The following is a 56,196-nucleotide window of genomic DNA, read 5'->3' as shown; positions in this document are numbered from 1 at the left end:
AACGAGACCCGCAGGGCGAGTCGCCGGCCGTCGTCGCCGGTCAGTTCGGCGAGGGCGGGCAGGGCCCGTTCGGCGGTGAACTCCGGGGGCCCGGCGAGGTGCAGCGACCGCGGGGAGGACTCGTCGTCCAGTCCGGTCCCGGTGATCTCCACCAGGGCGTCGAGATGCGGAGCGGCCTTGTGGGCGAGTTCGTCACCGATGGCCGTCGGTGTGACGCCCCGCGCCTGGCGCAGGAACAGAGGGCGGCCGAGCTGCCGTTCCAGTGCGCGGATCTGTGAGGTGACGGCCGGCTGGGACAGGCCCAGCAGGGCCGCGGCGCGGGTGAAGGAGCCGGCCCGGTGCACGGTCACGAAGGTGCGCAGCAGGGCCAGATCCACGGTGCGTCCTCCTGCCTCTTCCCGCCTTCGTCCCGGCTCGGGGGCAGAGGCCAACGATAAATATGGCGATAGGCCCCTGCCGCTACTGTGATTGGACACTGACACAGAGTCAACTAGCCTTGTGGGCGCGGTTCTTCGCGCGCAGAACCGAGGACGGTCCGAGCCACGAGGGGGGAGGCTCGGACCGTCCGTCGCACGGAGGCGGGACCCCACGAGAGCGTCGGTGAACCGGTCACGGCGCCGACTCCCCCAGCGCCCGCAGCACGTCCGCCACCAGGTCCTCGGGGTCCTCGGCGCCGACCGACAGCCGTACGAAGCCCTCCGGTACCGCGTCGCCGCCCCAGCGCCCACGCCGCTCGGCGGTGGACCGCACCCCGCCGAAGCTGGTCGCGTCGTCCACGAGCCGCAGCGCTGCCAGGAAACGCTCGGCACGCGCACGCGTGGGCAGCGTGAACGACACCACGCACCCGAAGCGCCGCATCTGCCGGGCGGCCACCTCGTGGGCCGGGTCGTCGCGCAGGCCGGGATAGCGCAGCCCGGTCACCTCCGGCCTGTCCCGCAGCGCCTCGGCGACGGCGAGCGCACTGGCGGCCTGCCGGTCGACGCGCAGCTGGAGCGTGGCGATCGAGCGGTGTGCCAGCCAGGCCTCCATGGGCCCGGGGATCGCCCCGACGATCTTCCGCCAGCGCCGTACGGCGGTCATCGCCTCGCCGGTCCGCCCGGTGACGTAGCCGAGGAGGATGTCGCCGTGCCCCGTGAGCTGTTTGGTGCCGCTGGCCACGGCGAAGTCGGCGCCGAGCTCCAGCGGGCGCTGTCCCAGCGGGGTCGCGAGCGTGTTGTCGACGGCCACCAGGGCGCCACGCGCGTGTGCCGCCTCGACGAGCCGCCGGATGTCACAGACGTCCAGGCCGGGGTTCGACGGCGACTCGATCCACAGCAGCCGGGCGCCGTCGAGGGCGTCGAGCTGGGCGTCGCCGCCGGTCGGCGCGGTCCGCACCTCGATGCCGTACGCCTCCAGCTGGGCGCGCACCAGGGGCAGCGCCTGGTAGCCGTCGCTGGGCAGGACGACCGTGTCGCCCGAGCGCAGCTGGGAGAAGAGCAGCGCCGAGATCGCGGCCATCCCGGAGGCGAGGACGAGCGTCTCGACGTCGTCCCGCCCCGGCGCCTCCAGCTCGCCGATCGCCCGCTCCAGCCGGGTCCAGGTGGGGTTCTCGTCGCGGCCGTAGGTGTACGGCCCCGTCGGCTCCCCCGGCAGGTGGTAGTGCGCGGCGAACACCGGCCCCGGCAGGGTCGGTTCGTACTTCACCGGCTCGGGCAGCCCGGCCCGTACCGCGCGGGTGCCCTCCCCCGCGTCCCCGGGGAGGCCCTCGGAGGTGGCTGGTCCGCTCATGCCCGCCGTCCTTCCAGATCCTCGCGTACGGCGGCCAGCAGTCCGTCGGCCGCCGCCTCCACCATCCCGAGACAGTCCTCGAAACCGTCCAGGCCGCCGTAGTAGGGGTCGGGCACGTCGAGGTCGCCGCCTGCGGCGGGGTCGTAGGACCGCAGCAGACGCACCTTCGAGGCGTCCTGCGCGGTGGGCGCCAGCCGGCGGAGGGCCTTGAGGTGTCCGGCGTCCAGGGCGAGCACGAGGTCGAGGCGGGCGAACCAGGACGGCCGGAACGTCCGGGCCGTGTGATCGAGGGCGTAGCCGTGCTCTTCCAGCACGGCGAGGGTGCGCGGGTCGGCGCCCTCGCCCTCGTGCCAGTCGCCCGTGCCGGCGCTGTCGACCTCGACCAGCCCGTCGAGACCGGCTTCCTCCACGCGCGCGCGGAAGACCGATTCGGCCATCGGCGAGCGGCAGATGTTGCCGGTGCAGACGAAACAGACGCGGTACGTCATCGCGTGCTCAGTCCCCGTCGGGCAGCACGACGTTGAGCGCCCAGGAGACGACGGAGACGATCAGGCCGCCGCCGACCGCGGTCCAGAAGCCGTCGACGTGGAAGCTCAGGTCGAACGCGCCGGCCAGCCAGGAGGTCAGCAGCAGCATCAGGGCGTTGACGATCAGGGTGATCAGACCGAGGGTCAGGATGAACAGCGGGAAGGTCAGCACCTTCACGATCGGCTTGACCAGGAAGTTCACCAGGCCGAAGAGCAGGGCGACGACCAGGAGGGTGACGATCTCCTTGCCCTTGTTGTCACCGGTCAGGGTTATGCCGGACAGCGCCCAGACGGCGACCGCCAGGGCACCCGCGTTGGCGATCGTCTTGACTACGAAATTCTTCATGTGTCTGATCGTGGCAGAGAGATCGGCAACGGGCACCGGGCGAGGGCGGACGAACACGATGAAGGCATTCCGGTTGGACGAACTGGAGGCGGAGCGGGCCTCCAACGACGGCGCCTACCTGCAATTCCTGCGGGAGCGGAACATGTCCGTGGGGCTGTACGCGCTCAATGCGGGGGAGCACGATCCACAGAACCCGCACAACCAGGACGAGGTGTACTTCGTCGTGAGCGGCCGGGCCTCGATCACCGTCGGGCTGGAGACCACCCAGGTCGCGCGCGGCAGCGTGGTGTACGTCCCGGCCGGGGTCGCCCACAAGTTCCACCACATCAGCGAGGACCTGCGGGTGCTGGTGGTGTTCTCTCCACCCGAGGCCTGACCCCGGATCTCCGGGTTCCCTAGGGGATCGATCAGGGGAGGACAAGGGGCGCCGGGCCCCCGCCGGACCCCCTCGCGGACCTAGCATCGACGGCAGGACACCGGAAGCATCCGGACTCACGGGAGTTCGGGCCGGACCAGGACGAGGACAAGGACGAAGGCGATGCGAGAGATCTTCGCGGGATTGCCGTGGTGGGTGAAGTGGGTGGCGGTGCCGGTCATCGCCCTGGTCGTCTTCGGCGGCCTGATAGCCAGCGTCGTGGGCTTCCTGGTCTGGCTCCTGTTCAAGGTGCTGATCTTCGTGGCCCTGGTCGGCGGACTGGTCTACGTCGTGCGGAAGTTCATGGCGGGTTCCTCCTCGCGCGGCGACTGGTGAGCGGTGCGGGAGACCGCTGAGCGGTAACAGGATTCACCTGTTCCCTCGGGCGGGGGAAGTTTCGGGCGGGGCCGGTTCCCGGGCGGTGGCAGGCGGTTAAAGTCCGGAACTCGACGCGGGGAAGACCCCCGCGAGCGGCGTACACCCCCCTCCCGTGTCTCCCCGCACGGGCCGCCCCCTCGCGCTTCGGGAGTGACCCCTTGGCCCTGGTCGACACCGCCTCCCCGGAACCACACGCACCCCCCGCCCCGCGCCCGCCCGCACCCCCGCTCCAGCGCCCTTCGGGCACGGGACTCCCCGAGCAGCCCCGTCCCACGACGACGCAGCCGAACCCCGCCATGACGCTGATCGGCTCCGTGCAGCGCGCGATGCGACTGCTGGAGTCCGTCGCCGAGCACCAGTGCGGCGCTCCGGCCAAGCAACTGGCCCGGGAGACCGGCCTCGCCCTTCCCACGGCCTACCACCTGCTGCGCACCCTCGTGTACGAGGGCTATCTGCGCCGGGACAAGGGGCTGTTCTTCCTCGGCGAGGCGGCCGAGCGGCTCGCCAGCAGCGGAGCGGCGCAGAAACGTCGCAGCACGGTCACCGACACCCTCGCCCAGTGGCGCGATTCGATCGGTGTCCCCGTGTACTACGCCCGGTACCGCGACGGTGAGATCGAGATCATGTGTGTCTCCGACAGCCCCGGCACTCCGGCGGTGCAGGAGTGGGCCGACTTCCGTGAGACCGCGCATGCGCACGCCATCGGCCAGTGTCTGCTGTCCCAGCTGGACGAGACCGACCGCCGTGACCACCTGGACCGCCACCCCGTGCAGTCGATCACCCCGTACACCGTGCGTGACGACCGGACCCTGCTGCGACGCCTGGAACGCACCCGACGCATGGAACCGGTCGTGGAGAGGCAGGAATACGCATTGGGCACGGTGTGCGCCGCGGTCCCGATCACCGTGGGCGCCACGGTGGCCACGATGGCCATCTCCCTGCCCGCCCGGCAGGCCGATCGGCTGCTTCCGGCGGCACGGCAGTTGCAGGGCGAGATCGGGAGCAAGTTGGGGTCAATCGCGATCTCTATCAGTATGTGAAAACTCACTCCTTGTGATCTGTTGTGCACGTTCAGCAAGATGCGGTGCAGTGTCAGGGGTTGATTACCGGCCATTCGACGGCAAATGACGGGGTAACGCGATGCGCGAGTCCGTACAGGCAGTTCAGGCAGAAGTCATGATGAGCTTCCTCGTGTCCGAGGAGCTCTCGTTCCGCATCCCGGTGGAACTGGGCTATGAGTCGCGCGATCCCTATGCCGTACGGCTCACCTTCCACCTTCCCGGTGACGCTCCGGTGACCTGGGCGTTCGGGCGCGAGCTGCTCATCGACGGGGTGGGCAGGCCCTGCGGGGAGGGGGACGTCCGGGTCTCGCCGGTGGACCCCGATGTGCTCGGCGAGGTGCTGATCCGGCTTCAGGTGGGCGCTGACCAGGCGCTGTTCCGCTCTTCGGCGGCGCCTCTGGTGGCCTTCCTGGACCGCACCGACAAGCTGGTCCCACTGGGCCAGGAGGGGGCGCTCGCCGACTTCGACGCCCATCTCGACGAGGCGCTGGACCGGATCCTCGCGGAGGAGCAGAGCACCGGCTGACCGTTTGACGGCCGGCGCAGGCGTAACGCTTCGCCAGGGGGGTGGGGCCATGCAGGAACGCTTCTTCAGGGGGTGGGCGCTTCCGGGCACCCGCCCCCCTGACGTCAGTGCTTGCGCCGTCTCCCCCGGCCGCCGCGCGGCTGTCCGGGGCCTGCCGCCGAAGCGCCCACCGGGGCCATCTCCGGTACCGGTACCGGTGCGGCCGCGGCCGCCTTGCCCGGTTCCGGGCGGTCGGCGGCGACCACGAGAGCCGCGAGGGCCGTGGTGACCGGCACCGAGGCCACCAGACCGATGGAGCCCACCAGTGTGCGCACGATCTCCTCGGCGACCAGCTCGCTGTTGGCGACCGTGCCGACGCTGCTCTGCGCGATCGAGAAGAGCAGCAGCAGCGGCAGGGCGGCACCGGCGTAGGCGAGGACGAGGGTGTTCACCACGGACGCGATGTGGTCGCGGCCGATCCGGATACCGGCCCGGTACAGCCCGCGCCAGCCCATCGCCGGGTTCGCCTCGTGCAGCTCCCAGACCGCGGAGGTCTGGGTGACCGTGACGTCGTCGAGCACACCGAGCGAGCCGATGATGATGCCGGCGAGCAGCAGACCGCTCATGTCGATCGACGGGTACAGACCGTGGATCAGGCCGGTGTTGTCGTCCGTGTTGCCGGTGAGCGCGGCCCAGTCCACGAACCAGGAGCCGAGGAAGCCGATCAGCATCAGCGAGATGAGGGTGCCGAGCACGGCGACGGATGTACGGGCCGACAGTCCATGGCACAGATACAGGGCGATCAGCATGATGGCGCTGGACCCCACCACGGCCACCAGCAGGGGGTTCGAGCCCTGAAGGATCGCGGGCAGGATGAAGAAGTTCAGGATGAGGAAGCTCGCGGCGAGCGCCACCAGCGCCATGACACCGCGCAGCCGCCCGACGACCACGACGGCGACCGCGAAGATCACGGCCAGCACCGTCATCGGGATCCCGCGGTTCACATCGGTGACCGAGTACTGCAGGTCCTTCGGCGCCGAGGGCTCGTAGGCGACCACGACCTGCTCGCCCTGCTCCAACTGCCGTGACTGGTCCGGCTGGACGATCTCCGTGAAGGTACGGCCCTTGTCGTCGCCGGTGTCCACGCGGATCGTGGCCTTCTTGCAGGTGGCGTCCGTCTGCTGCTCGGCGGAGGAACCAGCGGTGGAGGCGTTGCCGACCGGGGTGCCACCGGAGGCGTTCACCGACTGGCAGCTCACCTTGACGACCTTGGTCACCGTGGCGTGCTGTGTCTGCCGGTCGAAGCCGACGCCGGTGCGCTCGTGCGCCGGGGCGCCGCCGGGCCACAGCACCACCAGCCCGACCAGCACCGCCGCGGCGAAGGGAATGAGGATCGCTCCGATGACCTTGCGCAGATGCTTGGAGACCGGGGCGGCCGGACCGTGGCTGTGGCTGTGCCCATGCCCGTGTCCGCCTCCGGAACCGCTGCCCTGTCCGCCGGTGTGACCGTCCTCGGAGCCGTGCCCATGGTCTCCGCCGGGAGCTGAACCGGGTCCCTGCCGCTGCCCTTGCCCATGGCCGTGCTCATGCTCGCGCCCGGGGTGTTCAGGCGGCTCGGAGTGCCCGGGATGTCCGGGATATCCGGGTCCGGAGGGCTGGGGCCCTTGCCGACCGGGCCCCGGGTGACCGGACCGGTGGTGCTCAGGCCCGTGGTGCTCAGGCCCGTGGTGCTCGGTCCCGGGATGCGGCCCTGGGCGCTGCCCGTAGCCGGGCCCGACCCCCTGACCGCCGCGGTCGAACCCGCCGCCGAAGCTGAAGTCGCGTTCGTCCTGACGCCCTTGGGCGGCGGGCCCGCCCTGTGGGGGGTTGCCAGGTCGGGGACCAGGGCCGCCACCGGCGCCGGGCCTGCGAGGCGGCTCGCCGGGCGGATACGGGGGCTGGTGTGTCGTGGTCACCGCCCGATCATCGCAAGAACGGCAGAGGCCCACTGTTCACCGCGCCACACATACCGCTAGCGTGGTGCCACCTTTGCACACGCGGGAGCTCGGAGCACCGGGCTGAGAGGGCGCTGACCTCCGTCTTCGCGATGTTTCACGTGGAACGTCACCAGAGCGAGTGATGTTTCACATGAAACGTCGGCAGACGGTAGCCGCTGCGTCGACCGCCGAACCTGTTACCGGGTAATGCCGGCGTAGGGAGTAGGTCTCATGACCAACAAGGACGCACGCACGCCTGCCTTCACGCAGAACGCGGCCGACACGGACGCGGCCGAGGCGACCAGCGAGAAGAGCGGGACGTCCATCGGCTGGCACAAGGGGTACCTCGAGGGCGCTCGCCCCGACCTGCGCGTGCCGGTCCGCCAGGTGCACCTCACCAACGGGCAGTCGGTCACGTTGTACGACACTTCCGGGCCGTACACCGATCCGCTCGCCGACACCGACGTACGCCGGGGCCTGGCGCCGCTGCGGGAGAACTGGATCATCGCCCGCGGCGACACGGAGGAGTACGCGGGCCGGCCGGTCCGGCCCGAGGACGACGGCATCAAGCACACCTCGCCGCGCGGTGGACTGCGCAATCTCGACGCGGTGTTCCCGGGCCGTCCGCGGCTGCCGCGCCGGAGCCGGGACGGCCGGGCGGTCACCCAGCTCGCGTATGCCCGCAGGGGCGAGATCACGCCCGAGATGGAGTTCGTGGCCCTCAGGGAGAGCGTTTCTCCGGAGGTGGTGCGAGAGGAGATCGCGGCCGGGCGCGCGGTGCTGCCGGCCAACGTCAACCACCCGGAGATCGAGCCGATGATCATCGGCAAGAGGTTCCTGGTGAAGGTCAACGCCAACATCGGCAACTCGGCGGTGACGTCCTCCATCGAGGAGGAGGTCGAGAAGATGACCTGGGCGACCCGCTGGGGTGCCGACACGGTCATGGATCTCTCCACCGGCCGCAACATCCACACCACCCGGGAGTGGGTGCTGCGCAACTCCCCCGTCCCGATCGGCACGGTGCCGCTGTACCAGGCGCTGGAGAAGGTCGACGGCAGGGCCGAGGAACTGACGTGGGAGATCTACAAGGACACCGTCGTCGAGCAGGCCGAGCAGGGCGTGGACTACATGACGGTCCACGCGGGTGTGCGCCTCGCGTACGTCCCGCTCACCGCGAACCGCAAGACCGGCATCGTCTCGCGCGGCGGCTCGATCATGGCGGCCTGGTGCCTGGCGCACCACAAGGAGTCGTTCCTGTACGAGAACTTCGAGGAACTCTGCGAGATCCTCGCCGCCTACGACGTCACGTACTCGCTGGGCGACGGTCTGCGGCCGGGCTCGATCGCGGACGCCAACGACGAGGCGCAGTTCGCGGAGTTGCGCACGCTCGGGGAACTCAACACGATCGCGAAGCGTTTTCACGTACAGACCATGATCGAGGGCCCGGGACATGTCCCGATGCACAAGATCAAGGAGAACATCGACCTTCAGCAGGAGATCTGCGATGAGGCTCCGTTCTATACGCTCGGCCCGCTGACGACGGACATCGCTCCGGCGTACGACCACATCACCTCCGGCATCGGCGCCGCGATGATCGCCTGGTGGGGCACGGCGATGCTCTGCTACGTCACGCCCAAGGAGCATCTGGGCCTGCCCAACCGCGACGACGTCAAGACCGGTGTCATCACCTACAAGATCGCCGCCCACGCGGCCGACCTCGCAAAGGGTCACCCCGGAGCCCAGGAGTGGGACGACGCACTGTCCGACGCCCGCTTCGAGTTCCGCTGGGAGGACCAGTTCAACCTGGCCCTCGACCCGGACACGGCCCGCGACTTCCACGACGAGACCCTCCCGGCCGAGCCGGCCAAGACGGCCCACTTCTGCTCGATGTGCGGGCCGAAGTTCTGCTCGATGAAGATTAGCCAAAGCATCACAGAGCGGTTCGGCGGTGCGGTGGCTGAGGGGGCGTCGCCGGAGGAGATCGCTGACGGGATGCTCCAGAAGTCGAAGGAGTTCGCGGCGAGCGGGAACAGGGTGTACCTGCCGCTCGCCGAGTGAGGCTTCGGGCGGTGCCCGCGGTCGACTGATCCGGGTACCGCCTGTCGCACTGCTCTCCACGGCAGCGTCGGCCGTTGTCGTATGCCGCCCCTATGGTTCCTCGAAACAGCAGGAGCATGATCGGTGCGGCTCGGGAGGCATGATGCGGGATGCTGAGCAGACGGTGAAGGTGTCCTTCGCTGAGGGGTGGGACCTGGTCTCCCGGACCGTGCTCCACCCGCTCTCGCCCGCTGCGGCCGAGGCACGGGACCGGGTGGGAAAGCCCTACGTGATGGTGCACTGGCTGGAGGGCCAGACCTCACCAGTCGAAGTGCACCTGGTGGCCTGGGGTGATTCCCATGTGGGCGCATGGGCGTACGACGATCGGGAACGGCGGATCAGGGAGGCGGACTGGCGCCTGCTCGAACCCGGGCGCCTGTTCCTGCGCCACCTCGGGGGATGGCGTTATGACACCGAGGAGCAAACCGAGTTCGCCCCCGAAGCCGGGCGCACCTACGTGGACCTCTTTCCGGGCGGCAAAGGGCGCAGGGTGAGCGAACCGAAGGGGGCGCGAGGACCGTCACGCCACACGCCCGCGGACATTCCCGAAGAGAACCGATGGCATGCCAGATCAGGGTTCGGCGTATGCGGTGTCAGGCAGCTGCTCCTGTCACAAACGTTGCCGCCAGGGCAGCGGCTGGACTTCGTGGATGCCACTCAGAGCGAGACTGAGGCATGGTGTGCAGACCGCTTCGCCGATGGCCGGCCTTCTCCCTGGGTGCCTCCGCGTCCGGCTCGACCAGCCCATCTCGAGGAGTTGTTCGAGCCAGGCACGCGTATCGCGACGAGCTTCGAGCCGGAGATGACGGTAAACCCCATACGGAACATCGCGGCTCTGCGTGTGCCCAGCGGCAGGCTGGTCGTCGCGGATCCCCTCACCAAGGGTCACGGCGCTGGTCGTGAGCTGTCCGAATGGATCACTCCGGGCGAGTATCTCGTGCAGGCTGCCGTAGTTGCCTATGAGAGCCAGTACGAGGACGAGCGTTTCCCCGTGGTGGAGGAAGTCGCTGTCCGTCTGCTGCTTGGGGAAGAACCGGTCTTGTCGTGGGAGCTGGCGCTCACCGACGAGGACGACGTCAGGCTGTTGCGCGGGAATGAGATCTTCGGCTTCGACACGGACGGCGCTGCGGGGTCCTTCGCTGATGCCTCAGGGTGGAAAGTACTCGCGGACAAGTATCGACGCTACCTCGTGGAGCAGGAGGACGATGCAGGAGAGAGCATCAGCGACGGGTACATCCGTACCACGGACGAGGCGACCGACAGTGACCTTGTCTCCTTCTGCACCGGCGGGGACGGCACATATGCCGTGTGGCTTGGACGTGCGAGCACGGGAAAGCCGGTGTGTGTCGTCGTCCTGACCGGCTGTCTGCCCGACCTACGGTTGCTCTGAGCGGACCGGCCCGCGACGAACCTGTGCGGCCTGCCACTTTCGTCGATGAAGATCTCCCAGGACATCCGCCGCACCCACGGCGGAAACCGGCAGGAGGTCGAAGACGGTATGGCGCAGAAGGCGAAGGAGTTCGCGGCCGGCGGGAACAGGGTGTATCTGCCGATCGCGGACTGAGTTCCGCGCGGCGGGCGGAGCCGGAAAGGCGTGCCACGTCCTTCCGGCCCGTTCGTCAGGACGCGGCGTCCTGCGGGTACCAGCGGAGTTCCACCATGTTGCCGTCCGGATCGGCGATGTGGACCGAGGTGGCGATGCCGCGTGCGCCGAAGCGTTGTCCGGGGCCTTCGAGGACTGTGAAGGTTCCGGACGGAACGCTGCCGGCCCGTCATGCGGCCGGTGAAGGGGCGTCGTCGGCTCCTCCCGCGATCCGCCGTCAAGGCGGGGGCTGTGGACGGCGTCCCAGGTGCTTGACTGAGGTCATGAACGCGCGATCCATGAGCAAGGGCGCGAACGTGCCGGTCGACTCCTCCGCCGTCCGGGCGGAACTCAGCTGGTCCGAGGGGGCCGGAGGGCCGGACATCGACGCCTCCGCACTGCTGCTGACCGATGCCGGACGCGTCCGGGACGACGGCGACTTCGTCTTCTACAACCAGCCGCGCCATGCGTCCGGCGCCGTCACCCACCTCGGCAAGCAGCGGGCCGACGGGGTCCTGACCGACACGGTCCAGGTCGACCTCGGCGCGCTGGAGAGCGCCGTCACGCGGGTGGTGCTGGGTGCGTCGGCCGACGGCGGCACCTTCGGGCAGGTGGCCGGGCTCACGCTACGGCTGCTCGGCCCGGACGGGCGGTCCGAGCTGGCGCGCTTCGAGATGCGGGCCGAGACGGAGACCGCGTTCCTCTGCGGCGAGCTGTATCTGCGCGAGGGGCGCTGGAAGTTCCGCGCCATCGGTCAGGGGTACGCCTCCGGACTCGCCGGCCTGGCCACCGACTTCGGCATCACGGTCGACGAGGAGCCCCCGCCCACCCGGACCGCCTCGGCGCCACCCTTCCAGCCTCCGCCGACTTCATCCACCTCACCCACCCCAGCGGTCCCATCCACTCCGACCACCCCCCGCCTGATCAAAGGCGAGGACCAGCTCCCCGTGGACATGCGCAAGCGGCTCTCCCTCCGCAAGGAGCAGGTCGCCGTCAGTCTGAGCAAGCGGGGGGCCGCCGGTGTCCGGGCGCGGATCCTGCTGGTGCTGGACGCCTCCGGCTCCATGGCGTTCCACTACTCGCGCGGAGTGGTGGCGGACGTCGTGGAGCGCATGGCCGCGGTCGCGGCACAGCTCGACGACGACGGCGAGATGCAGGCCTGGACGTTCGCGAGCAATCCCGCCCGGCTTCCCGACCTCCGGCTCGCCGAACTCCCCGAGTGGCTGCGGCTGCACGTCCGGGTGGGCGAGATCAGCCTGTTCCGCCGCGGCAAGAAGCCCCGTAAGGGGTTGGAGCCCGGCCAGGTGGACATGCGGACGGTCGGCATCCAGAACGAGGAGCAGAAGGCGATCGCCGAGGTCAGGGCGTATGTGCGGGAGAATCCCACGCCCCTGCCCACGCTCGTGCTGTTCTTCTCCGACGGAGGGGTCTACCGCGACGCGGCGATCGAGCAGGAGTTGCGCGCGGCGGTCGAGGAGCCGGTCTTCTGGCAGTTCGTGGGCCTGGGCCGGTCCCACTACGGCGTCCTGGAGCGGTTCGACACCCTCCCCGGCCGACGCGTCGACAACGTCGGCTTCTTCGCAGTGGACGACATCAGCGCCGTACCGGATCAGGAACTCTACGACCGGCTGCTGTCGGAGTTCCCGTCCTGGATCACGGCGGCCGGACACGCCGGCATCCTCTGAGCCGACGTAAGGAACACACCTCACCCCACACCTCACACCCCTCACCCCACACCCAGCACGCAGCACCTCACCGATCGGCTTGCGCTCCCCGACCCCAGGTATGCGGGGGCGCAAGCCGACTGGCTATTCCGGCAGGTGCTCCGGGCCGCCGAAGTCCGGGCTCGTGTAGTCCGGGCTGGTGAAGCTCGGGCGCGGGCCCGCCGGGCCGTCGTCGGGGCTGGTGAAGCCCGGACGGTCGTACCCGATCTTCGGCAGACGGCCGGTGGGGGCGGGCGGGGCCGGCTCGGGGGACAGGAGCGTCGTGCCCGGTGCGGCCAGGGCCTCCCGCAGGAACGGCAGGATGCCCCGCTCCAGCAGCGCCTCCCGCCAGGCGTCCCTCGCCCGCTCGACCTCGTCGTTCAGTTCGCCGTACGGTCCCGCCTCCAGGGAGGGACGGTTGCGCAGGGCGGTGAGCAGCAGCCCCACGGTGGCGACCAGGATCGCCAGGGCGGCGATCGCTCCGAACGCCCATCCGACGTTGAGCATGGCGTGGGCGGCCGTCCGGTCGGGGTCGACCGCCCGCAGGAGGTAGCCGACCAGCAGGAAGATCAACGCGGCGGTGCCGGCGAGGACCGGGGTGAGCACGGCGGCGACGGCCACGGCGCCCGCTCCGGCGGCCTCGGCGACCTGGGCCGCGTCGCCCACGGTGGTCGCGAGCCCCACCGCGCCCGCGCCCGGCTCCCCCGAACCGGACTCGTGCGGGGACGAAGGGGTGGACGGCGCCGGGTGACGCAGTTCCTCGCGGACCTTTATGTAGTGCTGGTACTCGGTCGCCGCGGCCGCCGTGATGAGCGCGGAGGCGTTGAGCGCCATGGTGCGCAGCTGTTCGGGATTGAGCCGCTGTCCCACAGCGGCCGGTTCCGGGTGGTGTGGTGCGGAGCGCAGCGCCTCGTCGAGGACCCGCTCGTACTCCTGGCGGTCCTCACTGTGCAGGTGCTGCGGAACGCTGTTCATGTGCATCCCCCGATGCTCCGTAGGGCTTGGGGCTCGCATGCCAACGAGCCGTCGGGCAGAAACGGAGGGGAGCCTGCTACGGATAAGCCGATGGTAGAGCGGCGACGGCCCGCGGTGACAGGGGGTTTGCCGAAATTGGCCGCCGACCTGCGCCGTCGCCGACCGTCTGGAGAGGAGGCGCGCCCGCCGAGCGAGCGCTTGGCCATCCGTCCCCGAACGCTCAGTCGTCGAGCGGCAGTTGCTGGACCAGCAGCTTTCCGGCCATCGTCACGCCGCCGTCCATCGCGATGGCCAGTCCGTCCGCGTAGACGTGCGGTCCCTCGACGTGCGGGCCGTCGCCGTCCTCGTCCTCCTCGGAGCCGACCTCGCCCAGAAGATAAGGAATCGGGCTGTGTCCGTGAACGATCCGGGTACCGCCGTACGTATCGAGCAGGGAACGGACGGCGTCGGCTCCACCTTCGTCCCGGAAGGAGAAGCGCTTGGTGAACTTACGGAAGAGGTCCCACACCTCGTCCGCGTCGTTGCGGGTGATCGTCTCGCGGACGGTGTCGTTGACCGCCTCGATCGAGTCGCCGTAGTCGAGGTAGGCGGTGGTGTCGGAGTGGACGAGAAGATGGCCGTCGACCTCCTCGACGGCGTCGAGCCGTGCCATCCACTGCAGATGGTGGTCCTGGAGGCGGTCCATGTCGTTCTTCTGGCCGCCGTTGAGCAGCCAGGCCGCCTGGAAGGTGGCGGTGCCCGCGCCGGAGTTGACGGGCGTGTCGCCGAACCGCTTGGCGCCGAGCAGGAGCAGCTCGTGATTGCCCATGAGGGCCTTGCAGTAGCCGCCGGCGGCCGCGGCCTCGGCGGACAGCCGCATGACGAGGTCGATGACGCCGATGCCGTCGGGGCCGCGGTCGGTGAAGTCGCCGAGGAACCACAGCCGGGCGGTGCCCGCGCACCAGTTGCCGGCCGTGTCGACCAGGCCCTTCTCCCGGAGCGCGGCCAGCAGCTCGTCGAGGTAGCCGTGCACGTCGCCGACGACGAACAGGGGCCCCGGGCCGGCCGAGGGCTGCGGTGCGGGGGCGGGCGCCGGGTCCACGGGCACCTGGAGGGTGTCGCCGCGCTGGATGACCGGCAGGTCTCGCTGGGTGGGCGTGTAGCCCTCGGGATGCTCCACGGCGTCCTCCAAGGGCGGCACGACGTTGCCCGGATGTGTGTTCTGGTCGTACGGACCGGTCTCGTGCACATAAGCGGGCACCCGGAAGTCGCGCAACGTCGCCGTCCGCTCCGCCTCCGGTCCCTGACCGGCCCCCTGAGTCATCAGACCCCTCCACCATCGCGCCGCAGCTGCACCCTGCGGGCTGCTTGGTCGAAGCCGCCCGCGGTGCCGTGCGCCCATCATAGGAATGCGGATCGAGCCGTGTGATGACCCAGGGGTGGTGAATCGGAGCAAGGGTCCAGTTCATCGCCGCTTTCGCCCCGATTGGGCCGGGCTTCTGCAGCCGGTACACACCCGGCGCACACCGCACTCATACGCGCCGGGCCCCGCCGTGGGGGCGGAGCACCGGTTTTCCGGGGCGACCCCGCAGGGTCGGACGGCCCGTCCGTACGGACCTGATCCACGGACCTGATCCAAGGGTCGAAGACCACGGACCTGATCCACGGGTCGAAAACCACGGGTCGCAATCCACGGGTCGTACGCCGAGGGCGTCGGCCTCTGTGCACCCGCCCGTCACGTCGGGGGTACGACGAGGACGCCCCCGCCGTACCTCCGCCATCGCCCCAGCGCCGCCCCAGCACCGCCTCCGCGCCGCCCCCGCGCCCCGTCGCGGGCTCTCGCGGGCCCGCGCGCGCCGAGGCCCCCGCTACCCCTTCTCCGGTGTCCGGGGCGGACTGACCGTCGTCCGCGGCGGACGTCGCTGGGACGAGGTACGGATGATCAGTTCGGTCGGTATCACCTGTTCGACGGGTGAGTCCGCGTCCACGCCCTCGATCGCGTCGATGAGGAGCTGGACCACCGCCGTGCCGATGCGGCGGGGCTTCAGGGAGAGCGTGGTGATGGGCGGCTCGGTGCTGGCGTACACCGTGGACTCGCTGCAGCACACCAGCAGCAGGTCCTCCGGCACCCGCAGCCCGTAGCGGCGGGCGGCGGCGAGGAGATCGGTGCCGTTGGGGTCGAAGAGCCCGTAGACCGCGTCGGGGCGGTCCGGGCGGGCGAGCAGCCGGTCGGCGGCGACGGCGCCCGCGCACGGATCGTGGGCGGGGTAGGCCTCGTACACCGGATCCTGGCCGACCCGCTCGCACCAGCGCAGATACGCCGAGGTCGACAGGTGCGTGTACGTGTCCGTCGAGGTCCCCGTCAGCAGGCCGATGCGGCGGGCGCCGGCGTCGGCCAGGTGGTCGAGGATGTCGAGCACGGCGGCCTCGTGGTCGTTGTCGACCCAGGCGGTCACCGGCAGCGAGCCGACCGGGCGGCCGTCGGAGACCACGGGTAAACCCTGGCGCACGAGCTCGCTGACCACCGGATCCTGGTCGGACGGGTCGATGACGACCGTGCCGTCCAGGGCGACGTTCGACCACACGTCGTGGCGCGAGGTCGCGGGGAGGATGACGAGCGCGTAGCCGCGGGCGAGCGCGGCCGAGGTGGCGGCGCGCGCCATCTCCGCGAAGTACGCGAACTCGGTGAAGGTGAAAGGTTCATCCCCGTACGTGGTCACGGTCAGACCGATGAGACCCGACTTGCCGGTACGGAGGGTCCGGGCCGCGGCCGAGGGGCGATAGCCGAGTCGGTCGGCGACCTCGCGGACATGGCGTCGGGTGGCGTCGGGGAGTCTGCCCTTGCCGTTGAGGGCGTCGGAGACGGTCGTGATGGACACTCCGGCGGCGGCGGCCACGTCCCTGATGCCTGCCCGGCCCGGCCGGTTGCCTCGGCGTGAGGTTTCCGCGCGGCTCACCTGGTGCTTCCCTGCTGCTGTCATGGCGAGCCGATAGTAGGGCTCATCCGGTGGGGTAGGGCGGACGCATATGCACGCGTTGACAGGCACGTTTCTGCAAGGTCGGCAGGGCTCAAATGCCTTAGAAAGCAAGTCAGTTGAGCGTTCACATCCCAAGACGTGACGTGTTGGCACGGATGAGCCTGCCAACGCACCGATGTTTCGAAGAGGTCTCAACTCACCTGCACGAGGGATGCGCGCCACGGCGTGAGCCACCGGCGCGTAGATATATGTAGGGCGCGCCCCCTGGTGTGTACGCCTTCGTGCGGCTTCGTCCGCAGAGGTCGGGAGATCCGTACGCACCTGTACGCACGCGCACCGAATCCTCATAAGGTGTGCAGTATTGAAGCCGGGAGCCGGTGGTGGTCACGAGGAGGACTGCGGTGAGCGAGACGAGCCCGAAGCTGCGCGCCGAGCTGGAGGGGATTCCCACCTACAAGCCGGGCAAGCCCGCCGCGGCCGGCGGTCCCGTGGCCTACAAGCTGTCCTCCAACGAGAACCCCTACCCGCCGCTGCCCGGGGTGATGGAGGCCGTGACGGCCGCCGCCGCCAACTTCAACCGCTACCCGGACCTGGCGTGCACGGCCCTGGTGGAGGAGATCTCCGGCTGCTTCGGCGTGCCCGCCTCCCACATTGCCACCGGCACCGGCTCGGTCGGCGTCGCCCAGCAGCTGGTCCAGTCGACGGCGGGCCCCGGCGACGAGGTGATCTACGCCTGGCGTTCCTTCGAGGCGTACCCGATCATCACCCAGATCAGCGGGGCGACCGCGGTGCAGGTGCCGCTCACCGACGGGGACGTGCACGACCTGGACGCGATGGCCGACGCGATCACCGGGCGGACCCGGCTGATCTTCGTCTGCAACCCCAACAACCCGACCGGCACGGTCGTCCGCCGGGCCGAGCTGGAACGGTTCCTCGACCGGGTGCCGCGCGATGTGCTGGTCGTCCTCGACGAGGCCTACCGGGAGTTCATCCGCGACCCCGAGGTGCCGGACGGCGTCGAGCTGTACCGGAACCGGTCGAACGTCTGCGTCCTGCGGACGTTCTCGAAGGCGTACGGTCTCGCCGGTCTGCGGGTGGGCTTCGCGATCGCGCACGAGCCGGTGGCGGAGGCGCTGCGCAAGACGGCGGTGCCGTTCGGGGTGAGCCAGCTCGCCCAGGAGGCGGCGGTCGCCTCGCTGCGCGCCGAGGACGAGCTGTTCGGCCGGGTCGGTTCGCTGGTGGGCGAGCGCGCCCGGGTGATCGAGGGGCTGCGCGCCCAGGGCTGGACGGTGCCCGAGAGCCAGGCCAACTTCGTGTGGCTGCGGCTGGGGGAGCGTACGGCGGCGTTCGCGGCGGAGTGCGAGCAGCACGGGGTCGTGGTCCGGCCGTTCCCCGGGGAGGGTGTCCGGGTGACGGTCGGTGAGGTCGAGGCGAACGACATCTTCCTGAAGGCGGCGGAGGGCTTCCGCAAGGGGTTGTAGCGAGCCGCCTGTACGTTTGCGCTGGTCAGCGGTAGGGGTGAGGGGGTTCCCGGCGGTAAGCGGGACCCCCTTTCTCTTGTCCCGAAGGTGTTTGTCATACTAGCTTGTGAATGTGAACGCTTTCACAAGCGCTCGCTGAGCGTATGTTCCACAGCCTGTGAGGTAAGGAGCGGCGACGTGGACCTGGCTTTGGCGCCGGAGACTCTGGCGCGCTGGCAGTTCGGCATCACGACCGTCTACCACTTCCTGTTCGTTCCCCTGACCATCTCCCTCGCGGCGCTCACCGCGGGGCTCCAGACCGCCTGGGTGCGCACGGAGAAGGAGAAGTACCTCAGGGCGACCAAGTTCTGGGGCAAGCTCTTCCTGATCAACATCGCGATGGGTGTCGTCACCGGCATCGTGCAGGAGTTCCAGTTCGGTATGAACTGGTCCGACTACTCGCGCTTCGTCGGCGATGTCTTCGGCGCCCCGCTGGCCTTCGAGGCCCTCATCGCCTTCTTCTTCGAGTCCACCTTCATCGGGCTGTGGATCTTCGGCTGGGACAAGCTGCCGAAGAAGATCCACCTGGCCTGCATCTGGATGGTCTCGATCGGCACGATCCTGTCGGCCTACTTCATCCTCGCGGCCAACTCCTGGATGCAGCACCCGGTCGGCTACCGGATCAACAAGGCCAAGGGCCGCGCCGAGCTGACCGACTTCTGGGCCGTGCTGACCCAGAACACCGCGCTCAGCCAGGTGTTCCACACCCTGTCGGCGGCCTTCCTGACCGGTGGCGCCTTCATGGTCGGCATCGCCGCCTTCCACCTCTTCCGCAAGAAGCACGTCACCGTGATGAAGACCTCGCTGCGGCTGGGCCTGATCACCGTCGTGATCGCCGGACTGCTCACCGCGATCAGCGGTGACGTCCTCGGCAAGGTGATGTTCAAGCAGCAGCCGATGAAGATGGCCGCCGCCGAGGCGCTCTGGGACGGTGAGGCGCCCGCGCCGTTCTCGGTCTTCGCCTACGGCGACGTCGAGAAGGGCCACAACAAGGTCGCCATCGAGATCCCCGGCCTGCTCTCCTTCCTCGCGAACGACGACTTCACCTCGCACGTCCCCGGCATCAACGATGTCAACAAGGCCGAGCAGGAGAAGTACGGGCCCGGTGACTACCGGCCCAACATCCCCGTCGCCTACTGGGGTTTCCGCTGGATGATCGGCTTCGGCATGACGTCGTTCACCATCGGCCTCGCCGGACTCTGGCTCACCCGCAAGAAGTTCCTGCTGCCCCAGCACCTGCGGGTCGGTGACGACGAGGTGCCCCACCTCGTCCTCTTCCGGAACAAGGCCCTCAGCCCCAAGCTCTCCAAGCTGTACTGGCTGGTCGCGATCTGGACCCTCGGCTTCCCGCTGATCGCCAACTCCTGGGGCTGGATCTTCACCGAGATGGGCCGCCAGCCCTGGGTCGTCTACGGCGTCCTGCAGACCCGCGACGCGGTCTCCCCCGGGGTCTCCCAGGCCGAGGTCCTCACCTCGATGATCGTCTTCACCGCCCTGTACGCCGTCCTCGCAGTCGTCGAGGTCAAGCTGCTGCTGAAGTACGTGAAGGCCGGTCCGCCCGAGCTCACCGAGGCCGACCTGAACCCGCCCACGAAGATCGGCGGCGACTCCCGTGACGCCGACAAGCCGATGGCCTTCTCCTACTAGGCCGAGGGAGCTGCACAGTCATGGAACTGCACGACGTCTGGTTCGTCCTGATCGCCGTCCTGTGGACCGGCTACTTCTTCCTGGAGGGCTTCGACTTCGGAGTCGGCATCCTCACCAAGCTGCTGGCCCGCGACCGGCCCGAGAAGCGGGTGCTGATCAACACCATCGGCCCCGTCTGGGACGGCAACGAGGTGTGGCTGCTCACGGCCGGCGGTGCCACCTTCGCCGCCTTCCCCGAGTGGTACGCCACGCTCTTCTCCGGCTTCTACCTGCCCCTGCTGCTCATCCTGGTCTGCCTGATCGTCCGGGGCGTCGCCTTCGAGTACCGGGCGAAGCGGCCGGAGGAGAACTGGCAGCGCAACTGGGAGACCGCGATCTTCTGGACCTCGCTGCTGCCCGCGTTCCTGTGGGGCGTGGCCTTCGGCAACATCGTGCACGGCGTGAAGATCGACCGGCACTTCGAGTACGTCGGGACCGTCGGGGACCTGCTCAACCCGTACGCGCTCCTCGGCGGTCTGGTGACCCTGACGCTGTTCACCTTCCACGGGGCGGTCTTCACCGCTCTCAAGACCGTCGGCGAGATCCGGGAGCGGGCCCGGAAGCTGGCGCTGTACGTCGGTCTCGTCACGGCCGTGGTCGCGCTGGTCTTCCTGCTGTGGACCCAGGTCGACAGCGGCGACTCCAAGAGTCTGGTCGCGCTGGTCGTCGCGGTCGCCGCCCTGGTCGCGGCGCTCGTGGCCAACCAGGCCGGGCGTGAGGGCTGGTCGTTCGCCTTCTCCGGTGTCACCATCGTGGCCGCCGTGGCCATGCTCTTCCTGACGCTCTTCCCGAACGTCATGCCGTCCAGCCTGAACGAGGACTGGAGCCTCACGGTCACCAACGCCTCGTCCAGCCCGTACACCTTGAAGATCATGACCTGGTGCGCGGGGATCGCCACCCCGCTCGTCCTGCTCTACCAGAGCTGGACCTACTGGGTCTTCCGCAAGCGGATCGGCACCCAGCACATCGCCGCCGATGTCGCCCACTGAGGTGTGTTTCACGTGAAACCGATCGATCCGCGTCTTCTGCGCCACGCCCGGGCCACCCGGTCCTTCCTGCTGGCCGTGATCGGCCTGGGCGCCGTCGGGGCGCTCCTGGTCATCGCCCAGGCGATGCTCATCGCCGAGGTGGTGGTCGGTGCGTTCCAGCACGGGCTGGGCGTCTCCGGACTCCGCACCCCGCTGCTGCTCCTGGTGGCGGTGGCGGCCGGCCGTGCCCTGGTCTCCTGGCTCACCGAACTCGCCGCCCACCGGGCGAGCGCGGCGGTGAAGTCGGAGCTGCGGGGGCGGCTCCTGGAGCGGGCGACCGCGCTCGGTCCCGGCTGGCTGGGCGGACAGCGCACCGGCTCCCTGGTCGCCCTGGCCACCCGGGGAGTCGACGCCCTCGACGACTATTTCGCACGCTACCTCCCCCAGCTGGGGCTCGCGGTGGTCGTGCCGGTCGCGGTGCTGGCGCGGATCGTCACCGAGGACTGGGTGTCGGCGGCCATCGTCGTCGGCACCCTCCCGCTGATCCCGGTCTTCATGGTGCTGATCGGCTGGGCCACCCAGTCGCGGATGGACCGTCAGTGGCGGCTGCTGTCCCGGCTGTCCGGGCATTTCCTGGACGTCGTCGCGGGGCTGCCCACGCTGAAGGTGTTCGGGCGGGCCAAGGCGCAGGCCGAGTCCATCCGGCGGATCACCGGCGAGTACCGCCGGGCGACCATGCGGACGCTGCGGATCGCCTTCATCTCGTCCTTCGCGCTGGAACTGCTGTCGACCCTCTCGGTGGCCCTGGTCGCCGTGGCGATCGGCATGCGGCTCGTGCACGGCGAGATGGACCTGTACATCGGCCTCGTCATCCTGGTCCTCGCGCCCGAGGCGTATCTGCCGCTGCGCCAGGTCGGCGCGCAGTACCACGCGGCCGCCGAGGGGCTCGCTGCCGCCGAGGAGATCTTCGCCGTGCTGGAGACGCCGGTCCCGGCCTCCGGCACGACCGAGGTCCCTCAGGGCGCGCTGGCCTTCGAGGAGGTGACCGTCCGCCACCCGGGCCGCGCGACCGACGCCCTGTCCGCAGTGTCGTTCACCGTCGCGCCGGGGGAGACCGTCGCGCTGGTCGGCCCGAGCGGCGCGGGCAAGTCGACCCTGCTGCACACCCTGCTGGGCTTCGTACGGCCCACCGGGGGCCGGGTGCGGATCGGGGGAGCCGACCTCGCCGACCTCGACCCGGAGCAGTGGCGGTCACGGATCGCCTGGGTGCCGCAGCACCCCCACCTGTACGCCGGGACGATCGCGGAGAACGTACGGCTGGCACGTCCCGACGCCGACGAGGCGGCCGTACGGCAGGCGCTGGCGGACGCGGGGGCGCTGGACTTCGTGGCCGCGCTGCCCGAGGGGATCGACACCGTCCTGGGCGAGGACGGCAGCGGCCTGTCCGCGGGCCAGCGCCAGCGTCTCGCCCTGGCCCGCGCCTTCCTCGCCGACCGTCCCGTCCTGCTGCTCGACGAGCCCACGGCGGCGCTCGACGGCGCGACGGAGGCGGAGATCGTGACGGCCGTACGGCGGCTGGCGGCCGGCCGGACGGTCCTCCTGGTCGTCCACCGGCCGGCGCTGCTGGGCGTGGCGGACCGGATCGTACGGCTGCCGGAACCCACCGACGCCGGCCCCCGCCGGCCGGCCGCCGGGACCCCGGCCGCCCCCACCCCGCCGGAGGCGCCGGCCCCCGGCACCCCGGCCGCCGCCGGGACCGCCCCCGTCGCCTCCGGGCAGCGGGTGCTCGCCCGGGTCCGGGGCATGGCGGGTCCCCGCCGTGGCCGGCTCGCTCTCGCGCTGCTGCTGGGCGCTCTGGCCCTCGGCAGCGCCGTCGGGCTGATGGCCACCTCGGGGTGGCTGATCTCGCGCGCCTCGCAGCAGCCGCCGGTGCTCTACCTGATGGTGGCGGTGACGGCGACCCGCGCCTTCGGTATCGGCCGGGCGGTGTTCCGGTACGCGGAGCGGCTGGTGTCGCACGACGCCGTGCTGCGGATGCTCGCCGACACCCGGGTCGCGGTGTTCCGGCGTCTGGAGCGGCTGGCGCCCGCCGGGCTGCGCACCACCCGCCGCGGCGATCTGCTGACGCGGCTGGTCGCCGACGTGGACGCCCTCCAGGACTACTGGCTGCGCTGGCTGCTGCCCGCCGCTGCCGCCGCCGTCGTGTCGGTCGGGTCGGTGGCGTTCACGGCGTGGCTGCTGCCTCAGGCGGGCGCGGTGCTCGCCGCCGGGCTGCTCACGGCCGGGGTGGGCGTCCCGCTGATCACCGGCGCGGTGGCCCGCCGGGCCGAACGCCGGCTGGCCCCCGCCCGGGGCGTGCTCGCCACCCGTACCGCCGACCTGCTGACCTGCACCGCCGAACTGACCGTCGCGGGCGCCCTGCCCGCCCGCCGGGCCGAGGTACGGGCCGCCGACGGCGTGCTCACCCGGATCGCCTCGCGGGCCGCCACGGCCACCGCCCTGGGCGACGGGCTGACCGCCCTCGTCTCCGGACTGACCGTGGCCGCCGCGGCGCTCGTGGGCGCCCAGGCGGTCGCCGCCGGGCGGCTGGACGGCGTGACCATGGCGGTGGTCGTGCTGACCCCGCTGGCCGCCTTCGAGGCCGTCCTGGGGCTGCCGCTCGCCGTGCAGTACCGCCAGCGGGTCCGCAGGAGCGCCGAGCGGGTGTACGAGGTGCTGGACTCCCCCGACCCGGTGCGCGAGCCGGAGCGGCCCCGGCAGGCGCCCGCGGCGCCGTTCCCGCTCACCGTCCGGGGGCTGACCGCCCGGCACGCCGGGCAGGACCGGGACGCGCTCACCGGGGTCGACCTCACGCTGGGACAGGGGCGCAGGATCGCCGTGGTGGGGCCCTCCGGCTCCGGCAAGACGACCCTCGCCCAGGTGCTGCTGCGCTTCCTGGACGCCGACGAGGGCTCCTCGTACACGCTCGGCGGGGTGGACGCCGCCGCCCTGGACGGCGACGACGTACGCCGTCTGGTCGGGCTGTGCGCCCAGGACGCGCATCTCTTCGACAGCTCGGTGCGCGAGAACCTGCTGCTGGCGCGGAAGGGCGCGAGCGAGGACGAACTGCGGGACGCGCTGGCGCGGGCCCGGCTGCTGGAGTGGGCGGACGGACTGCCCGACGGGCTCGACACCCTCGTCGGCGAGCACGGCGCCCGGCTCTCCGGCGGTCAGCGGCAGCGCCTGGCGCTGGCCCGCGCGCTGCTCGCCGACTTCCCCGTGCTGGTGCTCGACGAGCCCGCCGAGCACCTCGACCTGCCGACCGCCGACGCGCTCACCGCGGACCTGCTCGCCGCGACCGAGGGCCGTACCACCCTGCTCATCACCCACCGGCTGGCCGGTCTCGGGGCGGTGGACGAGGTGGTCGTCCTCGACGCGGGCCGGGTCGTGCAGCGCGGCACGTACGCGGAACTGGCGGCCGTGGAGGGACCGTTGCGCGCGATGGTCGAAAGGGAGGCGGCGGCGGACCTTCTGGTGGGCGCGCAGCCGTCGGGTTGAGCCATCAGGGGTGAGGTGTCCCCCGGGCGTACGCCTCCGACAGGACCGGGGCCGCCGGCCGGGTCACGATCGCTGACATGCGCTCACTTCGCCGTCGTTCCCGGCTCGTCGTGGTCCTGCTGTGCGGGGCGGCCCTGCTCGCGGCCCGTCCCACGGCCGCCGACGGGGAGCCCGGCGACGGGGACGGCGCGGACTCCGGGCTCAGTACGCGGGTGGCGCGGCTGTACGAGGACGCGGCCGCGGCCACCCGGCGCTACGAGACGGGGCGGCGCGCGGCGGAGGCGAAGCAGGCCGAGGTCCGGCGGCTGGAGGAACTCCTCGGCCGGGAGCGGCGGGAGACCGCGGTGCTGCGCGAGGACCTGGGCCGTATCGCCCGTGCCCAGTACCGCGCCGGGGGCGGGCTCCCGGTGGTCGCGCAGATGCTGCTGGCAGCCGATCCGGAGCGGCTGATGCGCGGTCAGCACCTGTTCTCCCAGGCGAATCTGGCCGTCGACAACGCGCTGGAGAAGAGCCGGCGGGCCGAGACCCGGCTGGCCGCCGACGAGGCGCGGGCCGTCGAGGTCTGGCGGGAGGTCGAGCGCAGGCGGGTCGAGCTCGCCGGCCTGAGGCAGGGCATCGAGGACACGCTGGAGCAGGCGCGGTGGGCGTTGCAGGGGCAGGCGGACGCCTCGGTGGCCGCGGGTGCGTGCCGTGGTGCCGTACGGCTCGACCAGCCGCCCGCGCGGGTCACGGGCGACTGGGTCACCCCGGTGGAGACGTACACCCTGTCGGCGGGCTTCGGCAGTGGAGGTGACCGCTGGGTGAACCGGCACACCGGGCAGGACTTCGCGGTGCCGATCGGGACGCCCGTGCGGGCGGTCGGCGCGGGGCGTGTGGTGCGGGTGGCGTGCGGGGGCGCGTTCGGCATCCAGGTGGTGATCCGGCACGCCGACGGCTACTGCACCCAGTACGCCCATCTCGCCGCCGTGACGGTCGACCAGGGGGAGCGGGTGACGGCCGGGCAGTGGATCGGCCAGTCCGGTACCTCCGGCAACTCCACCGGACCGCATCTGCACTTCGAGGTGCGGGTCACGCCCGAGCTGGGCTCGTCGGTCGACCCGGTGCCATGGCTGGCGGAACGCGGTGTGCCGGTCGCCTAGGCGGGCGCGGGCCGCCTACCGCCGTTCGGCGATCAGCCGCTCGATGACCACGGCGACCCCGTCCTCGTTGTTGGCGACCGTCTGCCCGGAGGCGGCGGCGATCACGTCCGGGTGCGCGTTGCCCATGGCGTACGAGCGGCCCGCCCAGGTCAGCATCTCGACGTCGTTGGGCATGTCCCCGAACGCGACGACCTCCTCGTGGGAGATCCCGCGCTCGGCACAGCACAGGGCGAGCGTGCTGGCCTTGGAGACGTCCGGGCCGCTGATCTCCAGCAGGGCGCTGGGGCTGGAGCGGGTGACGTTGGCGCGGTCGCCGATGGCGAGGCGGGCCAGGGTGAGGAAGGCGTCCGGGTCGAGCGTGGGGTGGAACGCGAGGATCTTCAGCACCGGCTCACCGGCGGCGAGGCCGTCCGGCGCCAGCAGCTCCTCGGCGGGCGCGAGGTGGTCCGGGACCTCCATGTGCATCCTCGGGTACTCCGGCTCCTGGTGGAAGCCGTACGTCTGCTCGATCGCGTACATCGTGCCGGGCGCCGCGTCGCGCAGCAGCCGTACGGCGTCCAGCGCGTTGTTCCGCTCCAGCTCGCGCACCTTCACGAACCGGTGGGTGCCGGGGCCGCCGTGCAGATCGACCACGGCGGCGCCGTTGCCGCAGATCGCCAGGCCGTGGCCGTGGACGTGCTCACTGACGACGTCCATCCAGCGGGCGGGGCGGCCGGTGACGAAGAAGACCTCGATGCCCGCCTCCTCGGCGGCGGCGAGGGCGTCGACCGTGCGCGGGGACACCGACTTGTCGTCGCGCAGCAGCGTGCCGTCGAGGTCGGTGGCGATCAGCCGCGGCGGGAGGGCCGGGGCCGGGGTCTCGGGCTGTCGAGTCGCTGAGGTCACCCGGCCATTCTCCCGCATATGCCCGCACGGCCGTGCGAGAGCTCGCACACATGAGACACGGGAAAGGCTCGGGCGGCCGGTCCTCGCGGTCGGCGACCGGCCGTCGGCGTCAGCCGAGTTGGGCCGGCGCCTCCATGGCGATCTGCTCGAAGACCTTCTCGTCCGCGGCGAAGTCGGAGTCCGGGATGGGCCAGTGCAGCACCAGCTCGGTGAAGCCCAGCTCCTGGTGCCGTCCCGCGAAGTCGACGAAGGCGTCCAGCGACTCCAGCGGACGGCCGCGGTCCGGGGTGAACCCGGTGAGCAGGATCTTCTCCAGCCCGTTCACGTCCCGGCCCTCGGCGGCACATGCCTCGGCCAGCTTCCCGATCTGACCGCGAATGGCCTGAACCGACTGCTCGGGGGTGCCGTTCTCGTACAGCTTGGGGTCGCCGGTGGTCACCCACGCCTGACCGTGCCGGGCAGCGAGCCGCAGTCCGCGCGGCCCGGTCGCCGCGACGGCGAAGGGCAGCCGGGGGCGCTGGACACAGCCGGGGATGTTGCGCGCCTCGTGCGCCGAGTAGAACGCGCCCTCGTGGGAGACGGAGTCCTCGGTGAGCAGCCGGTCGAGCAGCGGAACGAACTCGGCGAACCGGTCGGCCCGCTCGCGCGGGGTCCACGGCTCCTGGCCGAGGGCGGTGGCGTCGAAGCCGGTGCCGCCCGCGCCGATGCCCAGGGTCACCCGGCCGCCGGAGATGTCGTCGAGGGAGATCAGGTCCTTGGCGAGGGTCACCGGGTGCCGGAAGTTCGGCGAGGTCACCAGGGTGCCCAGCCGCAGCCGGTCGGTGACGGCCGCGGCGGCGGTGAGCGTCGGGACCGCACCGAACCAGGGGCCGTCGCGGAAGCTGCGCCAGGACAGATGGTCGTAGGTGTAGGCCGTGTGGAAACCGAGCTGCTCGGCCCGGATCCACGCCGAACGGCCCCCTTCGTTCCAGCGGCGGTACGGGAGGATCACGGTGCTCAGGCGCAGACTCATGTCATCGAGCGTATGCGGACGCCGGTGTTTCACGTGAAACAGTCACCGCACGCGACCGGCCAGCCACGGACTGAGGCGCATCGGGAGGTGCTCCTTGTGTACCCGGTCGCCCGGCAACGGCACCATCAGCGTGTGGCTCGGCGGGAAGCGGCGTGCGCTGACCCAGGCGTGACCCTCGTAGAGGGCACGGAGGAAGGCGGGGACGTCGTCGCGGTCCACGTCGGGGCATTCCACGCCGTCGACGGTGATGAGCGCGTCGTCGTCCGGGTAGAGCCGTACGCTCACGGCGGGCCGGCCGCCCAGTTCGACGTAGGCCTCGTGGGGCAGCGAGCCGTCCGGGTCGGTGGTGACGCCGACGCCCGCGGCCGTGCGGCGGGAGGTGCGGTCGGCGCCGATGTCGTGGGTGACCTCGACAGCGAGGCCGTAGGTGTCGGCGATCGCGCGGAGCGCGGTGACGGCGGCCTCGGTGGTGGGGAGGTGATCCATGGCGCCGATCATGCAGGGTCAGTGCGCCTCGGGGAACCGCACGTACTGCGGCGGGACGGCCTTCGTCAGCCACACCCCGTTGGCACTGAGGTGGAAGACATGGCCGTCGCGGTGCATGGCGCCGGCGTCCACGGAGAGGACGACGGGGCGTCCCCGGCGGGCTCCGACGCGGGTCGCGGTCTCCCGGTCGGCCGAGAGGTGCACGTCGTGCCGGTTCATCGGTCGCAGCCCCTCGGCCCGGATGGCGTCCAGGGAGCGGGCCACGGTCCCGTGGTAGAGGTACGCCGGCGGGGTCGCCGGGGGCAGCCCGAGCTCCACCTCGATGCTGTGGCCCTGGCTGGCGCGGATCCGGGTGCCCTCGATCGCGAAGCGCTTCTTGTCGTTGGTGGCGACGACATGGTCCAGCTCGTCCCGGGTGAAGCGGAAGCCGTGTGCGGCGCAGGCCGCGATCAGCTCGTCGATCTCGACCCAGCCGGCCTCGTCGAGGGTGAGGCCGAGGCGTTCGGGCTGGTGGCGCAGATGTTTGGAGAGGTACTTCGACACCTTCACGGTGCGTCTGGGGTCCATGTCCTCAGCATGACGGGGGAGACGTGGATCACGCATTTTCTTTTGGACCCCAGGTTTGATCCACAACCAACAGTAGTTATCCACAGGCGAGTTGGCGTTTCTGTGGACAACTGGCTGCCCGGCTCAGATCTTTCGCCAAGGCCAACCGACGAGGCGATACTTGAGGCCGGACGGTCCAAGTCACCTCATACCGGCGGCCGCACCCGGGCGAGCGCCCTCAACACCCTGGGCGCGAAGCGTGACAGAGCGTGCGCTCCGCGCGCCTCCGGCGTCACCGGGACCACGGCCTCGTCGCGGGCGACGGCGCGCAGGATCGCGTCCGCGACCTTCTCCGGCGGGTAGTTGCGCAACCCGTACGCGCGCGTGGCCCGCTTCTGGCGGCGCTTCTCCTCCGCCGCGTCGACGCCCACGAAGGTGGCCGTGGCCGTGATGTTCGTGTTCACCAGTCCGGGACAGATCGCCGTAACGCCGATGCCCCGACCGGCCAGTTCGGCCCGCAGGCACTCGCTCAGCATCAGCACGGCCGCCTTGGAGGTGCTGTAGGCGGGCAATGCCCTGGACGGCTGAAAGGCCGCGGCGGAAGCGGTGTTGACGATGTGACCGCCCTGGCCGCGCTCGGCCATCCGCCCGCCGAAGAGCCGGCACCCGTGGATGACCCCCCACAGGTTGACGTCCAGCACCCGGCGCCAGTCCTCGGAGGTGGTGTCGAAGAACGAACCCGAGAGCCCCACCCCCGCGTTGTTCACCAGCACGTCCAACACCCCGTACTCGGCGTGCACCTTGGCCGCGAGCTTCTCCATCTCCTGTTCGTCGGAGACGTCCACGGTCTCCGCCCAGGCCTCCGGGGCGCCGATCAGCCGGGCCGTCCCGGCGGTGTGGGCCGCGCTCTCCGGGTCCCGGTCGACGGCGATCACCCGCGCCCCGGCCTCGGCGAACGCGAGCGCCGTGGCCCGCCCGATACCGCTGCCCGCACCCGTCACCAGCACCAACTGCCCGCCGAACCGCTCGGCATGGCGCCCCGTGGCCTGCGGCTCCGGCACCCCCGTGGCCTCGACGGACGTGACGAAATCCGTGATCCAGGACGCGATCCGGTCGGGGCGCGTGCGTGGGACCCAGTGTTTCGCGGGAAGCTTGCGCCGGGTCAACCTCGGAACCCACTGCTCCAGTTCGTCGTAGAGCCGCTCCGACAGGAACGCGTCACCCGTGGGCGTGATGAGCTGTACGGGCACGTGCGCGTGCGCGTCCGGGCGCGGACGCCGCAGCCGGGTCCTCACGTTGTCCCGGTACAGCCAGGCGCCGTTGGCCGCGTCCGAGGACAGCGACGAGGTCGGGTAGCCGTCGCCCGGTACGTTCTCCACCCGGCGCAGGATCGCGGGCCAGCTCCTGCCGAGCGGTCCGCGCCAGGCGAGTTCGGGCAGGGCGGGCGTGTGCAGCAGATACACGTACCAGGACTTGGCGCCCTGGCCGAGGAGTTGACCGACCCGGCGTGGAGTGGGCCTGGTGAGGCGCTTGTTGATCCAGTGCCCGAAGTGGTCGAGGGACGGCCCGGACATCGAGGTGAAGGACGCGATCCGGCCCCTGGTGCGCTCGACGGTCACGAACTCCCAGGACTGCACCGAACCCCAGTCGTGCCCCACCAGGTGCACCGGCCGGTCCGGACTGACCGCGTCCACGACCGCCAGGAAGTCGTCCGTCAGCTTCTCCAGGGTGAACCCGCCCCGCAGCGGCCGCGGCGCGCTGGAGCGGCCGTGGCCCCGGACGTCGTACAGCACCACATGGAAGCGGCCGGCCAGCCGGCCCGCGACCTCGGACCACACCTCCTTGCTGTCCGGGTAGCCGTGCACCAGGACGACCACCGGCCGCCCGGGGTCCCCCAGCTCGGCCACGCACAGCTCTGTCCCGCCGGTCCGCACCCACCGCTCGCGCGCGCCCTGGAGCACCGTCACTCCCCCTCCGACTTGCGGTACGTGTCCGTAACTTGACTCCGCCGAATCTGGCACTTGTTAGAGAAAGCGTCAATAGGGCGGTCTGCGGCTCCTCGGACCGCCCGGGAGACAGCGGCCCCGTAACTCTCAAGAAGGGGGTCCCCCTACGGGCCCGTACATCTGAGGTCTGAGGCGAAGACGGCTCTGAGGTCTGACGATGTCCGTGGCGCGCGTCACTACATTCGAAGCTGTGACTGTGATCGCGACCGAAAGCCTGAGCAAGCGGTTCCCCCGGGTGACCGCGCTCGACCGGCTGTCCGTGGACATCGGACCCGGTGTGACCGGACTCGTCGGGGCCAACGGCGCCGGCAAGTCCACGCTCATCAAGATCCTGCTGGGTCTCTCGCCCGCCACCGAGGGCCGCGCCCATGTGCTCGGCCTCGACGTGGCCAGCCAGGGCGCCGCCATCCGCGAGCGGGTCGGCTACATGCCGGAGCACGACTGCCTGCCGCCCGACGTCTCGGCCACCGAGTTCGTCGTGCACATGGCCCGCATGTCCGGCCTGCCGCCCACCGCCGCACGCGAGCGCACCGCGGACACCCTGCGCCACGTGGGGCTGTACGAGGAGCGCTACCGCCCCATCGGCGGCTACTCCACGGGCATGAAACAGCGCGTCAAGCTCGCCCAGGCCCTGGTGCACGACCCGCAGCTGGTGTTCCTCGACGAGCCGACCAACGGCCTGGACCCGGTGGGCCGCGACGAGATGCTCGGCCTCATCCGCCGCATCCACACCGACTTCGGCATCTCGGTCCTGGTCACCTCCCACCTCCTCGGCGAACTCGAGCGCACCTGCGACCACGTCGTGGTCGTCGACGGCGGCAAGCTCCTGCGCTCCAGCTCCACCACCGACTTCACCCAGACCACCACCACCCTGGCGATCGAGGTCACCGACACCGACGCCCACCCGGACGGCACCGGCGCGGTCCGCGAGGCGCTCACCGCGCGCGGGGTGGAGATCGTGGAATCCGGCACGGGCCTGCCCGGCGCCGGCCACATCCTGCTGCTGACCGCCCAGGGCGAGGAGACCTACGACCTCGTCCGTGACGTGGTCGCCGACCTCGGACTCGGTCTGGTCCGCATGGAACAGCGCCGGCACCACATCTCCGAGGTCTTCACCGACGCGGACCGCGCGACGCGGGACAGCGACCGGGCGGACAGCGACCCGAAGGACAGCGACCCGACCAGGAAGGAGGCCGTCGGCCATGGCGGTTGACCAGCCCGTCACCACCCCCACCGGGGACCAGACCCGCATCCACAACATCGGCTACCGCAGCTACGACGGCCCCCGCCTCGGCCGCGCCTACGCCCGCCGCTCCCTCTACTCGCAGTCCCTGCGCGGCGCCTACGGCCTCGGCCGCTCGGTGAAGTCCAAGGTGCTGCCCATGCTGCTGTTCGTGGTGATGTGCGTGCCCGCGGCCATCATGGTCGCCGTCGCGGTCGCCACGAAGGCCAAGGAACTCCCCGTCGACTACACGCGCTACGCGATCATCATGCAGGCCGTCATCAGCCTGTACGTCGCCTCGCAGGCGCCCCAGTCCGTCTCCCGCGACCTGCGGTTCAAGACCGTCCCGCTGTACTTCTCCCGGCCCATCGAGACCGCGGACTACGTACGCGCCAAGTTCGCGGCGCTGGCCTCGGCGCTGTTCGTCCTCACCGCCGCCCCCCTCCTCGTGCTCTACGTCGGCGCGCTGCTGGCCAAGCTCGACTTCGCCGACCAGAGCAAGGGATTCGCCCAAGGACTCGTCTCCGTGGCCCTGCTCTCCCTGCTCTTCGCCGGCATCGGCCTGGTCATCGCCTCGGTGACCCCCCGCCGCGGCTTCGGCATCGCGGCCGTCATCGCCGTCCTGACCATCTCCTACGGCGCCGTCTCCACGCTCCAGGCCATCGCCGACTCCCAGAACAGCACCGACGCGGTCCCCTGGATCGGACTGTTCTCGCCGGTCACGCTCATCGACGGAGTCCAGTCCGCGTTCCTCGGCGCCCACTCCGCCTACCCCGGCGCCATCGGCCCGAGCACCGGTGAGGGCGTGGTCTTCCTCGCCGTCACCCTCGGCCTGATCGCCGCCAGCTACGGCCTCCTGATGCGCCGCTACCGGAAGGTGGGCCTGTGACCACGCTCCACATCGACCATGTCTCCCGCTGGTTCGGCAACGTGGTCGCCGTCAACGACATCACCATGACCATCGGCCCCGGAGTCACCGGCCTGCTCGGCCCCAACGGCGCCGGGAAGTCCACCCTGATCAACATGATGGGCGGCTTCCTCGCTCCCTCCACCGGCACCGTCACCCTCGACGGACAGCAGGTCTGGCGCAACGAGGCCATCTACCGGCACATCGGCATCGTCCCCGAGCGCGAGGCGATGTACGACTTCCTCACCGGCCGCGAGTTCGTCGTCGCCAACGCCGAACTGCACGGCCTCGGCGACAAGGCGGCCCAGCGGGCCCTGGCCACGGTGGAGATGGAGTACGCGCAGGACCGCAAGATCTCGACCTACTCCAAGGGCATGCGCCAGCGCGTGAAGATGGCCAGTGCCCTCGTCCACGACCCCTCGCTGCTCCTGCTCGACGAGCCCTTCAACGGCATGGACCCGCGCCAGCGCATGCAGCTCATGGATCTGCTGCGGCGCATGGGGGACGAGGGCCGCACCGTGCTGTTCTCCTCCCACATCCTCGAAGAGGTCGAGCAGCTCGCCCGGCACATCGAGGTCGTCGTCGCCGGACGGCACGCGGCCAGCGGTGACTTCCGCAGGATCCGCCGTCTGATGACCGACCGACCGCACCGCTATCTGGTGCGCTCCAGTGACGACCGCGCCCTCGCGGCCGCACTGATCGCCGACTCGTCGACCTCCGGCATCGAGGTGGACCTGGCCGAGGGCGCGCTGCGCATCCAGGCCGTCGACTTCGGCCGTTTCACCGCACTGCTGCCGAGGGTCGCCAGGGACCACGGCATCCGGCTGCTGGCGGTCTCGCCGTCCGACGAGTCCCTCGAGTCCGTGTTCTCGTACCTGGTCGCGGCGTAGGAGGCCGAAGATGTACGACCCCACAGTCGCCCGGCTCACCTACCGGGCCCTGCTCGGCCGCCGTCGGGCCCTCATCCTGGGCGCCCTGCCCCTGCTGCTGATCGTGATCTCCGTGGTCGTGCGGGCCCTGACCGGCGCCGACGACCAGACGGCCGCCGACCTGCTGGGCGGGCTCGGGCTGGCCACGATGGTGCCGATCATCGGTGTCATCGCCGGGACCGGAGCGATCGGCCCGGAGATCGACGACGGCTCGGTGGTGTACCTGCTGTCCAAGCCGATCAAGCGGCCGACGATCATCTTCACCAAACTGATCGTGGCGATCGCGGTGACGATGGTGTTCTCGGCGCTGCCGACGCTGATCGCCGGGTTCATCCTCAACGGCAACGGCCAGCAGATCGCCGTGGCCTACACGGTCGCGGCCCTGGTCTCCTCCATCGCCTACGCGGCCCTCTTCCTGCTGCTGGGCACGGTGTCCCGGCACGCGGTGGTCTTCGGGCTCGTCTACGCCCTGGTCTGGGAGGCCCTGTTCGGCTCCCTGGTGCCGGGCGCGCGCACCCTCAGCGTCCAGCAGTGGTCGCTGGCCGTCGCCCACAAGGTGGCCGGCGGGGACCTGGTCACCTCGGACGTCGGACTGACGACGGCGACCGTGCTGCTGGTCGTGGTGACCGTCCTGGCCACCTGGTACGCGGGACAGAAGCTCCGGGCGCTGACCCTGGCGGGCGAGGAGTAACAGGGACGGGGGTGCCGCCATCGTCGCTCTTGACGGTGGCTTCACCCCCTCCCGGGCACACTGGGCCGAAGGATTGCGGCCCATCAGAAGGGCAGGAGGCCGGGATGGCAGACAAGACGTCACAGCGCGGCGGTCGCGAGGAATCCGATGACGAGATCTGGGACGACCTGGTCCTGGACGAGGACTTCGTCCGGGCCGCCGAGACGTCCGAGCCGTCCGCCCGGGCCCGGATGCTCGCCGCGCGCTGGCGGGCCCAGGAGCCCGAGCCGCAGCCGTGGCGCTCCGACGAGCCGCCCGCCGGCTGGTTCTTCAGCAAGGCCCGCCGTCGCAGGTGGCGCCGCCGATAGCACACCTGTTTTATTCGGTGGCGCCCGACTCGTCCACCGGGCAGAGTGGTTGTCGTCCACCACGAGCTGGGAGAGGAGCGGGGCGATGTCCATGCACGGCAGTACGTCCGGCTCCCGACAGGGCAGCCGGCGGCGGGCTTCGGAGTAGTTACCCCTCCAAGAAGCCCCGTTCGCACGGGGAGTTGCCCGGGGCGGCCGCTTCGAGCACGCGATGTCGCTCTCGCGTGGGCCGCCCACCCGGAGGATTGGCCGAGTGGCAAGGCACCGGTTTGCTAAACCGCGGTCGGGTGGAAAAGCCCGCGCACGTTCGATCCGTGCATCCTCCGCAAAGACATTGAACGCAGGACGAGTGGACCCACCAGGGGCGCGGGGCTGTATCGATGTGCGGCTCCGCCGCGTGGGCGCGACCAGCCACAACGGCGCCGCACCCACACCACAACCTCAGCCCAGCAGACGCTCCACGACCACCGCGACCCCGTCCTCCTCGTTGGAGGACGTCACCTCGTCGGCGACGGCCTTCAGCTCCTCGTGGGCGTTGGCCATGGCCACTCCCCGCGAGGCCCACGCGAACATGGGAAGGTCATTGGGCATGTCGCCGAAGGCGATGGTCTCGGCGGCCTTCACACCCAACCGGCGAGCCGCCAGGGAAAGCCCCGTGGCCTTGGAAAGGCCCAGCGGCAGCAGCTCCACGATGCCCTCACCGGCCATCGCGACGGTCACGAAACCCCCCGCGGCCCGGCGAGCGGCCTCGGCCAGCTCGTCGTCCGTGAGGGTCGGATGCTGTACGTAGATCTTGCTCAGCGGGGCGGCCCACAGATCGGACGCGTCCGTGAACGGCGTCGAGGGCAGCCTGCCGGTGACCGAGTAACCCGGCCCGACCAGCACATCGCCGTCCAGTCCGTCCCGGCTCGCCGCCAGGTACAGCGGGCCGACCTCCGCCTCGATCTTCGCGAGAGCCACCCCGGCGAGCTGCCGGTCCAGGGTCACCGAGGTCAGCAGACGGTGCGCGCCGGCGTCGTACACCTGCGCGCCCTGGCCGCAGACCGCGAGGCCCTCGTAGCCGAGGTCGTCGAGGATGTGCCGGGTCCAGGGGACCCCGCGGCCGGTGACGACGATGTGCGCCGCCCCCGCCGCGGTGGCGGCGGCGAGCGCGTCACGGGTGCGTCGCGAGACCGACTCGTCGGAGCGCAGGAGCGTTCCGTCGAGGTCGGTCGCGATCAGCCGGTAGGGGAACCCGCCGGAGGGAGACGCGGTGCTCACTTGGCGGTCGGCTCCAGGACCTCTCGGCCGCCGAGGTAGGGGCGCAGCACCTCGGGCACCCGCACCGAACCGTCGGCCTGCTGGTGGTTCTCCAGGATGGCGACGATCGTGCGCGGGACGGCGCACAGGGTGCCGTTGAGCGTGGCCAGGGGGCGGACCTGCTTGCCCTCGCGGAGGCGGATCGACAGCCGGCGGGACTGGAACTCGGTGCAGTCCGAGGTCGAGGTCAGCTCGCGGTACTTGCCCTGGGTCGGGATCCACGCCTCGCAGTCGAACTTGCGGGCGGCCGAGGAGCCGAGGTCACCGGTCGCGACGTCGATCACCCGGAACGGCAGCTCCAGCGAGGTCAGCCACTGCTTCTCCCACTCCAGCAGACGCTGGTGCTCCGCCTCCGAGTCGTCGGGGTGGACGTAGGAGAACATCTCGACCTTGTCGAACTGGTGGACGCGGAAGATGCCCTTGGTGTCCTTGCCGTGCGAACCGGCCTCGCGGCGGAAGCAGGGCGAGAAGCCCGCGTAGCGCAGCGGAAGGCGCTCGGCGTCGATGATCTCGTCCATGTGGTACGCGGCGAGCGGGACCTCGGAGGTGCCGACCAGATAGAGGTCGTCCTTGTCGAGGTGGTAGACGTCCTGGGCCGCCTGGCCGAGGAAGCCGGTGCCCGCCATCGACTGGGGGCGGACCAGGGCCGGGGTCAGCATCGGCGTGAAGCCGGCCGCCGTGGCCTGCGCGATCGCCGCGTTGACCAGGGCCAGCTCCAGCAGCGCGCCCACGCCGGTCAGGAAGTAGAAGCGGGAGCCGGAGACCTTCGCGCCGCGCTCGACGTCGATCGCGCCGAGCAGCTGGCCGAGCTCCAGGTGGTCCTTGGGCTCGAAGCCCTCGGCGCCGAAGTCACGGATCGTGCCGTGCGTCTGGAGGGTGACGAAGTCCTCCTCGCCGCCCACGGGCACGCCGGGGTGGACGAGGTTGCCGAGCCTGAGCAGCAGCTCCTGGGTCTCGGTGTCGGCCGCGTCGCGCTCGGCGTCCGCCGCCTTGACGTCGGCCTTGAGCTGCTCGGCGCGCTTCAGGAGCTCGGTCTTCTCCTCGGCGGAGGCCTTGGGGATCAGCTTGCCGAGCGACTTCTGCTCGTTGCGCAGTTCGTCGAAGCGGACGCCGGACGACCTGCGTCGCTCGTCGGCGGACAGGAGAGAGTCGACGAGCGCGACGTCCTCTCCACGGGCGCGCTGGGACGCGCGCACACGGTCGGGGTCCTCACGGAGCAGGCGAAGGTCAATCACGTGGTCAAGGCTACCGGTGCGTGGTTGCGGCTCACGACTCCCTATTCCGAATCGTGCGCCGGATGTCCCGCATCGCGACGTACGTACCGTTATGAGGGAATTGCCGAACGTGTCAAGGAAAAGTGTCTCACTCCCTGGGACGGGTCAGGTGACGGGCGCCGCGTTGACTCGATTTCCTTGCGCGGGACGGGACTTGGTGACTCGGTTGTCCACAGGGATCCACACCCCGAGTGAGTTATCCACAGGGTGTGCGAAAAGTCTGTGGACATCGGAATGGATCATTCCGAGACGCCTCGACGACACGAGGAATTCCCGTCCCGGACGCCCACGACCCCCACTTTCGAGTGGAAATGCGTCGCCCCAAAGGATTGATCGAAGGAAACGGGTGGACGAAGGGTGATGTGCGCAGCTGTGGGCCCGCTTGGGCCCTCCAGGGCGATTTGTCGACTGGATGGCGCTTCGTTGTCGACTTGTCCCCAGGTCGAGAAGCCCACCTGTGGATAACTTCTGTGGATAACGAAAGCGGGCCTAGAACCGGCCGTCCTGGCAGCGCGCGACCCAGTCGGCCGCCGCCACGAACGCGCTGTCCGAGGTCCCGGTCAGCGGAGCGGGAACGTCCGCCGCGGTCGCGTCCGCGCGCGGGTACGAACCGAGGAAACGCACATCGCGGCAGATCCGCTTCAGCCCCATCAGCGCGTCCGCCACCCGGCGGTCGGTGATGTGCCCCTCGGCGTCGATGCAGAAGCAGTAGTTGCCGATGCCGGCGCCCGTCGGCCGGGACTGCAGCACCATCAGGTTGATGCCGCGGGTGGCGAACTCGCCCAGCAGATCGCGCAGCCCACCGGGGTGGTCGTCGCGCTGCCACAGCACGATCGACGTCTTGTCCGCGCCCGTCGGCGCCGCGGGCCGGGCGGGCCGGCCGACGAGCACGAACCGGGTCTGGGCGTTCTCGGCGTCGTGGATCCCGGTCTCCAGGGCGGTGAGGCCGTACCGGGAGGCCGCGAACTCGCCTGCGAAGGCGGCGTCGTAGCGGCCCTCCTGGACCAGCCGGGCGGCGTCCGCGTTCGAGGCGGCCGACTCCCAGACGGCTTCGGGGAGGTTCGCCTTCAGCCAGTTGCGCACCTGCGGCTGGGCGGCCGGGTGCGCGGAGACCGTCTTGATGTCCGCCAGCGTGGTGCCGGGCCGCACCAGCAGCGCGAAGGTGATCGACAGCAGCACCTCGCGGTAGATCATCAGCGGCTCGCCCGCGACCAGCTCGTCCAGGGTGGTGGTGATCCCGCCCTCGACGGAGTTCTCGATGGGCACGAACGCGGCCTCGGCCTCGCCCCCGCGCACCGCGTCGAGTGCCGACTGCACCGACACATAGGGGATCAGCTGCCGGGTGGCGGTCTCCGGAAGCGTGCGCAGGGCGACCTCCGTGAAGGTCCCCTCGGGGCCGAGATACGCATAGCTCGCTGGCATGACCTCACCCTAATGGCCGTAGGCGAACCACGGGCCGCTGTCTCACGAGCACCCCACCGACGAATGAATCCGCGTAACCCCGGGCGCACCCCTTGGACCGGACCGGAGGAACAGCGCGCCCCACGCGCCCCACCTCACCCTTCCAGCAACGCCTGCCCCACATATCCTCCCGCCGCCGCGCCACCGGGCACCGCGAAGAGGCCGCTCGACTCATGGCGGATGTACGTCGACAGGGCGTCCCCGCGGTCCAGCTTGCGCTGGACGGTGACGAAACCGCGCAGCGGGTCCGCCTGCCAGCAGACGAACAGCAGGCCCGCGTCGGGGGTGCCGTCCGGGTCGATGCCGTCGTGGAAGGAGAAGGGCCGCCGCAGCATGGCCGCGCCGCCGTTCTGATCGGGCCGGGTGATCCGGGCGTGCGCGTTGAGCGGGACGACAAGATCACCCTTCGCGTCGGTCTTCTCCAGGTCCATCGCGGTCGTCTCCCCACCCCCGGTCAGCGGCGCCCCGTCGGACTTGCGCCGCCCGATCACCTGCTCCTGCGCCGCGAGCGACAGCTTCTCCCAGTCGTCGAGGAGCATGCGGATACGGCGTACGACGGCGTAGGAGCCGTTCGCCATCCATGCGGGGTCCTTGGCGCTCTTCGCGGGGACGAAGATGCGCTCGTCGAAGTCGGACTCGGCCGGCTTGGGGTTGCGGGTGCCGTCCATCTGGCCCATCAGATTGCGGGCCGTCATGGGGTGGGCGGTGGCACCCGGGGTGCGGTTGAAGCCGTTCATCTGCCAGCGGACCTTGGCCGCGCCGCCGGCGTCCTTCTGGATCGCGCGCAGGGCGTGGAAGGCGACCAGGGCGTCGTCCGCGCCGATCTGCACCCAGAGGTCACCGTTGCTGCGGGTCTTGTCGAGCTGGTCGGAGGAGAAGTCGGGCAGCGGGTCCAGGGCGACCGGGCGCTGCTTCTCCAGACCGGTACGGGCGAAGAAGCTGTTGCCGAAACCGAAGGTGATCGTCAGCGAGGACGGTCCCGCGTCCCGGGCGATGTCCGTGTCGTCGTTCGGGGCCGCCTCGCCCGCCATCAGCAGACGGGCCGTCTCCGACCAGCGGCGCAGCAGTGCGGCGGCCTCCTTGCGGCCCGCACCGGCCGCGAGGTCGAAGGCCACCAGATGCCCCCGGGCCTGGAGGCCCTGGGTGATGCCGGGCTGGTGTTTCACGTGAAACGGCGCCTGCCCCGCGCCGACCGAGGACAGCGGGGTCGCCTGGGCGGGCGCCGCCGCATAACCCGCGGTCGCGCCGGCCGTCCCGAGCACCAGCCCGGTGGCACCGGCGGTGCCGAGCAGCTTGCGCCGGGTCAGCCGTGCCGCGCCCTCCTCGGAGGAGGGGACCGCCGGCTCATGGACTTCGGTGGTGGACTGGTCAGGCATGGTGCGGTTCAGCCGATCTGCGCGTTCTTGGAGACGGTCACCTGGTCGATGTCGGAGGTCCGCACGGTCACGGCGATCTTCCATTCGCCGGCCATGGGGATCTGCACCCCGTTCGCCGCCCAGTGGCCGGTGGTGATGTGGTCGGGGGCGACGGACAGCGGCCCGATGTTCTTGGCCTCGAGGGTGAAGGCGACCTTGACCTCGGGGACGTCGAAGCCGCGTCCGTTGGGCCGGGTCACATAGACGTGCATCTCGTTGGCGCCGGCCCGGGCGGGGTCGATGTCCACGCTGACGACGCCCTTGCCGTCGGTGCCGCCGGTGTCGAAGGACATGTCCAGCGTCAGGGCACCCGAGGTGGAGTCCGAGGAGTCGGAGGAAGAGGACGAGGAGGCGGACGACGAGCCGGCCTTGGCGGCCTCCAGCTCTGTACGGCCCGGCTCGGTCGAGGTCAGCACGGTGGTGACGGCGAGGAGCACGACGGCGACACCGGCCTCGGCGAGCACCGAGCGGCGCAGCCCGAAGCGGTGGGGGTCGCCGTCCCGCAGCCGCTTCTCCCGGGCGGTGTCCACGGCGGCCTGCTGCCGCGCGAGCTGGGCGGCCCGCCGCGCGTCACCGGCGTCCTTCGCGCTCCCGGCGCTCTTCGAGGCACCGGCCCCCTTCGAGCCCTCGGACTCACCGGCGCTCTCGGCCTCACCGGCCCGCGCGGGAGCGGTCACGTGCTCCTTGCCGGACTGCTCTTCCCCGGCTTCCCTGTCCTCCACGACCTCCACGACCTCCACGGCTTCCACGGCGACCCCCGCCGCGTCCCCCAGCCGGGCCGTCCACCGCCGGGAGATCCACGCGATGCCGACGAGGACGGCCACCAGGCAGATCTTCACCAGGAGCAGCTGGCCGTAGCGGGTCTCGGTGAAGGCCGACCAGGCGCCGAGCTGCCGCCAGGACTGGTAGACGCCGGTCGCGACCAGGGCGATGACGCTGCCGAACGCGACCTGGGAGAAGCGGTGGACCGCCCCGGCCTCGACGGGCCGGTCCGCGGGCGCCCGGTAGAGGGCGACGAGCAGCGCGGTGAGCCCGCCCAGCCAGGTGGCGACGGCCATCAGATGCAGGATGTCCACCGGCATCGCGATGCCCGGCTGCAGCCCGGTCGAGGCGTGCTCGGCCATGGCCCAGCTCGCCGCGAGCCCGGCGGCCACGACCGTCCCGCCGACCGCGAGCCCGAACGTGAGGTCCCGCTTCTCCTCTTCCTCGCGCTTGTCGTAGGCGCCGAACAGGACGGCGATGAACAGCGCCGCCGCGGCGAGCAGCAGCAGCCGGGAGACCAGCGCCGCGCCCGTCTTGGTCTGCAGGACCTGGCCGAGCAGCTCCAGGTCGAAGATGGCACCGACCTTGCCGGAGCTGGTGTAGGAGCCGCGCAGGAGCAGCAGGAACAGCGTGGCCGCGGTCATCGTGAGCCAGCCGGAGACCACCAGCCGCTGCAGCGCCCGTACCCCGCTGCCGCGCTGCCAGCAGGCCAGGACGAAGGCGGCGCCGCCGACCATCACGATGAAGCCGGCGTACGACATGTACCGCCCGAAGCCGTAGAGCCAGCCGACGACCCCGCCGCCGGCCGTCCGGTCGGAGACCGAGACGCTGGTCTTCGAGGGCGAGCCGATGGAGAAGGTGTAGGCGCCGGCGACGGGATGGCTGTCGGCGGACACCACCTGGTAGGTCACGGTGTACGTGCCGTCGGGCAGCCCCGCGTGCAGCTGGACGGCGTACGAGGTGCCGCTGGTGTTGGACGGTTTGCCCTCGTCGACCTCGGCGCCCTTGGGGTCGAGGACGTGCAGGGAGTCGTCGTTCAGGGAGACGGTCTCGGAGAAGGTCAGCGTCACCTGGGTGGGTGCCTTGTCGACCACCACTCCCTGCGCGGGGTCGCTGCCCGTCAGCGCGGCGTGCGCGGCGGCCGGTCCGGCACCGGCGAGAAGCGCGCCGGTGACCGCCAGGAACAGCAGCACGATCATCCGGACGCGGGGGGCGATGGTCGGCCTCACGGTGGTCCTTCCCTCAGTGGCCGGTCTTGGGGCTGTACACGGCCGACTCCACCGGGATCTCGACCTTCAGCGGGCCGGACTCGGCGAAGTGCAGTTCGACGTCGACCGTCTCGCCCTGCACCGGCTTGCGCTTCAGCTTCTCGAACATCAGATGGTTTCCCCCGCTCTTGAACACGAGTTGACCGTGCGCGGGCACCGCCAGCGAGGTGACCTCCTCCATCGAGGACCCGACGGTCTCGTGGAGGGTCACGCTGCCCGCGACGGCGCTGGTGACGGAGGTCAGTTCGTCCTTCGCGCCGCCCTTGTTGACGACGGTGAGGAAACCGGCGGCCATGGTGTCGGAGACGGGCTGCGGTATGTAGGCCGACGCGACGGAGAGTTCGGCCTTCCCGTCGGAGCCGCAGCCCGCGAGCAGGAACGCCCCGGCGATCACCGCCGCGGTGCCCGCCGTGGGGCGCCTCACGGGTTCTGCCCCTTCATGATCTTGGGCAGGTCCTTGGTGTAGTCGTCGACCGTGGCCTCCTCGCCGTACAGCAGATAGCCGCCGTTCGTCTTCGGGGAGAAGGCGATGACCTGGGTGCCGTGGGTGGAGACCATCTTGCCGTTCTTGTCCTTGTGCGGCGGCTCGACGGTGATGCCGACGGTGCGGGCGGCGGCCTGGATGGTGGCGAACTTGCCGGTGAGACCGACGACCTGCGGGTCGATGCCCTTGAGCCACTTGCCGAGCGCGGCCGGGGTGTCCCGGTCCGGGTCGGTGGTGACGAACACCACGCGCAGCTCGTCCTGGTCGGCCTGGGAGAGCTGCTTCTTGGCGACGGCGATGTTGCTCATCGTCAGCGGGCAGACGTCCGGGCAGTTGGTGTAGCCGAAGTAGATCAGCGTGGGGTGGCCCTCGGTCTCCTTGCGGAGGTCGTACGGCTTGCCCTGGGTGTCGGTGAGGACCAGGTCGGGCTTGGTGAAGGGCTGGTCGAGCACGGTCGCGGCCTGCTGCTTGCCGCTGTCCCCGGCGACGACGGCGACGGAGGTGTCGGCGCTGTCGCCGCTGCCGCAGGCGGAGAGGGTGAGGGTGGCGGCGGCGAGCAGCGCGGCCACGGCGAACGTCTTCTTGCGCATAGAGAAATGTCCCAGAGGTAGGAACTCCGGTACGCACCGGGCCCGTGTGTCCGTGCGGCTGCACGGGCTCCGGTGCGTACGGCAGTACGGGGCTGTACGGCGGTGGAGGCGGGGGCGGTCAGGCGTCGGACGTCGTACGGCGGCGTCCGGCGAGCACGCCGTAGGCCACCCCGGCGGCGCCGACGACAATGCCGACCACGCCGAGGACCCGGGCGGTGGTGTCGCTGCCGCCGGAGGAGTCGGCGGCGGCCTCGGTGGTCGCGGCGGCGGCCTTGGCGTCGTCGGAGGAGTCGGCGGAGTCGGCCGACTCGTCGGAGGCGTCCTCGGCGGTGGCCGCGCCGCCGTGGTGGTCCCCGGTGGCGGCGGACAGGGCGAGCACGGGTGCCGGGTTCTCCGGCTCCTCGGCGCCGTCCTCCTGGGCCTCGATCCAGCGCACGACCTCGCCGCCGGAGTAGGTCTGGATCGCCTTGAAGACCAGTTCGTCCGTGTCCTCCGGCAGGGCGCCCATGGAGACCGGGAACCGCTGGATGTAGCCGGGCTCGATGCCCTTGCCGTCGGCGGTCCAGGTGACCTTGGAGACCGCTTCGTTGATCTTCTGCCCGTGCACCTCGAGCGGCTCGGCGAGCTTGGTCTTGGTGACGACGGCCTTCCAGCCGGCGATCTTCTCCGGCATCACCGAGGCCAGCGGGTGGTCGGTCGGGAAGCTCACCTCGAGCTTGGTGGTCGAGGCGTCGTCGCGCTCGTTCGGAACGCGGAAGTTGACGAGGGCGTAGCCGCCCTTCGCGGCCGTGCCGTCCGGCTGCACGCTGACGTGCGCGAACGCGGGCGCGGACAGCAGGAGGGCGGTGGAACCGGCGACGGCAGCGGCGGCGGCGATACGAGAGGCCTGCATGGCGAGGAGCACTCCACTCCGGGTGAGGTCTGCGGTGAGGTCCGACGACGGGGCCGGACGGGGGAGGCGTACGCGACGGGCCGGAAGGGACCGGCGGGAAGCGCGCACACACGCGTGCCGCACGACAGCGGCCACCCCTCCCACGGAGTGCTGGTCGTGTCGCGTCAGGCAGCGAGGACGAGGACGGACCCGGCCGGCGGGCCGCGCCTGATCACCGTGTGCTGGAGTGCGCTGGTAGGGGGCCGCGGGGGCGCGAGAAAGGCGGTGCGGGGGAGCCGCGGCCCCGTGCCCGGTCCGGCCGGCAGCCCCGCGAGAAGGGCACGCGCCAGCGCGAACGCCCCGCGCAGGGACCGTACGAGCGCTCCCTCGGCGACCCCGTGCGCCGACAGTTCGATCAGCCGCCGCAGGGCGGAGTCGCCGCGCCGCAGCAGCCAGCCCGTGGCGAGGGCCGCGAGGAGGTGCCCGAGCACCATGGGCAGCGACGGCAGCAGGGACATGGCCGGACCGGCCGTGGACAGGGCGTCCGCCGGGTGGGTCATGGACCCCATCCCGCTCATGCCGGTCATGTCCGTGGCGTCGGCGGGGCTGTAGAGCCGGGCGTCGACGAGGATCTTCTGGGCCTGGGCGGGGCTGATCGCCGCCGCCGTCGCCCCGCACACCAGCCGGGCCGCCCGTGCGACGAGCGCCGCGTCGGACGCCGACACCGCGCCGGTGGTCGTGGTGGCGGTGTGCTGCCCGAGCCCGAACAGGGTGTGCAGCACGGTCTGTCCGACCGCGAGCAGCGCCACCATGCCCGGCAGTGAGCGCTCACGCCCGGCGAGCGGCACCACGACGGCCAGGGCGCCGAGGAAACCCGCGCCGAGCGTCCACAGCGGAACGGTGGCGCAGGAGGCCATGGTGTGCCCGGCCGCGGCCAGCACGACACAGACCGCGGTGAAGACCGCGGCCCGCAGCAGGCGGACCTCGTGGGGGGCAGTCATGGCCGCCTCATCATCGCACTGGCCTTACGGCCTCCCTACGGCAGGTCCATGTACGACGGACGCCTCCTGAGCACCACATACACCGATTCTTGTCATCCGTGCATCCCCCATATGGGCGGCATCACGCGGAATTCGCGCTTACACCGGCGTCCGGGCGGCAATACGTATCCGTATGTCGAGCCGCGGCCAGGAGGCTGGAGCATGAGCATCTGGTGGTCACTCCATCTGCGGCGCGAAGCCGCGAGTGTTCCGCTCGCCCGCCGTCTGCTGCTCGGGACCATGGAGACGGCGGGAGTCGATCCCGACGTGAGCTACGACCTCTCGGTCGCGCTGAGCGAGGCCTGCGCCAACGCCGTGGAGCACGGCGGGGAGTACGCGCGCGGCGGTCCTTCGGAGGCGTACCGGGTCACCGCCTATCTCGACGGCGAGAAGTGCCGGATCGAGGTGGCCGACTCCGGCCCCGGCTTCACCGCGGAGCGCCCCCCGCCCGCGCCGGTGCGCACGAGCATGGACGCCGAACAGGGCAGAGGCCTCTTCCTCATCCAGGAACTCGCCGATCATGTGCACATCGGCAACACCCCGGGGCGCGGCGGAGCGGTGGTCAGCTTCGACAAGATCCTGAAGTGGCGCAAGGACGCCCCGCTGATGGCCGTATGACATCCGCTCAGATCGGCGGAACGGCACGGAACTTCAGGTTCCTCAGCACTCACAGGTTCCTCTCAGCGTTCTTCCAGCCCGCTGATGGACTGCGTTCCTAATTTCCTGTTCATGACGGGAAACCACAAAGACACCAGCATCACCCGGCGCCGCGCTCTCGTGGTCACGGGTGGCACGGTCGCGGCCGGCGGACTCGCCGTCGCGGGCTACCAGGCGGCATTCGCCGACACCACCACGGACACCGAGGCGACCGCGGACGCCACCTCGACCAGCAGTGAGTGCATGACGCTGATGAGCAGCGTCACGGAAGGGCCCTACTACCTCGACGGTGCCTTGGTGCGCAAGGACATCACCGAAGGCAAGAGCGGCGTACCGCTGACCCTGCGGCTCACGGTCGTCGACGCCACCGACGGCTGCACCCCGGTCAAGGGCGCCGCGGTCGAGATCTGGCACTGCGACGCCTGGGGCTACTACTCCGGCTACACCACCGCCAACCCCGGCGGCTCCGCCCCCGCCGAGAGCGAGGACGGCTCCACCGCCAACGACAGCACCTATCTGCGCGGTTACCAGATCGCCAACGCCAACGGGGTCGTCAAGTTCGAGACGATCTTCCCCGGCTGGTACACGCCCCGCACCTGCCACATCCACGTCAAGGTGCACACCGGCGGCGAGAAGGAGGACGGCACCTACGAGGGCGGCAAGGTCAACTACACCGGCCAGTTCTTCTTCGACGACGCCATCGCCGAGGAGATCTTCACCCTGGAGCCGTACTCCAAGCACTCCGGCAGCTACACCACGCTCGACAACGACATGGTGTACGACGGCGGCGGTGCCTCCAGCGGCCTGCTGACCCTGAAGGCCGTCCACAAGAAGGACCCCTCCAAGGGCTACAAGGGCTTCCTGACCCTCGGCGTCGACCCGGACGCCGAGAGCACCGGCGCGGGCAGCGGAAGCGGCGGCGGCGACGCCGGCACCCCGCCGAGCGGCGCCCCGACGGGTGCCCCGCCGAGCGACGCGCCCACCGACTCCGCCACCACGTCCTCGTAAGGCGGGGTCATGACCAGCCGTGAGGACGACGTGCTCGCGCAGGCCGCCGTGGCCGCGCTGACCGGTCAGCTGGCCCTGGCTCCCAAGCCCGGCCTGCCCGACCCCCGTGACCTGGACGCCCGTGTCACCCGCAGAGACCACTGCGGGCTGCGCTGGTCGGCCAAGGCACTCGCACCAGGCCTTGCGGCGATGGCTGCCGCCGCCCGCCGCACCGGCGAACCCACACCCCGGCTCCGCGCGGAGCTCGGCGCCATAGGCCGCTGCACCGAACACTCGGTGGGCCTGGCCGGCGGCGGACACCGGGGCGCCCTGTGGACGCTGGGACTGCTGGTCGCCGCGGCCGCCCTCCACCCCCGCGCGCGGGGTGCCGAGGTCGCCCAGGCCGCCAAGCGGATCGCCGCGCACCCCGACAAGGGCGCACCACGGCGGCCGTCACGCGGTTCGACGGTCTCGGCGAAGTACGGCGCGGCCGGCGCCCGGGGCGAGGCACGCGCCGGGTTCCCTCATGTACGGCGGGCACTGGACGCCCTGGCCAAGGCACGCTCCGCCGGCGCGGGCGAGGCCGAGGCACAGCTGGACGCCCTGCTCACCGTCATGTCCACCCTCCAGGACTCCGAACTCCTGTACACGGCCGGCCCCCTGGGCCTGCGCCACGTCCAGGCGGGCGCCCGCGGAGTCCTGGAGGCGGGCGGCACGCACACGGACGAGGGCCGCGAGGCACTGACGTCCTTCGACTCGGATCTCCACGAACGGGGCTGGAGCCCCAGGGGCAGCGCGGGCCTGCTGGCAGGCGCCCTCTTCGTCGACTCCTTGCCGGACATCAGGGCGACCCCCTGAAGGGGAACCCTCGGAACGCAGCGATGGCCGGGCACCCCGTCGGTGCCCGGCCATCCCTTCACCCTCAGCCCTTCAGTGAAGCCATCCAGCTCTCCACCTCACCGGACCGCCGCGGCAACCCCGCCGACAGGTTCCGCTGACCGTCCTCCGTCACGAGGATGTCGTCCTCGATCCGCACCCCGATCCCCCGGTACTCCTCGGGCACGGTGAGATCGTCGGCCTGGAAGTACAGCCCGGGCTCGACGGTCAGCACCATGCCCGGCTCCAGCGTGCCGTCGACGTACGACTCCACGCGCGCGGCGGCGCAGTCGTGGACGTCCAGCCCGAGCATGTGCCCGGTGCCGTGCAGCGTCCACCGGCGCTGGAGGCCCAGCTCCAGCACCCGCTCCACCGGCCCCTCGACGAGTCCCCATTCGACGAGCCGCTCGGTGAGCACCCGCTGTGCCGCGTCGTGGAAGTCGCGGTACTTCGCCCCCGGCACGACGGCCGCGATACCGGCCTCCTGGGCGTCGTAGACCGCGTCGTAGATCTTCTTCTGGATCTCGGTGTACCGGCCGCTGACCGGCAGCGTGCGCGTGACGTCCGCGGTGTAGTACGTGTGCGTCTCGACGCCCGCGTCCAGCAGGAGCAGCTCACCCGACCGCACGGGGCCGTCGTTGCGCACCCAGTGCAGTGTGCAGGCGTGGGCGCCGGCCGCGGCGATGGTGCCGTAGCCGATGTCGTTGCCCTCCACGCGGGCGCGGAGGAAGAACGTTCCCTCGATGTAGCGCTCGCTGGTCGCCTCGGCCTTGTCCAGGACGCGTACGACGTCCTCGAAGCCGCGGACCGTGGAGTCGACGGCCTTCTGCAGCTCGCCGACCTCGAAGGCGTCCTTGACCAGGCGGGTCTCGGAGAGGAAGACCCGCAGTTCCTCGTCGCGCTCGGCGGTGACCTTGTCGGTCAGGGCGGCCTCGATGCCGGCGTCGTAGCCGCGGACGACCCGCACCGGGCCGGTGGCCTCGCGCAGGGCGCCGGGGAGCTCGCGCACATCGGCGGCGGGGATGCCGTAACGCTTCTGCGCCTCGTTCAGGGAGTGGCGGCGGCCGACCCACAGCTCGCCCTGGCCGGAGAGCCAGAACTCGCCGTTCTCGCGGTCGGAGCGGGGCAGCAGGTGGATGGTCGCCTCGTGGCCCTCGCCCCTGGGCTCCAGGACCAGGACGCCGTCCTCAGTCTGGTTGCCGGTCAGGTAGGCGTACTCGACGGAGGCGCGGAAGGGGTACTCCGTGTCGTTGGAGCGGGTCTTGAGGTTGCCCGCGGGGATCACCAGGCGCTCGCCCGGGAAGCGCGCGGAGAGCGCGGCGCGGCGGGCGGCGGTCTCGGCTGCCTGGGCGATCGGCTCCAGGTCGTGCAGCTCGGTGTCGGCCCAGCCGGACTTCATGTTCTCGGCGAGCTCGTCGGACACGCCCGGGTACAGGCCGTTCTTGCGCTGCTTGATGGGCTCCTCGGTCTCCTCCGGGGTTTCCGGGGTCTCCGGCGTCTCCGGTGTGAGCTCCTCGGCCACGGTCATCCTCCTCGATACGGCACTGGACCCTGTCCATCGTACGGTCGTACGGGAGACAGCCCAGGAGAGGAAGTCCGGCGCTCGGAAGCCCGGGGGAGCCCGCGGCCCCGGCCGCTCACTCGAAGCGCGCCGCCAGCAGCACCACGTCCTCCTCGCTGTCCCGCTCGGCCGCCCCGTCCGGCAGCACCGTGCGCAGGACGTGGTCGGCGATCGCGCCGGGGTCGCCCCGCAGGGCCTTCGGCACCCCGGAGGCGGCCGCGTGCAGCCGGGCGAAGGCACGGTCGACGGGGTCGCCGGTGCGGTGCAGCAGCCCGTCGGTGTAGAGCAGGACCGTCTCGCCGGGCTCCGGATCCAGCTCGACGCTCGGCGCCTCCCAGCAGGTCAGCATGCCGAGCGGAGCGGAGACGGAGGTCTCCACGAACTCGGTGCGGTGCTCGCCCACCAGCAGCGGCGGGCAGTGCCCGGCCCCGGCCAGGGTGATCTTGCGCAGGGAGGGTTCGCAGTAGGCGAACAGGGCGGTCGCGGAGCGGGCGGGCTCGGTGAGGCGCAGCAGCAGTTCCAGGTCGGACAGGACGGCGACCGGGTCCTCGCCCTCCATCACGGCGTACGCCCGCAGGGAGGCCCGCAGCCGGCCCATCGCGGCGACCGCGCTCGGCCCGGAGCCGGTGACGGACCCGACGGCGAGGCCGAGGGCCGCGTCCGGCAGCGGCAGCGCGTCGTACCAGTCGCCGCCGCCGCGCGGGCCGCTGCTGCGGCGGGCCGCGAGCTGGACGCCGGGCACCCTCGGCAGCCGGGACGGCAGCAGTTCCTCGGCCATCGTGGCCATGGACGCGCGCGTGCGCTCGACCTCGACGAGCCGGGCCAGGTGCTCGGCGGCGGTCCGGACGTACAGACCGATCAGATGGCGCTGGCGCTCGCCCGGCTCGGCGGGCTCGTCGTAGAGCCAGACGGCGGCGCCGACCCGGCCCTCGGGGCCGTCGGCGACCAGGGGCAGGGCGTAGCTGGCGGCGTAGCCGAGGCGGGCGGCCACCTCGCGATGGCGGGGGTCGAGGCCGTCCTCGGCGAGCAGGTCGGGTTCGGCGATCTCGCCGTCGGCGCCGGGCAGTCCGTCGAGGATCCGGCCGTAGGAGATGGCGCTGCGCGGCACGGTCTCGATGTGGCCGAGGTCCGCGCGGCCCAGTCCGAGTCCGATGGTGGTGTCGGGGCCGAGGCCGCTGGCCGGTTCCAGGACGACGAGACCGCGCCGGGCGCCCACGAGGGCGGCTCCGGCGCGCAGCAGTTCGGTCAGTGCCTCGCTCAGTGCGTCCGTGCGGGCCAGACGTTCGGTCAGTTCGTGCAGGGTCGTGAGGTCCGAGACCCAGCCGGCGAGGCGGTCCGTGAGCAGGGTGCCCGGGTCGGAGGGGGCCTCGGCGGCCGGCGGGGTTTCCGGGGAAGCGGGCGCGGGCGCGACAGTGTGTGCTGGCGAGGGAACCGTTGAATCGATTCCAGCCACTTTCGGAGCGTGAGGGGCGTTCATGGCATCCGGCTCTCGGACCGGAGCGTATTGCTCAAAAGCATCGCAAACCCCCATGTCAATCTGCGCCGCTGGCAGTGTCTCCACATGTACACGCACTCGTAAGGGGATGTCCAGCATTGTCCTGCTGGGATTAGTGGTGTCCATGAGGCCTTTGGGGGGAATCGGACGCGACTCTTCCCGCCCTCTTGTCGAATAGCAAAAATGGCTTAAAACTGACTCGGGTTACGGTTGTTTGCGGTCGACTGGCCTTGCTCCACGGAGCGTCACAACGGTCGTGATGGGTACGTACTCGGTAAGGACCAGGGGTCGTCGGGAGCCACCCGGAACCTGGTGGCCGAACCGGGCGTCATAGCCACCGACGACCGTGCCCCATCCTCCCGTGGCGGAGGCCGAGAGAAATACGGCGAGAGGCAAAACGCCAGACTTCGCCACCCCACGCCACGCCCAGCGTTTTGATGGACGCAAGTCGGCGGAGCGGCCGCGGAAGCGGCCGGAGCTCAGCCCCAGGGGTTCCCCTTGTCGAGGACAGGGGTGTGATGCGCCAACAGGTACGCCCAGTGAACTGACCGACACATGGTGTGATGTGGCCCACGGTGTTGCCAGCGGTGCAACGGAAAGGAACGAGCGCTCATGCGCGAGATCCTCGGAAGGCGACGCAGGCTTCTGTCCCAGTCCGGCGACAAGGGGCCTGAGTCGATCGACTCGGCCCTGACCTTCGCGACGGAATGGCAGTGGCCCGTCCTGCCCGGCGTGACGGCGGACCAGCGCAGCACCTCGCGGTGCGGCTGTCCCGACCCCGAGTGCGTGCTGCCCGGCGCGCACCCCTTCGATCCCGGCCTGCTCGCGGCCACCACCGACGCCCGTATGGTGCGCTGGTGGTGGACCAACCGACCGGCCGCGCCGATCATCCTCGCCACCGGGGGCCAGGCCCCCTGCGCGGTCAGCCTTCCCGCGCTCGCCGCGTCCCGCGCGCTCGTGGCGCTGGACCGGCAGGGCATGCGGCTCGGCCCGGTCGTCGCCTCGCCCACCCGGTGGGCGATCCTCGTCCGCCCCTACTCCATGGAGCAGCTGGGCGAACTGCTGTACGCGAAGGACTTCGTCCCCGGCTCCCTGCGCTTCCACAGCGAGGGCGGCTACCTCGCCCTGCCCCCCTCCGAGACCGGCCGGGGCGACATCCGCTGGGAACGCGCCCCGCTGCCCGGCTCGGCCTCCCCCTGGGTGCCCGATGTCGAGGCCGTCGTGGACGCCGTCGTCGACGCCCTCACTCGTACGGGTGTGAGCGCGCCCGAGATGTAGGGGTGTCGGGCGCGCGCCGACCCGGGAGGTCCGGTTCCGCGCCCTATGTTCCCCCTATGAACCTTCGTCTCCTCGCCCTCGGCGGAGCCGTGGCCTGCGCGCTCGCAGTGCCCCTGGCCATGGCTTCCGCGGGGCAGGTCGGAGACGCTCCGGACGGGGGTACGGACCCGAAGGCGCCCGCCGCCTTGCCGGCCCCGTCCCCGGCTCCCCCGGCCGGCTCCTCGCCGCTGCTGCTCGGCCTCGGTCTCGCCACCGCCGCCCGCTGCGGCCCCGGACTGACCTCGCCCGAGGGCGTCGAGGCGCAGACCTGTCTGCTGACCCAGGGCGGGGACACCTGGGCGCGCACCTACTACCGCAACGCCACGGGACGCGCCCTGGACGCCGTCCTGAGCCTCATGGCGCCCGAGGGGCGCACGGTGCGGATGCGCTGCGCCGTGGCCGCCGAGGACGAGCCGGAGACCTGTGAGACACCCCGTGAACCGACGCGGGGCACCCTGGACGCGTACACCGCCGTCGCCGAGTTCTCGGCGTTCGCGGGGAAGGCGGGCGAGGGGCCGCTGCTGCTGCGCTCCGGCAGCAACTCCCCGGGTGCCGAAGGCAGTTGACGGACGGGCCCGGTCCGCCCGGGCCGACCGGGCCCGTCCGGGCATGCAAAGACCCGGTTGCTGGCGACGGGGGATGCACCAGCAACCGGGCTATTGGAACGGTAACAAGAGATCGGCTCCAAGCAAATTCGATCTCTGGTTTTCATCGGGCTTTCGGACATGTGCCGATCGGCGATTTCTGGCGCCGACTCACCTTGTGCGTACGGGAGTTGTGAGCGGAGTCACGCCTTCCGTCCGTCCGGCCCCGCTGACCGACCGGTCAGCCGGGGCCCGTCCGGCGGCCGTGCCTCAGCTCAGCGTCACCTGGCGGTTGGTGAGCCCGCCGCGCGCCCGGCGCTCCTCGGGGGTGAGCGGTGCCTCCGAGGCCAGGGCCGCCGCGAGCCGCTCGGCGAACTCGGCGGCCGGCTTCTCGACGTCGTCCGCCGAGACCCCGCTCGGCAGGTCCCAGACCGGCACGGTCAGGCCGTGCGCCCGGAAGGAGCCCACCAGACGCGTGCCCTCACCGAGGCTGGAACGGCCCGCCGCGTGCAGCCGCGCGAGCGCGTCCAGAAGCCGCTCCTCGGGGTGCGGCATGACCCACCGCAGATGGTTCTTGTCCGGAGTCTCGCACCAGTAGGCGGAGTCCACCCCGGTCAGCTTGACGGTCGGGATCGCCGCCGCGTTGGCCCGCTCCAGGGAGGCGGCGACGTCCGGAGCGGCGTTCTCCGGGTCCGGCACCCAGAACTCGAAACCGTCGTGCACAACTGGCTCGAACACGCCTTCGGCGTCGAGCAGATCCTGCATCCGAGGACCGTCCGCCGGGGCACGGCGGGCCTGCACCGGAGTACCCGGCTGTGCCTCGAGGGCCCGCTGGAGGGTGTCGGCCAGGTCGCGGCTGATGTCGCCGGACGGCGTGTCGTTCTGCAGGCCGAGCAGCACCGAGCCGTCGTCTCGGCGCAGCGCGGGCCACGCCATCGGCAGGACCGTGGCCAGCGTGACGGAGGGGACGCCCTCGGGCAGCCCGTCCTTCAGCGTCAGCGCGACCGTCGCGGCCGGGACCAGCTCGCGCAGGGCCACCCAGTCGCACTCGCCCGGCAGCCCCTCGAAGGGGCGCTGCACCAGCTCGGTCACGGCGTGCGCGGCGGCCCGGCCGTGGCAGGCCTTGTAACGGCGGCCGCTGCCGCACGGGCAGGGCTCCCGGGCGCCGACGACCGGGATCTCCCCGTCCGTGAGCTGCGGCCGGCCGGCCTTCGTCTGGGGTCGCTTCTTGGCCACTGGGTGTCTCCCGGGTACGGCTCGTCTGGTACGGGCGGAGCCTAGCCGTTCGCACCCGAGACCACGGGAACCTGTGGACAACGCGGCGGTTGTGGACAACGGGTTGGTGCTTCAGGGGGGCGACGAGGGTGGATCGGGGTGGATCGGGTGGGGTCGAGTGGGGTCAGGGCGGGTCGGGGCGGGTCGGGGTCGGTTCAGGTCGGTTCAGGCCGGTCGGAGCGGATGGGGAACGGGCCGGGTCGGGGCCGGGGGGTGGCGACCGCTGTCGGTCCAGGCCGCCGGGCGGTGCGACCGCTGTCGGTTCGGTCGGGGCCGGGCGGTGCCACCGCTGTCGGTTCGGTCGCGGCCGGGCAGTTGAGACTGCTGTCGGTTCGGGCCGGGCCGCGCGGGGGCGACTGCTGTCGGTTCGGGCCGGGTGGTGGCGACCGCTGTCGGTCCGGTCCGGTCCGGGCCAGGCCGCGCGGGGGCGACCGCCGCCGGTCCGGAGACCGGTCGACGGCGGTCCGGGGCGCCCCGGACCGACCTGGGGCGGCCCGGCCGCCAGGTCGCGGCCGGTGGGTCCGGGCCGGTGGGTCCGGGCCGGTGGGTCCGGGCCGGTGGGTCCGGGCCGGTGGGGCAGCCGTCGGCTGTCGGCGGGCGGCCGGGTCAGCCCCCGTCAGCCCACCTCAGCCCCCATCAGCACCCGTCAGCCCAGGTCGGCCCGGTTCAGCCCAGGTCAGTCCAGATCGTCGAACGCGTCGGCGAAATCCAGTCCCGGTATCGACGCCACCGAGGGCGCCGCGACCCGGGAGGCGAAGTCGTCGCGGCGGCAGCCGGCGTCGGGGTCGTGGGCGTCCGCGTGGACGAGGACCCACACGGTGACCTCGCCGCGGGCGTCGTTCCGGACACCCCAGTCGTCGGACAGGGCCGTGATGATGTTCAGCCCCCGGCCGCCGTGCGCGGTGACGGAGGGGGTGGCCGGCGAGGGCCGGGTCGGGCCGCCGCCGTCGGTCACCTCGACCATCAGCCGGCCCCCGGTGTCGACCTGCCACGCGGCGCGTACATCGCCGTCCCCCGCCAGGGCGTCACCCAGGGGCCGGCCGTGTTTGCACGCATTGCTCAAAAGTTCGGAAAGGATCAGTACGGCATCATCGATGACCGCTTCCGACACCCCGCCCCTGCGCAACTGGTCGCGCATGCGGTGTCGCGCCTCCCCCACGCCCGCAGGGCCATGGGGTACGGCCATGCTCGACGACGTGGGCACCTCCTGTGCCACCACCAACGCCACCCCCGAGACCTCCTTCGCCCCACGCCACGGTGTGGATGCCCCATTGGCCTGTACCGGAAACCGGCCAATCCACGTCCTCAGACGCATTCGCAACGATCGAACACGGAGCGAACGCGCCGGAGCACTCCCCGTAAGTGCTTGGCTGAATTTCGACGGAGTGGCCGATTTGGAGGATGCGGGAGGGTTGGCGTGGGGTCAAGGGGACGTGAGGTATCTGTGAGGTGTGAGTGACCTGTGGGGTGTCGGTGCGGACGGCGGCCGGCCCGGTGCGGGCGTTCAGCGGCCCAGCCGGTCGAGCACCGCGCGCGGTCGGTTGGTGATGATCGCGTCGATGCCCAGCTCGACACAGAGGTCCACGTCCTCCGGCTCGTTCACCGTCCAGACGTGCACCTGATGACCGGACTGCTTGAGGCGCTCGACGTACACCGGGTGGTTGCGCACGATCCGGATCGAGGGGCCCGCGATCCCGACCCCCTCGGGCAGCCGCCCGTCGCGGAGCCGGGGGGAGACGAACTGCGACAGGTAGACGGTCGGCAGTGTCGGCGCCGCCGCACGCACGCGATGCAGCGAACGCGCCGAGAAACTCATGATCCGCACCGGCGACTCGGCCGCCGACTCCGGGGCGTCCAGGCCGAACCGCTTCAGCAGGATCAGCAGCCGCTCCTCGACCTGCCCGGCCCAGCGCGTCGGATGCTTGGTCTCGATGGCCAGCTCGACCCGGCGGCCGGAGTCGGAGACCAGTTCCAGCAGCCGCTCCAGGGTCAGGACGGACGTCTCCTCGCGGTCCTCCGGCCGGACCTCCCAGTCCGGGTCCTCCACGCGCGCGTGCCAGGCCTCGCGCGCCTCCCGCGTCTTCCAGGAGCCGAAGTCCAGCGCAGCGAGATCGGCGAGCTCCAGGGCGGAGACGGCACCGCGGCCGTTGGACGTACGGTTGATCCGTCGGTCGTGCACACAGACGAGATGTCCGTCCGCGGTCAGCCGTACATCGCACTCGAGGGCGTCCGCACCGTCCTCGATCGCTTTCTTGTACGCGGCCAGGGTGTGCTCGGGGGCCTCCTCGGAGGCTCCGCGGTGGGCGACGACTTGAATGTGGTGCTGCCGTGCGTGGGTCACCGCGTCATCGTGCCACCGCGGGCATCTGAGAACAGTCTGAGATGTTTCGAAGATGCGCACTTAGTGCACTAAAAGTCCCTTATAAAGATTGCCCGGAGACCCACAGCCAGCGCTTATGGTGCTCTGACGGCCCGTGGGAAAAGCTGAGCAGTACACAAGCGCACGCGACGACAACAGCCGTGGATCGAGGAGAAGAGCTGTGAACACCGAGAACGAGGGCACGAACGAGGGCACCCCGGTACCTCCGGCGCCGTCCGCACCCCCCGTGCCGGTGGAGTCCTCCTCGGCCGCCGCCCCGCAGGCGCCCGCGTCGGACTCCGGCGCCACCACGCCCCTCCCGCAGACCCCGCCGGCGGCCCCGGCGGCTCCCGTGGGTGACTGGCCGCCGCCCGCCGCGCCGCAGCCGCCGCCCGCCGCGCCGCAGCCGCCGCCCGCCGCGCCGCAGCCGGCGCCGGCCGCGGCCGAAGGC

At 71.1% G+C, this 56,196-nt stretch carries 49 protein-coding genes, 1 tRNA gene, 3 pseudogenes and 1 riboswitch (1 of these 54 only partly in view); of the genes and pseudogenes, 25 read left to right on the top strand and 28 right to left on the bottom strand.

Going from position 1 to position 56,196, the window contains the following annotated elements:
- From ABZ490_RS09705 to ABZ490_RS09690, 4 genes are all read right to left on the bottom strand, one after another.
- Positions 1–377 carry the start of a LysR family transcriptional regulator gene (locus ABZ490_RS09705; protein WP_358986941.1) on the bottom strand. It extends 529 nt beyond the left edge of the window, so only the first 377 of its 906 coding nucleotides appear in the window; the start codon lies at positions 375–377; its stop codon lies off the left edge, out of view.
- 232 nt (positions 378–609) lie between these two features.
- Complete coding sequence (locus ABZ490_RS09700) at positions 610–1,767, bottom strand: cystathionine gamma-lyase (protein ID WP_358986938.1); 1,158 nt, start codon at positions 1,765–1,767, stop codon at positions 610–612.
- A complete protein-coding gene (locus tag ABZ490_RS09695) occupies positions 1,764–2,255 on the bottom strand; it encodes a low molecular weight protein-tyrosine-phosphatase (protein WP_358986936.1) in 492 nt (163 codons plus the stop codon). Before ABZ490_RS09695 ends, ABZ490_RS09700 begins: the two co-directional genes overlap by 4 nt.
- Before the next feature lie 7 nt (positions 2,256–2,262).
- A complete protein-coding gene (locus ABZ490_RS09690; RefSeq protein WP_358986933.1) occupies positions 2,263–2,640 on the bottom strand; it encodes a phage holin family protein in 378 nt (125 codons plus the stop codon).
- Between the two features lie 58 nt (positions 2,641–2,698).
- Here ABZ490_RS09690 and ABZ490_RS09685 point away from each other — a divergent pair, with 58 nt between their 5' ends.
- The 4 genes from ABZ490_RS09685 to ABZ490_RS09670 all read left to right on the top strand — a co-directional run bounded on the left by ABZ490_RS09685 (position 2,699) and on the right by ABZ490_RS09670 (position 5,020).
- The gene (locus ABZ490_RS09685; protein ID WP_055635821.1) at positions 2,699–3,016 is read left to right on the top strand and encodes a cupin domain-containing protein; all 318 of its coding nucleotides are present in this window, start codon (positions 2,699–2,701) and stop codon (positions 3,014–3,016) included.
- Between the two features lie 162 nt (positions 3,017–3,178).
- Positions 3,179–3,391 (top strand): DUF5326 family protein, encoded by a 213-nt coding sequence (locus ABZ490_RS09680; RefSeq protein WP_133911160.1) that lies wholly within the window; start codon positions 3,179–3,181, stop codon positions 3,389–3,391.
- 200 nt (positions 3,392–3,591) lie between these two features.
- Entirely contained in the window at positions 3,592–4,473 is an 882-nt protein-coding gene (locus tag ABZ490_RS09675) for an IclR family transcriptional regulator C-terminal domain-containing protein (protein WP_358986929.1), read from the top strand.
- Positions 4,474–4,573: 100 nt separating this feature from the next.
- Positions 4,574–5,020: an SsgA family sporulation/cell division regulator gene (locus tag ABZ490_RS09670; RefSeq protein WP_358986927.1), complete on the top strand. Its 447-nt coding sequence runs from the start codon at positions 4,574–4,576 to the stop codon at positions 5,018–5,020.
- A gap of 104 nt (positions 5,021–5,124) precedes the next feature.
- Here the strand turns inward: ABZ490_RS09670 and ABZ490_RS09665 are convergent, their stop codons facing one another.
- Positions 5,125–6,954 carry a YibE/F family protein gene (locus ABZ490_RS09665; RefSeq protein WP_358986924.1) on the bottom strand — a complete coding sequence of 610 codons (1,830 nt, stop codon included), beginning with the start codon at positions 6,952–6,954 and terminating at the stop codon, positions 5,125–5,127.
- Between the two features lie 71 nt (positions 6,955–7,025).
- Positions 7,026–7,214: riboswitch (TPP riboswitch) on the top strand.
- On the opposite strand from ABZ490_RS09665, the gene thiC reads away from it, so the two are divergent.
- From thiC to ABZ490_RS09650, 3 genes and pseudogenes are all read left to right on the top strand, one after another.
- Positions 7,207–9,033, top strand: coding sequence for a phosphomethylpyrimidine synthase ThiC (gene thiC, locus ABZ490_RS09660; protein ID WP_358986921.1), 1,827 nt, complete (start codon positions 7,207–7,209; stop codon positions 9,031–9,033). Its footprint overlaps the riboswitch before it by 8 nt.
- 142 nt (positions 9,034–9,175) lie before the next feature.
- Positions 9,176–10,462 carry a DUF4241 domain-containing protein gene (locus tag ABZ490_RS09655; protein ID WP_358986918.1) on the top strand — a complete coding sequence of 429 codons (1,287 nt, stop codon included), beginning with the start codon at positions 9,176–9,178 and terminating at the stop codon, positions 10,460–10,462.
- A gap of 18 nt (positions 10,463–10,480) precedes the next feature.
- A pseudogene (locus tag ABZ490_RS09650) lies at positions 10,481–10,636 on the top strand (thiamine biosynthesis protein ThiC); the annotation flags it as partial.
- 55 nt (positions 10,637–10,691) lie between these two features.
- Here ABZ490_RS09650 and ABZ490_RS09645 read toward each other — a convergent pair.
- A pseudogene (locus tag ABZ490_RS09645) lies at positions 10,692–10,832 on the bottom strand (VOC family virulence protein); the annotation flags it as partial.
- Positions 10,833–10,938: 106 nt separating this feature from the next.
- On the opposite strand from ABZ490_RS09645, the gene ABZ490_RS09640 reads away from it, so the two are divergent.
- On the top strand, positions 10,939–12,339 hold the full coding sequence (locus tag ABZ490_RS09640; protein WP_358986915.1) for a VWA domain-containing protein: 1,401 nt from the start codon (positions 10,939–10,941) through the stop codon (positions 12,337–12,339).
- 123 nt (positions 12,340–12,462) lie between these two features.
- On the opposite strand, the gene ABZ490_RS09635 is transcribed toward ABZ490_RS09640, so the two are convergent.
- The 3 genes from ABZ490_RS09635 to ABZ490_RS09625 all read right to left on the bottom strand — a co-directional run bounded on the left by ABZ490_RS09635 (position 12,463) and on the right by ABZ490_RS09625 (position 16,292).
- A complete protein-coding gene (locus ABZ490_RS09635) occupies positions 12,463–13,338 on the bottom strand; it encodes a hypothetical protein (RefSeq protein ID WP_358986912.1) in 876 nt (291 codons plus the stop codon).
- A 214-nt stretch (positions 13,339–13,552) separates the two neighbouring features.
- Positions 13,553–14,635 carry a metallophosphoesterase gene (locus ABZ490_RS09630; protein ID WP_358986909.1) on the bottom strand — a complete coding sequence of 361 codons (1,083 nt, stop codon included), beginning with the start codon at positions 14,633–14,635 and terminating at the stop codon, positions 13,553–13,555.
- Between the two features lie 544 nt (positions 14,636–15,179).
- Complete coding sequence (locus tag ABZ490_RS09625; RefSeq protein WP_358986907.1) at positions 15,180–16,292, bottom strand: LacI family DNA-binding transcriptional regulator; 1,113 nt, start codon at positions 16,290–16,292, stop codon at positions 15,180–15,182.
- Positions 16,293–16,690: 398 nt separating this feature from the next.
- Here ABZ490_RS09625 and hisC point away from each other — a divergent pair, with 398 nt between their 5' ends.
- The 5 genes from hisC (at position 16,691) to ABZ490_RS09600 (ending at position 25,139) form a co-directional block, all read left to right on the top strand.
- Positions 16,691–17,770: a histidinol-phosphate transaminase gene (gene hisC, locus ABZ490_RS09620; RefSeq protein WP_358986904.1), complete on the top strand. Its 1,080-nt coding sequence runs from the start codon at positions 16,691–16,693 to the stop codon at positions 17,768–17,770.
- Positions 17,771–17,947: 177 nt separating this feature from the next.
- Complete coding sequence (locus tag ABZ490_RS09615; RefSeq protein ID WP_358986901.1) at positions 17,948–19,456, top strand: cytochrome ubiquinol oxidase subunit I; 1,509 nt, start codon at positions 17,948–17,950, stop codon at positions 19,454–19,456.
- 20 nt (positions 19,457–19,476) lie between these two features.
- The gene (gene cydB / locus ABZ490_RS09610) at positions 19,477–20,484 is read left to right on the top strand and encodes a cytochrome d ubiquinol oxidase subunit II (RefSeq protein ID WP_358986898.1); all 1,008 of its coding nucleotides are present in this window, start codon (positions 19,477–19,479) and stop codon (positions 20,482–20,484) included.
- A gap of 12 nt (positions 20,485–20,496) precedes the next feature.
- Positions 20,497–24,000, top strand: a complete 3,504-nt coding sequence (gene cydD, locus ABZ490_RS09605; RefSeq protein ID WP_358986895.1) for a thiol reductant ABC exporter subunit CydD — start codon at positions 20,497–20,499, stop codon at positions 23,998–24,000.
- 77 nt (positions 24,001–24,077) lie between these two features.
- Positions 24,078–25,139 (top strand): peptidoglycan DD-metalloendopeptidase family protein, encoded by a 1,062-nt coding sequence (locus ABZ490_RS09600; protein ID WP_358986892.1) that lies wholly within the window; start codon positions 24,078–24,080, stop codon positions 25,137–25,139.
- Between the two features lie 15 nt (positions 25,140–25,154).
- Here ABZ490_RS09600 and ABZ490_RS09595 read toward each other — a convergent pair whose 3' ends face one another.
- The 5 genes from ABZ490_RS09595 to ABZ490_RS09575 all read right to left on the bottom strand — a co-directional run bounded on the left by ABZ490_RS09595 (position 25,155) and on the right by ABZ490_RS09575 (position 30,035).
- The gene (locus ABZ490_RS09595; RefSeq protein WP_358986889.1) at positions 25,155–26,042 is read right to left on the bottom strand and encodes a Cof-type HAD-IIB family hydrolase; all 888 of its coding nucleotides are present in this window, start codon (positions 26,040–26,042) and stop codon (positions 25,155–25,157) included.
- 91 nt (positions 26,043–26,133) lie between these two features.
- Positions 26,134–27,036, bottom strand: coding sequence for an LLM class flavin-dependent oxidoreductase (locus ABZ490_RS09590; RefSeq protein WP_358986886.1), 903 nt, complete (start codon positions 27,034–27,036; stop codon positions 26,134–26,136).
- Positions 27,037–27,078: 42 nt separating this feature from the next.
- Positions 27,079–27,522, bottom strand: a complete 444-nt coding sequence (locus ABZ490_RS09585; protein WP_358986883.1) for a hypothetical protein — start codon at positions 27,520–27,522, stop codon at positions 27,079–27,081.
- 18 nt (positions 27,523–27,540) lie between these two features.
- A complete protein-coding gene (locus ABZ490_RS09580; RefSeq protein WP_358986880.1) occupies positions 27,541–28,089 on the bottom strand; it encodes an RNA 2'-phosphotransferase in 549 nt (182 codons plus the stop codon).
- A gap of 185 nt (positions 28,090–28,274) precedes the next feature.
- Positions 28,275–30,035 (bottom strand): SDR family oxidoreductase, encoded by a 1,761-nt coding sequence (locus ABZ490_RS09575; protein ID WP_358986877.1) that lies wholly within the window; start codon positions 30,033–30,035, stop codon positions 28,275–28,277.
- A gap of 235 nt (positions 30,036–30,270) precedes the next feature.
- Here ABZ490_RS09575 and ABZ490_RS09570 point away from each other — a divergent pair, with 235 nt between their 5' ends.
- From ABZ490_RS09570 to ABZ490_RS09545, 6 genes are all read left to right on the top strand, one after another.
- Positions 30,271–31,287: an ABC transporter ATP-binding protein gene (locus ABZ490_RS09570; RefSeq protein ID WP_358987396.1), complete on the top strand. Its 1,017-nt coding sequence runs from the start codon at positions 30,271–30,273 to the stop codon at positions 31,285–31,287.
- Positions 31,277–32,185, top strand: a complete 909-nt coding sequence (locus ABZ490_RS09565; RefSeq protein ID WP_358986875.1) for an ABC transporter permease — start codon at positions 31,277–31,279, stop codon at positions 32,183–32,185. The genes ABZ490_RS09570 and ABZ490_RS09565 overlap by 11 nt, the downstream gene beginning before the upstream one ends.
- Positions 32,182–33,093: an ABC transporter ATP-binding protein gene (locus tag ABZ490_RS09560; RefSeq protein WP_358986872.1), complete on the top strand. Its 912-nt coding sequence runs from the start codon at positions 32,182–32,184 to the stop codon at positions 33,091–33,093. The genes ABZ490_RS09565 and ABZ490_RS09560 overlap by 4 nt, the downstream gene beginning before the upstream one ends.
- 10 nt (positions 33,094–33,103) lie before the next feature.
- The gene (locus ABZ490_RS09555; protein WP_358986866.1) at positions 33,104–33,823 is read left to right on the top strand and encodes an ABC transporter permease; all 720 of its coding nucleotides are present in this window, start codon (positions 33,104–33,106) and stop codon (positions 33,821–33,823) included.
- Between the two features lie 104 nt (positions 33,824–33,927).
- Positions 33,928–34,170: a hypothetical protein gene (locus ABZ490_RS09550; protein ID WP_358986863.1), complete on the top strand. Its 243-nt coding sequence runs from the start codon at positions 33,928–33,930 to the stop codon at positions 34,168–34,170.
- Positions 34,171–34,409: 239 nt separating this feature from the next.
- A tRNA-Ser gene (locus ABZ490_RS09545) sits at positions 34,410–34,496 on the top strand.
- A 115-nt stretch (positions 34,497–34,611) separates the two neighbouring features.
- On the opposite strand, the gene ABZ490_RS09540 is transcribed toward ABZ490_RS09545, so the two are convergent.
- The 9 genes from ABZ490_RS09540 to ABZ490_RS09500 all read right to left on the bottom strand — a co-directional run bounded on the left by ABZ490_RS09540 (position 34,612) and on the right by ABZ490_RS09500 (position 44,595).
- Positions 34,612–35,430 (bottom strand): HAD family hydrolase, encoded by an 819-nt coding sequence (locus ABZ490_RS09540; RefSeq protein WP_358986860.1) that lies wholly within the window; start codon positions 35,428–35,430, stop codon positions 34,612–34,614.
- Positions 35,427–36,704, bottom strand: coding sequence for a serine--tRNA ligase (gene serS / locus ABZ490_RS09535; protein ID WP_358986857.1), 1,278 nt, complete (start codon positions 36,702–36,704; stop codon positions 35,427–35,429). Before serS ends, ABZ490_RS09540 begins: the two co-directional genes overlap by 4 nt.
- Before the next feature lie 528 nt (positions 36,705–37,232).
- A complete protein-coding gene (gene pheA / locus ABZ490_RS09530) occupies positions 37,233–38,165 on the bottom strand; it encodes a prephenate dehydratase (protein WP_358986855.1) in 933 nt (310 codons plus the stop codon).
- Between the two features lie 134 nt (positions 38,166–38,299).
- Entirely contained in the window at positions 38,300–39,580 is a 1,281-nt protein-coding gene (gene efeB / locus ABZ490_RS09525; protein WP_358986852.1) for an iron uptake transporter deferrochelatase/peroxidase subunit, read from the bottom strand.
- A gap of 8 nt (positions 39,581–39,588) precedes the next feature.
- Positions 39,589–41,610: a copper resistance protein CopC gene (locus tag ABZ490_RS09520; protein WP_358986849.1), complete on the bottom strand. Its 2,022-nt coding sequence runs from the start codon at positions 41,608–41,610 to the stop codon at positions 39,589–39,591.
- A gap of 13 nt (positions 41,611–41,623) precedes the next feature.
- Complete coding sequence (locus ABZ490_RS09515) at positions 41,624–42,073, bottom strand: copper chaperone PCu(A)C (RefSeq protein WP_358986846.1); 450 nt, start codon at positions 42,071–42,073, stop codon at positions 41,624–41,626.
- Positions 42,070–42,723 carry an SCO family protein gene (locus tag ABZ490_RS09510; RefSeq protein WP_358986842.1) on the bottom strand — a complete coding sequence of 218 codons (654 nt, stop codon included), beginning with the start codon at positions 42,721–42,723 and terminating at the stop codon, positions 42,070–42,072. The genes ABZ490_RS09515 and ABZ490_RS09510 overlap by 4 nt, the downstream gene beginning before the upstream one ends.
- 118 nt (positions 42,724–42,841) lie before the next feature.
- Positions 42,842–43,615 (bottom strand): YcnI family protein, encoded by a 774-nt coding sequence (locus ABZ490_RS09505; protein ID WP_358986839.1) that lies wholly within the window; start codon positions 43,613–43,615, stop codon positions 42,842–42,844.
- Positions 43,616–43,779: 164 nt separating this feature from the next.
- Complete coding sequence (locus ABZ490_RS09500; RefSeq protein WP_358986836.1) at positions 43,780–44,595, bottom strand: hypothetical protein; 816 nt, start codon at positions 44,593–44,595, stop codon at positions 43,780–43,782.
- Positions 44,596–44,796: 201 nt separating this feature from the next.
- Here ABZ490_RS09500 and ABZ490_RS09495 point away from each other — a divergent pair, with 201 nt between their 5' ends.
- The 3 genes from ABZ490_RS09495 to ABZ490_RS09485 all read left to right on the top strand — a co-directional run bounded on the left by ABZ490_RS09495 (position 44,797) and on the right by ABZ490_RS09485 (position 47,136).
- Complete coding sequence (locus ABZ490_RS09495; RefSeq protein WP_358986833.1) at positions 44,797–45,252, top strand: ATP-binding protein; 456 nt, start codon at positions 44,797–44,799, stop codon at positions 45,250–45,252.
- A 111-nt stretch (positions 45,253–45,363) separates the two neighbouring features.
- The gene (locus tag ABZ490_RS09490; RefSeq protein WP_358986830.1) at positions 45,364–46,299 is read left to right on the top strand and encodes an intradiol ring-cleavage dioxygenase; all 936 of its coding nucleotides are present in this window, start codon (positions 45,364–45,366) and stop codon (positions 46,297–46,299) included.
- Between the two features lie 9 nt (positions 46,300–46,308).
- Positions 46,309–47,136, top strand: coding sequence for a triphosphoribosyl-dephospho-CoA synthase (locus ABZ490_RS09485; RefSeq protein ID WP_358986827.1), 828 nt, complete (start codon positions 46,309–46,311; stop codon positions 47,134–47,136).
- 64 nt (positions 47,137–47,200) lie between these two features.
- Here ABZ490_RS09485 and ABZ490_RS09480 read toward each other — a convergent pair whose 3' ends face one another.
- Entirely contained in the window at positions 47,201–48,676 is a 1,476-nt protein-coding gene (locus ABZ490_RS09480) for an aminopeptidase P family protein (protein ID WP_358986824.1), read from the bottom strand.
- Positions 48,677–48,791: 115 nt separating this feature from the next.
- Positions 48,792–50,309 (bottom strand): PP2C family protein-serine/threonine phosphatase, encoded by a 1,518-nt coding sequence (locus ABZ490_RS09475; RefSeq protein ID WP_358986821.1) that lies wholly within the window; start codon positions 50,307–50,309, stop codon positions 48,792–48,794.
- A 513-nt stretch (positions 50,310–50,822) separates the two neighbouring features.
- On the opposite strand from ABZ490_RS09475, the gene ABZ490_RS09470 reads away from it, so the two are divergent.
- Both ABZ490_RS09470 and ABZ490_RS09465 read left to right on the top strand, forming a co-directional pair.
- Positions 50,823–51,488 (top strand): bifunctional DNA primase/polymerase, encoded by a 666-nt coding sequence (locus tag ABZ490_RS09470; protein WP_358986818.1) that lies wholly within the window; start codon positions 50,823–50,825, stop codon positions 51,486–51,488.
- A gap of 56 nt (positions 51,489–51,544) precedes the next feature.
- On the top strand, positions 51,545–52,093 hold the full coding sequence (locus ABZ490_RS09465) for a hypothetical protein (protein ID WP_358986815.1): 549 nt from the start codon (positions 51,545–51,547) through the stop codon (positions 52,091–52,093).
- Between the two features lie 288 nt (positions 52,094–52,381).
- Here ABZ490_RS09465 and ABZ490_RS09460 read toward each other — a convergent pair whose 3' ends face one another.
- The 3 genes from ABZ490_RS09460 to ABZ490_RS09450 all read right to left on the bottom strand — a co-directional run bounded on the left by ABZ490_RS09460 (position 52,382) and on the right by ABZ490_RS09450 (position 55,727).
- Entirely contained in the window at positions 52,382–53,347 is a 966-nt protein-coding gene (locus ABZ490_RS09460; protein ID WP_358986812.1) for a DUF5926 family protein, read from the bottom strand.
- A 715-nt stretch (positions 53,348–54,062) separates the two neighbouring features.
- Positions 54,063–54,701: an ATP-binding protein gene (locus ABZ490_RS09455; protein WP_358986809.1), complete on the bottom strand. Its 639-nt coding sequence runs from the start codon at positions 54,699–54,701 to the stop codon at positions 54,063–54,065.
- A gap of 189 nt (positions 54,702–54,890) precedes the next feature.
- Positions 54,891–55,727, bottom strand: coding sequence for a glycerophosphodiester phosphodiesterase (locus tag ABZ490_RS09450; RefSeq protein ID WP_358986806.1), 837 nt, complete (start codon positions 55,725–55,727; stop codon positions 54,891–54,893).
- 199 nt (positions 55,728–55,926) lie between these two features.
- On the opposite strand from ABZ490_RS09450, the pseudogene ABZ490_RS09445 reads away from it, so the two are divergent.
- Positions 55,927–56,196, top strand: a pseudogene (locus tag ABZ490_RS09445) (protease); the annotation flags it as partial.

The organism is Streptomyces sp. NPDC005811 (genome assembly GCF_040630405.1).
GTDB lineage: Bacteria > Actinomycetota > Actinomycetes > Streptomycetales > Streptomycetaceae > Streptomyces.
Note: the sequence above shows the minus strand (reverse complement) of the source record. Positions and strands in the feature narration are given on the sequence as shown.

Coding starts and splice junctions, on each gene's coding strand:
- ABZ490_RS09700 (WP_358986938.1), bottom strand. CDS start 1,767: ATGAGCGGACCAGCCACCTCCGAGGGCCTCCCCGGGGACGCGGGGGAG.
- ABZ490_RS09695 (WP_358986936.1), bottom strand. CDS start 2,255: ATGACGTACCGCGTCTGTTTCGTCTGCACCGGCAACATCTGCCGCTCG.
- ABZ490_RS09690 (WP_358986933.1), bottom strand. CDS start 2,640: ATGAAGAATTTCGTAGTCAAGACGATCGCCAACGCGGGTGCCCTGGCG.
- ABZ490_RS09685 (WP_055635821.1), top strand. CDS start 2,699: ATGAAGGCATTCCGGTTGGACGAACTGGAGGCGGAGCGGGCCTCCAAC.
- ABZ490_RS09680 (WP_133911160.1), top strand. CDS start 3,179: ATGCGAGAGATCTTCGCGGGATTGCCGTGGTGGGTGAAGTGGGTGGCG.
- ABZ490_RS09670 (WP_358986927.1), top strand. CDS start 4,574: ATGCGCGAGTCCGTACAGGCAGTTCAGGCAGAAGTCATGATGAGCTTC.
- thiC (WP_358986921.1), top strand. CDS start 7,207: ATGACCAACAAGGACGCACGCACGCCTGCCTTCACGCAGAACGCGGCC.
- ABZ490_RS09655 (WP_358986918.1), top strand. CDS start 9,176: ATGCGGGATGCTGAGCAGACGGTGAAGGTGTCCTTCGCTGAGGGGTGG.
- ABZ490_RS09640 (WP_358986915.1), top strand. CDS start 10,939: ATGAACGCGCGATCCATGAGCAAGGGCGCGAACGTGCCGGTCGACTCC.
- ABZ490_RS09635 (WP_358986912.1), bottom strand. CDS start 13,338: ATGCACATGAACAGCGTTCCGCAGCACCTGCACAGTGAGGACCGCCAG.
- ABZ490_RS09630 (WP_358986909.1), bottom strand. CDS start 14,635: ATGACTCAGGGGGCCGGTCAGGGACCGGAGGCGGAGCGGACGGCGACG.
- ABZ490_RS09625 (WP_358986907.1), bottom strand. CDS start 16,292: ATGACAGCAGCAGGGAAGCACCAGGTGAGCCGCGCGGAAACCTCACGC.
- cydB (WP_358986898.1), top strand. CDS start 19,477: ATGGAACTGCACGACGTCTGGTTCGTCCTGATCGCCGTCCTGTGGACC.
- ABZ490_RS09600 (WP_358986892.1), top strand. CDS start 24,078: ATGCGCTCACTTCGCCGTCGTTCCCGGCTCGTCGTGGTCCTGCTGTGC.
- ABZ490_RS09595 (WP_358986889.1), bottom strand. CDS start 26,042: ATGCGGGAGAATGGCCGGGTGACCTCAGCGACTCGACAGCCCGAGACC.
- ABZ490_RS09590 (WP_358986886.1), bottom strand. CDS start 27,036: ATGAGTCTGCGCCTGAGCACCGTGATCCTCCCGTACCGCCGCTGGAAC.
- ABZ490_RS09585 (WP_358986883.1), bottom strand. CDS start 27,522: ATGGATCACCTCCCCACCACCGAGGCCGCCGTCACCGCGCTCCGCGCG.
- ABZ490_RS09580 (WP_358986880.1), bottom strand. CDS start 28,089: ATGGACCCCAGACGCACCGTGAAGGTGTCGAAGTACCTCTCCAAACAT.
- ABZ490_RS09565 (WP_358986875.1), top strand. CDS start 31,277: ATGGCGGTTGACCAGCCCGTCACCACCCCCACCGGGGACCAGACCCGC.
- ABZ490_RS09555 (WP_358986866.1), top strand. CDS start 33,104: ATGTACGACCCCACAGTCGCCCGGCTCACCTACCGGGCCCTGCTCGGC.
- ABZ490_RS09550 (WP_358986863.1), top strand. CDS start 33,928: ATGGCAGACAAGACGTCACAGCGCGGCGGTCGCGAGGAATCCGATGAC.
- pheA (WP_358986855.1), bottom strand. CDS start 38,165: ATGCCAGCGAGCTATGCGTATCTCGGCCCCGAGGGGACCTTCACGGAG.
- efeB (WP_358986852.1), bottom strand. CDS start 39,580: ATGCCTGACCAGTCCACCACCGAAGTCCATGAGCCGGCGGTCCCCTCC.
- ABZ490_RS09510 (WP_358986842.1), bottom strand. CDS start 42,723: ATGCGCAAGAAGACGTTCGCCGTGGCCGCGCTGCTCGCCGCCGCCACC.
- ABZ490_RS09505 (WP_358986839.1), bottom strand. CDS start 43,615: ATGCAGGCCTCTCGTATCGCCGCCGCCGCTGCCGTCGCCGGTTCCACC.
- ABZ490_RS09500 (WP_358986836.1), bottom strand. CDS start 44,595: ATGACTGCCCCCCACGAGGTCCGCCTGCTGCGGGCCGCGGTCTTCACC.
- ABZ490_RS09495 (WP_358986833.1), top strand. CDS start 44,797: ATGAGCATCTGGTGGTCACTCCATCTGCGGCGCGAAGCCGCGAGTGTT.
- ABZ490_RS09490 (WP_358986830.1), top strand. CDS start 45,364: ATGACGGGAAACCACAAAGACACCAGCATCACCCGGCGCCGCGCTCTC.
- ABZ490_RS09485 (WP_358986827.1), top strand. CDS start 46,309: ATGACCAGCCGTGAGGACGACGTGCTCGCGCAGGCCGCCGTGGCCGCG.
- ABZ490_RS09475 (WP_358986821.1), bottom strand. CDS start 50,309: ATGCTGGACATCCCCTTACGAGTGCGTGTACATGTGGAGACACTGCCA.
- ABZ490_RS09470 (WP_358986818.1), top strand. CDS start 50,823: ATGCGCGAGATCCTCGGAAGGCGACGCAGGCTTCTGTCCCAGTCCGGC.
- ABZ490_RS09465 (WP_358986815.1), top strand. CDS start 51,545: ATGAACCTTCGTCTCCTCGCCCTCGGCGGAGCCGTGGCCTGCGCGCTC.
- ABZ490_RS09455 (WP_358986809.1), bottom strand. CDS start 54,701: ATGCGTCTGAGGACGTGGATTGGCCGGTTTCCGGTACAGGCCAATGGG.